Origin of the sequence: Rhodococcus sp. NCIMB 12038, from assembly GCF_002165735.1 — a bacterium.
In the GTDB taxonomy this organism is placed as follows: domain Bacteria; phylum Actinomycetota; class Actinomycetes; order Mycobacteriales; family Mycobacteriaceae; genus Rhodococcus_F.
Genome location: NZ_NHML01000002.1, coordinates 1 through 57,671, shown reverse-complemented (window position 1 = coordinate 57,671; position 57,671 = coordinate 1). Strand labels below are relative to the sequence as shown.

Annotated in this window: 35 protein-coding genes (1 of these 35 running past the window's edge); 4 read left to right on the top strand and 31 right to left on the bottom strand. The window is 65.1% G+C overall.

Features of this window, described 5'->3' with window-relative positions; translation table 11 throughout:
- Window positions 1-11, top strand: the end of a protein-coding gene (locus CA951_RS02590; RefSeq protein ID WP_256973233.1) for a hypothetical protein. It extends 700 nt beyond the left edge of the window; 11 of the gene's 711 nt are visible here — the last part of the coding sequence; the start codon falls outside the window, past its left edge; its stop codon occupies window positions 9-11.
- Between the two features lie 260 nt (window positions 12-271).
- Here the strand turns inward: CA951_RS02590 and CA951_RS02585 are convergent, their stop codons facing one another.
- Window positions 272-796, bottom strand: a complete 525-nt coding sequence (locus tag CA951_RS02585) for a hypothetical protein (RefSeq protein ID WP_218780477.1) — start codon at window positions 794-796, stop codon at window positions 272-274.
- Between the two features lie 613 nt (window positions 797-1,409).
- Here CA951_RS02585 and CA951_RS02580 point away from each other — a divergent pair.
- The 3 genes from CA951_RS02580 to CA951_RS02570 all read left to right on the top strand — a co-directional run bounded on the left by CA951_RS02580 (window position 1,410) and on the right by CA951_RS02570 (window position 5,350).
- The gene (locus CA951_RS02580; RefSeq protein ID WP_087555375.1) at window positions 1,410-3,152 is read left to right on the top strand and encodes a hypothetical protein; all 1,743 of its coding nucleotides are present in this window, start codon (window positions 1,410-1,412) and stop codon (window positions 3,150-3,152) included.
- Between the two features lie 148 nt (window positions 3,153-3,300).
- Window positions 3,301-4,110 carry a hypothetical protein gene (locus tag CA951_RS42630; RefSeq protein WP_143542972.1) on the top strand — a complete coding sequence of 270 codons (810 nt, stop codon included), beginning with the start codon at window positions 3,301-3,303 and terminating at the stop codon, window positions 4,108-4,110.
- A gap of 409 nt (window positions 4,111-4,519) precedes the next feature.
- On the top strand, window positions 4,520-5,350 hold the full coding sequence (locus CA951_RS02570) for a CopG family transcriptional regulator (RefSeq protein ID WP_087555373.1): 831 nt from the start codon (window positions 4,520-4,522) through the stop codon (window positions 5,348-5,350).
- Between the two features lie 28 nt (window positions 5,351-5,378).
- On the opposite strand, the gene CA951_RS02565 is transcribed toward CA951_RS02570, so the two are convergent.
- From CA951_RS02565 to CA951_RS02425, 30 genes are all read right to left on the bottom strand, one after another.
- The gene (locus CA951_RS02565) at window positions 5,379-6,005 is read right to left on the bottom strand and encodes a hypothetical protein (RefSeq protein ID WP_087555372.1); all 627 of its coding nucleotides are present in this window, start codon (window positions 6,003-6,005) and stop codon (window positions 5,379-5,381) included.
- Between the two features lie 535 nt (window positions 6,006-6,540).
- Window positions 6,541-7,977 (bottom strand): serine/threonine-protein kinase, encoded by a 1,437-nt coding sequence (locus CA951_RS02560; RefSeq protein ID WP_256973287.1) that lies wholly within the window; start codon window positions 7,975-7,977, stop codon window positions 6,541-6,543.
- Window positions 7,978-8,386: 409 nt separating this feature from the next.
- Entirely contained in the window at window positions 8,387-8,908 is a 522-nt protein-coding gene (locus CA951_RS43270) for a hypothetical protein (RefSeq protein ID WP_179220086.1), read from the bottom strand.
- Between the two features lie 159 nt (window positions 8,909-9,067).
- Complete coding sequence (locus CA951_RS02550) at window positions 9,068-11,113, bottom strand: cutinase family protein (RefSeq protein ID WP_179220085.1); 2,046 nt, start codon at window positions 11,111-11,113, stop codon at window positions 9,068-9,070.
- A gap of 225 nt (window positions 11,114-11,338) precedes the next feature.
- On the bottom strand, window positions 11,339-11,632 hold the full coding sequence (locus CA951_RS02545; protein WP_143542970.1) for a hypothetical protein: 294 nt from the start codon (window positions 11,630-11,632) through the stop codon (window positions 11,339-11,341).
- 88 nt (window positions 11,633-11,720) lie between these two features.
- On the bottom strand, window positions 11,721-14,018 hold the full coding sequence (locus CA951_RS02540) for a hypothetical protein (RefSeq protein ID WP_087555367.1): 2,298 nt from the start codon (window positions 14,016-14,018) through the stop codon (window positions 11,721-11,723).
- A 100-nt stretch (window positions 14,019-14,118) separates the two neighbouring features.
- Window positions 14,119-14,496 carry a hypothetical protein gene (locus CA951_RS02535; RefSeq protein ID WP_087555366.1) on the bottom strand — a complete coding sequence of 126 codons (378 nt, stop codon included), beginning with the start codon at window positions 14,494-14,496 and terminating at the stop codon, window positions 14,119-14,121.
- 3 nt (window positions 14,497-14,499) lie between these two features.
- Window positions 14,500-20,391, bottom strand: a complete 5,892-nt coding sequence (locus tag CA951_RS02530; protein WP_143542969.1) for a hypothetical protein — start codon at window positions 20,389-20,391, stop codon at window positions 14,500-14,502.
- A gap of 96 nt (window positions 20,392-20,487) precedes the next feature.
- Window positions 20,488-24,723, bottom strand: a complete 4,236-nt coding sequence (locus CA951_RS02525; RefSeq protein ID WP_087555364.1) for a type IV secretory system conjugative DNA transfer family protein — start codon at window positions 24,721-24,723, stop codon at window positions 20,488-20,490.
- Between the two features lie 88 nt (window positions 24,724-24,811).
- On the bottom strand, window positions 24,812-27,352 hold the full coding sequence (locus CA951_RS02520; RefSeq protein WP_087555363.1) for a hypothetical protein: 2,541 nt from the start codon (window positions 27,350-27,352) through the stop codon (window positions 24,812-24,814).
- Window positions 27,353-27,499: 147 nt separating this feature from the next.
- A complete protein-coding gene (locus CA951_RS02515) occupies window positions 27,500-29,284 on the bottom strand; it encodes an AAA family ATPase (protein WP_087555362.1) in 1,785 nt (594 codons plus the stop codon).
- Window positions 29,285-29,498: 214 nt separating this feature from the next.
- The gene (locus CA951_RS43265; RefSeq protein WP_179220084.1) at window positions 29,499-29,669 is read right to left on the bottom strand and encodes a hypothetical protein; all 171 of its coding nucleotides are present in this window, start codon (window positions 29,667-29,669) and stop codon (window positions 29,499-29,501) included.
- Window positions 29,670-29,755: 86 nt separating this feature from the next.
- Window positions 29,756-31,381 (bottom strand): hypothetical protein, encoded by a 1,626-nt coding sequence (locus CA951_RS02510; protein ID WP_179220083.1) that lies wholly within the window; start codon window positions 31,379-31,381, stop codon window positions 29,756-29,758.
- Window positions 31,382-31,558: 177 nt separating this feature from the next.
- Window positions 31,559-33,364 carry a hypothetical protein gene (locus CA951_RS02505; RefSeq protein WP_087555360.1) on the bottom strand — a complete coding sequence of 602 codons (1,806 nt, stop codon included), beginning with the start codon at window positions 33,362-33,364 and terminating at the stop codon, window positions 31,559-31,561.
- A gap of 337 nt (window positions 33,365-33,701) precedes the next feature.
- Entirely contained in the window at window positions 33,702-34,277 is a 576-nt protein-coding gene (locus CA951_RS02500) for a LysM domain-containing protein (RefSeq protein ID WP_087555359.1), read from the bottom strand.
- Window positions 34,278-34,365: 88 nt separating this feature from the next.
- The gene (locus CA951_RS02495) at window positions 34,366-35,325 is read right to left on the bottom strand and encodes a hypothetical protein (protein ID WP_143542966.1); all 960 of its coding nucleotides are present in this window, start codon (window positions 35,323-35,325) and stop codon (window positions 34,366-34,368) included.
- A gap of 167 nt (window positions 35,326-35,492) precedes the next feature.
- Entirely contained in the window at window positions 35,493-36,095 is a 603-nt protein-coding gene (locus CA951_RS43260) for a hypothetical protein (RefSeq protein ID WP_087555357.1), read from the bottom strand.
- Between the two features lie 169 nt (window positions 36,096-36,264).
- Window positions 36,265-37,743, bottom strand: coding sequence for a hypothetical protein (locus CA951_RS02485; protein WP_087555356.1), 1,479 nt, complete (start codon window positions 37,741-37,743; stop codon window positions 36,265-36,267).
- 78 nt (window positions 37,744-37,821) lie between these two features.
- Window positions 37,822-40,467, bottom strand: a complete 2,646-nt coding sequence (gene mobL, locus CA951_RS02480) for a relaxase MobL (RefSeq protein ID WP_087555355.1) — start codon at window positions 40,465-40,467, stop codon at window positions 37,822-37,824.
- 89 nt (window positions 40,468-40,556) lie between these two features.
- Window positions 40,557-41,861, bottom strand: a complete 1,305-nt coding sequence (locus tag CA951_RS02475) for a hypothetical protein (protein ID WP_087555354.1) — start codon at window positions 41,859-41,861, stop codon at window positions 40,557-40,559.
- Between the two features lie 90 nt (window positions 41,862-41,951).
- Window positions 41,952-42,596, bottom strand: coding sequence for a hypothetical protein (locus CA951_RS02470; RefSeq protein WP_087555353.1), 645 nt, complete (start codon window positions 42,594-42,596; stop codon window positions 41,952-41,954).
- 189 nt (window positions 42,597-42,785) lie between these two features.
- On the bottom strand, window positions 42,786-43,508 hold the full coding sequence (locus CA951_RS02465) for a hypothetical protein (protein ID WP_087555352.1): 723 nt from the start codon (window positions 43,506-43,508) through the stop codon (window positions 42,786-42,788).
- A 2-nt stretch (window positions 43,509-43,510) separates the two neighbouring features.
- The gene (locus CA951_RS02460; protein WP_087555351.1) at window positions 43,511-44,551 is read right to left on the bottom strand and encodes a hypothetical protein; all 1,041 of its coding nucleotides are present in this window, start codon (window positions 44,549-44,551) and stop codon (window positions 43,511-43,513) included.
- Window positions 44,552-44,731: 180 nt separating this feature from the next.
- The gene (locus tag CA951_RS02455) at window positions 44,732-46,411 is read right to left on the bottom strand and encodes a phage tail tip lysozyme (RefSeq protein WP_087555350.1); all 1,680 of its coding nucleotides are present in this window, start codon (window positions 46,409-46,411) and stop codon (window positions 44,732-44,734) included.
- Between the two features lie 46 nt (window positions 46,412-46,457).
- A complete protein-coding gene (locus CA951_RS02450) occupies window positions 46,458-47,900 on the bottom strand; it encodes a hypothetical protein (RefSeq protein WP_143542965.1) in 1,443 nt (480 codons plus the stop codon).
- 128 nt (window positions 47,901-48,028) lie between these two features.
- Window positions 48,029-48,475: a hypothetical protein gene (locus CA951_RS02445; RefSeq protein WP_143542964.1), complete on the bottom strand. Its 447-nt coding sequence runs from the start codon at window positions 48,473-48,475 to the stop codon at window positions 48,029-48,031.
- A gap of 293 nt (window positions 48,476-48,768) precedes the next feature.
- Window positions 48,769-52,440, bottom strand: a complete 3,672-nt coding sequence (locus tag CA951_RS02440) for a hypothetical protein (protein ID WP_087555347.1) — start codon at window positions 52,438-52,440, stop codon at window positions 48,769-48,771.
- A 122-nt stretch (window positions 52,441-52,562) separates the two neighbouring features.
- Window positions 52,563-55,064 (bottom strand): hypothetical protein, encoded by a 2,502-nt coding sequence (locus CA951_RS02435; protein WP_087555346.1) that lies wholly within the window; start codon window positions 55,062-55,064, stop codon window positions 52,563-52,565.
- A 300-nt stretch (window positions 55,065-55,364) separates the two neighbouring features.
- Window positions 55,365-55,838, bottom strand: a complete 474-nt coding sequence (locus tag CA951_RS02430) for a hypothetical protein (protein ID WP_087555345.1) — start codon at window positions 55,836-55,838, stop codon at window positions 55,365-55,367.
- A 1,098-nt stretch (window positions 55,839-56,936) separates the two neighbouring features.
- Window positions 56,937-57,536, bottom strand: a complete 600-nt coding sequence (locus CA951_RS02425) for a hypothetical protein (RefSeq protein WP_143542963.1) — start codon at window positions 57,534-57,536, stop codon at window positions 56,937-56,939.
- Window positions 57,537-57,671: the final 135 nt, after the last annotated feature.

The following is a 57,671-nucleotide window of genomic DNA, read 5'->3' as shown; positions in this document are numbered from 1 at the left end:
AACCACGGTAAGGTGCGGCAACTCTATTAATAGTTACCCTTTTGGCCTCGCCAATGCCGACGAAACCGAATTATCACTCGTCGCAGCTGGCCGGCCCTGCACAGTGCAAGAAGCTGGCAGCAACTGCGCCAGCTCCTGCTGTGACAACGCCCCGAACCGGCCGCAACGCTCGATAATTGCTCTTAGGATCTGGCGCGACTGCGCCCCCGCCCCGGCTCAGGACGTTGCATTCGGTCCCGCACTTGTGATTGCACCAGGCTGTTCGGCGTGCCTAGTCTCGCTTGATCTTTCCCTCCGTGATCTCGTACTCTCCCGGCTGCAGCCGATTTGGGACGGGGAGGGTGCTCTCGGAGATTGCGATCATATGGTCGAAGTTCCGCAGAGCGCGGGGTGTCATCGTGCCCGAGAAGGTCACCATCACGGACCCTCCGCGACCCGATTTCGACTTCACCAATTGCTCACGCTCGCCGTTGAAGGTTTCCTTGATGTCGCGGACGTCGTTACCGACGATGATGCTCCCGTCGTGTAGGAACTCGACGAACGACCCGTTACTGATTCCGACCGCTCCGGCCGATGTCCGCCCCTTCGAAGGGTCTGTCGGGACGACGAAACCCGGAATCTCCCGCTTTCCTGGCTGGTCGGGATCGCTGAGAAATCGACCCACGGTGAGAAGCACGCTCTCCCCGAGGGCCGTATGCCGCTCTGCGGATTCGACCACCCAGAGGTGGTTCAGCGACCACACCTTGATCCGGCCGTCGTCGAAGACCGTCACGCGGTCATCGGTTCCGTTGCTCAACAGCTCCCTGGCAGCGTTCCCGGCCATAAGGTCAGTCCAATCCGCGTGTATCCCGCAACCGTCAGTGTCGGTGTTCCTACTCTCTCTCGGTAGTGTTCCATCCTCGGTCTACGACCTCATGGCTGTTGTTAAACCTGAGAGGGATGCGCCTGCCCCGTTGCCACGATTCCCGAGGCCAGGTTGACTTTTATACCTTGGGTTCCGGATCATCCATGGGGCTCACTGGCGAACACCAGTACGGTGCTCCCATCCGCTGGCTCACAAGCTGGTGGACGCTGACGACGGACGTATTCAAGGGAAGTATTAATGCTGGCCTTCATATCCACCCCGACTCTGGTGTTGATCGTCGCCATTGTGGTAGCGCCGGTGTGGGTGGCATGCTCCGCCGCCGTACGATCCATCGTCAAACACTTCCTGAGGAAATGATGGGCGCCAGGTCGTAGTCGTCGGTGCCTGCATGGTGGACGACTCCGGTCCTCGATCTCCTTCGGGAAGAGCGCCGGCCGTTGCCGAACGCGCGCTGGGCGCTCACCAACGCGCTTATGCGTGCCCATCTGCACTCCGTCCCGTTCGACGAGAGGCAAGTACTCACATTGGCCGTACGATCCCCGTTATGGGTGCAGCGCAGGCCGTCGCGATCGTGCGGAGACGTCTACAACTGGTGGTCGGGGACGAAATCGGTGTTACCGCGTACGAGGTGTCGAGCGGCGGCAATCGAACTCGCCTCGCGGCCGCTGATCTCCCGATCGTCGCTCAGGTACTGACGGACGAGGGGGTCGAGCCCGGCGACTTCGACGCGTTGGTTGTCTTATCGAACGACGGCGAGACCACCGTGGTGTCCGCCGACATGCACGACGAGGTGACCGTCGAGATTCTCGGTGCACCTGATGGGCCGCTGACCGTCCTGCGCACCCTCGACCCCAGCATGTACGCAGCGATCCTGGCGGAGGCGGCAGCCTCCGCGTGGCGACAACGGTTGTCCGATGCCGCAGACGCGGGCGCGCAGTTGACGACCTCAGACGCCGAGGTCATCGGACCCATCGCCATTCCCGGTGCACCACTGCTGACCGAATTGCGAGTCGAACGACGGCGACCACCGGCGAAGGAAGCATCCGGAGGCGCGCCGACCGCGGCCGACACCCAGGTTTCGGAAGTGCTCGACGAAATGATAGCTGACCTGCGTGCCTCCGTCCGGTTCGGGGCGGCCGGACTCGTGGAGACGCCGGAAGATCAGCTCGCGAAAGGCCTTGCCTCTGCGGTCGCCGACGGAAGCTGGGTCCAACGACTTCGGCTGCTGATGGCGGCTCAGGAGATCGCCGCCATCGAGCTGGTGAAGGCATCGCATGACGACCGCGCTGGGGTGGACTCCGAGCGGTCGTCAGCGGCTGAGCGGATACTCGATCGGCTCGACACGGAATGGACTGCGACCGAGGATCTGGCGGCGATCCTGAGCGATCTCCGCGACGTCTTGCCGGTGGAACCGACTGGCCATGCGCAACGCCTCCTTCGCAGGAGACTGCTCGAGGACACACGGTCCGTGCGGAGGGCGATTGATGTGTACATCTCGGTGACGCAGAGCCCGGTACCCACCGCTGACGAGTCGGTTAGCTGGGACGACGCTCTCGACGCGCTCGGACAGCTCGACGACGCGAGCGCCCACGGCCCCGCGATCGCCCTGCCGGCAGTGGGGACCTCCGGGCAGACCAAGAACGACACTCAGGTGGTGCCGAACATCGATGACATCGCAAGGTGGCTCGGGGAGATATTCGCCCGGCAGCTTCCCGAGTCGAGGAAACAAATGGACGAGTTGGCCCGCCGGCACCCGGGCGAGAACGTCGATGCGTTGGTCGCGCGGGTGAAGCGTCAAGCGATTGCCGATTTCGGCACAGCCGGCACCGAAGACGGCTCGCGCCCGGTCCTCGAGACGGTCGCAGCCCTGGCCATGTCAGTCGCCTTGCTCCGAGGAACCGAGCCGCATTCGGAGGCGGAATTCGCCGAGCTCGGACGCAGGATTCTCGATCGCACGCAGGGCATCGCCGACATGCGAGACCGGGCGGGGCACGCGATCCCACTCGCGGTCGAAGGATTCGAACGAATCGCTCATCTCCTCCAGCCGGTCGTCGTAGAGGCGCTGTTCCGGGCGATGGCGATGGCAGCACCAAGCCAAGCCGGTGCCGCGCGCGACTTCTACAAGAACGCTCGATCCGTGGTCTGGAGGGCACGGCACAAGCGTGGTTTCGCAGCGGCGGCGGCAATGGGTGCAGGCCGCGCCTTGCAGCAAGCGCTGGGCAGCGGCGCTGCACGTCTGCTGGTGCGGGAAGTAGATCGCGCGCTCGCGGCGCCGAAGTCACGGTGATCACAGTCGCGGCTAGACACATCACGATGGGGCTCGGTCGAGAACGGCTGACTCGAGCTGCACCCGCGAGTGGTCGTCCTGACCAAGCAGGTCAGGATCGTACTTACCGCGCCACACGCAATCCTTCTCCGCTGGCACAATCGTCGCTATGGCGGCTGGTTTTGATGCTCATGAGATCGAAGAACTAGCCTTTTACGTCTACGTGTATACCGATCCACGCAGCGACCAACCCTTTTATGTCGGTAAAGGCCAGGGAAATCGGGCGTTTGCTCATTTATCAGCCACCGGGGAACACGAGAAGGTTCAGCGGATCACAGAAATCCGTGGCGCGGGATTCGAACCGCGTATCGAGATCCTGGCGTTCGGACTCGACGAAGTCACTGCGTACAAGGTGGAGGCCGCAGCAATCGATCTGATCGGGTTCGAGAACCTGACGAACAAGGTGGTCGGGCATGGCGCTCGCCGATTCGGTCGGATGTCCGTTGACGCGGTGCACGCTCGACTATCTGCGCGAAAGCTCGAACGGTTCGAGCACCGCTGTATCGCCATCACTGTGACGAACAGCCTCGCGCTGGCACGCGAACGCCTCGGTTCTCGCTTCGAGGACTCGTCGGATGATGCGATCGCCGCCCTCTACGATGCGACGCGAGGAACCTGGCGGGTTGATCTGCGTCGCGCCGAGAGTTGCGAATTTGCCCTCGCGGTCAACGGTGGTGTCGTGCGGGAGGTCTATCGCATCGCCCAGTGGCTGCCCGGAGGGTCCACCCACTACGTGGACTCCGCACTGACCCCATTGGAGGATCGCTACGAGTTTGTCGGCAGATCGCCGACGACGCGGTACGCGAGATGTACCGCTTCAAGCAGATCGGACCCTCAACACAGAACCCCATCCGGTACTTCGAACCCGGTGACACACTCAGTTGATCGACCACGGAATCATCACCAAGCTGGCGAGTAGGCACGGGTTTCAGCGCATCCCGGCGGGATCATTCCAAGACCAGGCGTGCACCATTGAGTTTCTCGGGGTTCATCCCGGCACGGTGAAACGCTGGCAGGGCCCCGGCATGCGCGGCCCGGAGCCTCAAGCCGACCGCTGGTCCATCCCTCGACGACGGTCCCGAATCCGATGGAAGACCCCAACGACGCCTGACCGCCGGCCAACCCGTTCCCCCGCGAAACGCCGAGTCGGTCGGTGCGGCAGCTGTCTTGGTGCGCAGTGAGACCGGCATATTCGCTCGGGTAGGATAGCCCCGTTCTGTTGAACTCCCCCCAATTTTGTTCTCAGGACATCCCCCCTGTGCCCCGGCATCACCTCCCCCCCGATGCCGGGGCACAACCATGAGCACACGCGACGAGACGATCGAGGGATGACGCATACGAGGCCAGGCCGGATCCCCGTAGGCGATCCGATCGGACTTCGCTTCGACCCGGAGACCAAACGCAGACTCGAGCAGATGGCCGAGAGCATCGGGCCGCGACGATTCGGGGCGCTGATCCGCGTTGCCTGCCGACGGCTGGTCACCAAACCCAGAGGCGTCGGCCGCGGTCTCGCGGAACAACGTCGACTCTCGGAGGCGCTTCGAGCGATTCCGCTGGTCATGGTCAAAATCAAGCTCGAACCGGAGACGGCGCACGAGTTCGCCGCCCTGGCGGCCGACCACGACACCACCGTCAGCGCCCTCATGCGGGTGGCGCTGCACCGATTCCAGGAAGCGCCGGGCCGCTACAAACACCCGATGCTCCGCGAAGCCGAGCGGACCGGATTGTCCGACCGGATCGACGTGATGGTCAACCCGTCGAGCAAAGAACGGATCTGGCAGCTCGCCGGCCGCTACGGCGACAAACTGGGCACCGCACTCTTTCGGGTTGTGCTACGGCGCCTCCTCGACGAACCGGGTGACCTCGCCGGCGACCTGGAAAATATTGTCCCGCTGCGTGATCTGCGACCCGAGAGCTATCCCGCGGCGATCAAGGTGGCCTTCGACGACCCGTTGCGCGACAAGCTCGATGAGTTGGCCGCACGCGTGGGGTCCAATCGCGCCGAGCTGGTCCGCCTGGCCGCTCGCCGTGTGCTCGACCAGCCCGGACTGATCGAGCAAGCAGTGAACAACGAGATCATCCGCAGCGAGAAGCACAAGGCGCACCTGCTGGCCCGGCACGCCCGCCGCCAGGCGCGACGCGACACACAGCCCGACTGATCACCCCGGGGGCCTCTCGCGCACACGATTACCAGAGGGTGAGGGGCAAGCCGGCTACTTCGGCACACCGGATCCGTTCTTCGATGCCCTCGACACTGTCGCCGTGCGCGAGGCCGGTGCGGATGGCGGCCGAGATGGCGCGGGTACGGCCGGCCGAGCCGCGGACGTCGGCGAGCGGGCTGGCCAGGTTCCGACGGCGCAGGAAATACTCGGTGCGGTTGACAGCATTGGTGCCCAACCGTAAGTGGTGAGGATTCACGCAACCCGCGAAATCGCACTGATGACACAGCACGGCGTCGTCGGCACCGGACCACCCCAGCCTCGGGATGACCCCGTACTCGAGTTGGTACGCGAACAGGTGTGCGGGCACGGTGCCGCGTCGGGACGGACCGGGCAAGCTCGCGGCGCGGAACGAGCCGTGCCCGGTGGACGAGACACTCGCGATCCAGGGCGCGCACTTTCGAGTGCCGCGCCAGTAGCGTTTGGCGTCGAATCGGGCGACCACACCCGGGTCGTCGAGCCAGGACCGCCACAGCCGCTCCGGGATTCGGATCGGCTGGGGTTTCCCGAGCAACGCGAGTTGTTCGAACTCCACCTCGGAGTTCGGAGGGTTGGGCATTCCGGGCAGCGTGGGGATGCCGTCGATGATCGACATGGTCCTCCCGCCGTGCCCTTTCGGCTGCTGTTACCGGTGAGAGTAGAGGCGGTGACCGACACGAAGCCTGAGCTCAGTGGGCGTTCCCCCGATCCTTCTGGCCAGGGCACTCACCGTTGTGGCGGGTAGCTGTCCGGAGGCCGGCGGGCAAAGAATCTCTCGACGCCGGGATACTTCTCACCGAGCGAGGTGCTGGTGAAACCGGTCTTCTCGTAGAAACGAACTGCTTCGGCGTCGGTTTCGGCGACGACCGGGGTGCTGGGATGGCGGGCGCGTCGCGCTCCTGACGTACGCGGTGGGGTCGGAAGATTGAGACCGCCTAGACGTGGCGCTCATGCCCTACCGAACCAGATCCGCGGTCCTCGCCTTCGCTCGATCCGCTCGGATGCGCTTTGAGCGATTCCGCTGGTCATGCTCAAAATCAAGCTCGATCCGGAGACCGCACAGGAGTTCGCGGCCTTGGCTGCCGAACACGACACCACGGTCAGCGCCCTCATGCGGGTTGCGCTGCACCGATTCCAGGACGCCATACTGGTCATGGCCTGGAGGCATTGCGTGCTTTCTGGACGGCGGCGGCTCTCTCGTACCAGATATGGGCGCCGTCCAGGTCGGGCGGATCAAGCCGATTCTCTAGCAAATCACCGAGCTTCCTCATTGCATAGGTGCTTCCGGCTGCGGCGGCCGGTTGGTACCACTGGCGCGCGCCATCGAAGTCAGGCGGATCCAATTGGGCAAGCAAATCGCCGAGGCCGGCCATGCCGGACACATTGCCAGCCCGGGCGGACTTCTCATACCATCGGCGGGCCCCGGCGATATCTGGCGGATCTTGCTGGGTTAGCAAGTATCCGAGATCCGCCATGGCGAACACATTGCCAGCCCGGGCGGACTTCTCATACCATCGGCGGGCCCCGGCGATATCTGGCGGATCCATGTCGTTTTCGAGGAGATAGCCAAGGTAGTACATGCCGGAAGGGTCGCCAGCCGCAGCGGCCTTCTCATACCATCGGCGGGCCCCAGCCCTATCCGGCGGATCCAACTCTTCAAGCAGGCGGCCGAGTCTGCTCATGCCCTCGGGGTTTCCGGCGGCAGCTGCCTGCTCGAACCAGCGGCGCGCACCACTCGTATCCGGCGGATCTTGCTGGGCAAGCATGTCGCCGAGGTTGACCATGGCGTCGGCCTCCCCGCTGGCGGCGATGGTACGGGCCAGTGCAGTGGCGGTCAGATAACGGTCAGTGGGATCCTTGGCCATGCCGCGGGCAATGATCTCGTCGAGAATGGTTGGCAGTGAAGGCACCAACATGGTGGGCTGTGGCGGCGGCTTCGTCAGATGCGCGGCGATTTGCTGAGCGATGCTTGCTCCGTCGAAAGGCCTCCGACCGGTGAGGCATTCAAACATTACGCACGCCAGAGCATAGATGTCGCCCTCTGGTCCAGCCTTGCCGTCATAGCGTTCGGGAGCCATGTACGCCGGCGTTCCGATCGGGCGTGATCCGCTCGTCAACCCTTCCTGCCCGTCGGCGTGGACGATCCCGAAATCGATCAGGTATGCATGCCCACCGGGATGGACGAAGATATTCGACGGTTTGACATCGCGGTGCACCAGACCCGCATCATGGGCGGCATCTAAGGCGCCCGCGACCTGACTGATCACATGCGCGACCTGAGTCAGAGGCAACGGCCCGGTGTTGCGAATCAGAGCATCCAGGTCCCGCCCTTCGAGCAACGCCATGTCGATGAATAACCGGCCGTCGACCTCACCAAAGTTGTGGATGGGCACGATGTTCGGATGCTGCAACTTGGCCGCGGCGCGGGCTTCCCGTTCGAATCGGGCACGATACCCGCGGTCATTAGCGAGTTCTGCGGGTAACACCTTCAGCGCGACATGTCGGTCGGTGGTCCTATCGAACGCACGCCACACCTGCCCCATCCCACCCTGCCCAAGCTTCGACCGCAGCTCGTACCGATCGAACATCTCGAACACGCCACCACCTCCCACCCATACCCGCAGAACAACGACAAGACATCAAGATTGGTCGGGATCGTGCGGTCCTGGGTGGTAGTCACCTGATTTCCACGCGCCGTCTCGCGAAGACACTGTATACGCACGAGTTATGCATGTCGTATGGCCGGAGAATCCGGGAACCCGCGCGGGTGTGCAGGTGGGTGATGCGTCAAGGTGCACGCCGAGGGCACTTCGGTGTTTCGTCATTGTGAGCATCGAAGATGAGGACGCGCTGATCGAGTCCGTCGACGAGGCGGCGCCGGGCCGCTTCCCGTTCCACTGCACACTGTCGCGACTCGTGCCGCTGGGTCGTAGCCGAATTCTCTGCTCGCGATACAGGACGGATCTGCGGGCGGATCGGCCACAAGGGCGCCGGGGATCAGCCCACAGCCACGGTCTTCTTCGCCAGCGGCACGTGCGGCAACGTGTGGTCGGGGTTGGCGCGGGGCTGCCGGTGGTGGTCGAGATAGACGGCGTAGAACAGGGCCTGAGTTCTCTTGGACCGGAGTTCGCCTCGGGGGCCTTGGTAATAGGCGTGCTCAGCCCAGGGCCCGAATGCGGCACGAGCCCACGCATCGGCCTCGGCCTCGGGAACGGGCAACGGCTGGTGCAGGAGTTTGTGTTGCCCGGCAACGGACAACAGGATCAGCACACCGCCGGGAGGTGCGTGCGGGTCGAGGTCATCGATCGGTTCGTAGCTGTTCATGATCGTCAGCGTCGTGTGCCGGTCGAGGAGGGACCGCACCGTGATCCCGGGCGGGTTCCAATCCTCGACTTTCCGGGACCGGAAGAGCATGCGGTCACCGCTGTCGTCGAACAAGTGACCGTTCAGTTCCGCGATCTCGCGCCGGTATTTGCGCTTGATCTGCGCCAACAGCTGTTCGCCGGCACTATCGCTCATCATCTCCCCCTGGGGTGCCTCTCGTGATCGGTGGACTCCGCACGTTATCGCCCGGCGTGGATCGCGGTGACCGGTGACCACCGATCACTGGAGGCATCCGTCTGTCCTCGTGGATTCGCTCCGCAACCCGACGGCGCGACCTCCGGCGTCGGGTTGCCGCTACCCGGTGGTGGTACCCGAGCTCGGGTTCCTGGTGCTGGCCTTGGGTTCCGTGCTTGTCGGCGTGGGCGTGCTGCTCGCTGACTTGCCACCGCCGAGCTGGACCACGAAATACGCGGCCAGGTAGTCGACCGAGTTGAGGTTGCTCACCAGGGTCTCGGAGGTGTACGAGCTGGTGTGCACGTTGCTGGCGATGAACGAACCGAAGTCCATGAGATCGCCGGTCAACTGGCTGACATCCTGCACACCGCTTGCGCCACCGACACTGTCGAACAACTGAGATGTCAGCGACAATAGGTCACCGTTGCCCGCGGCGGCGCTTGCCCCGGTCTTTTCCACCGGCGTGCCCATCAGTCCGCCGAGCACGGCCTGCAGTCCGACCATCCCGATGTCGACGCCGATCGGCACCAGCCGCGCGGCCTCGGCCGGATTTCCTTGGACCACCGACCACGCGACCTCCTGCGCCAGGCCGACATTCTCGGCCAACCGCTTGATGTCGACCTGAGCGAGGATCCTCATCACCTCTGCCGCGATCTTGCTGGCCCCGGTCGGGTCCGGGATCAACGCGACCATGTTCGCGACCATCGGCATCAGCTCGGTGTTCGCCGCCGCGGCCATGTCGACCCACGGTTCGAGCATGCCGTTCAGCTCGCGCGCACTCGCGTGTGCAGCCTTGGCGTCGGATGCTGCCAGCTGCGCCGCGAGCGCGGACACCTTGTTGCCGATGGCGGCGTAGTCAGTCGAGAGCACCGTGGACAGAGCCATCATCGACGTGTCGATCACCGTCGAGACCTTCAGCTTCCCCAGAACGCCGGTGGCGGCGGTCAGGTTGGCCCGGTCGGTGTTGCTCAGCGCCGAACCTTGGGATGCGACGTTGAGACCCATCGTCGCCAGGCTCTTGAGCGCTTCCCCGCCGCCGGTGAGGGTGTCTCGGCTGGTGTCGCCGCCGGCCAGGCCTGCTGCGGTGTCGGCGATCGACGCCGTGTTCGCGATCAGGGCGCTCAGGTCCACACCATCAAGCGTGTCGAGCACCTCCGAAGTCTGCGCTCCGGGTGTGCCCCTCTTCTCCGCGCCGAGGAGCTCGCGTGCTCCGTTCTTGTCGGCGAAGTCCTTGATGTCTGCTGTGGAGGTGTACGTGGCGTTCAGGCTCTTGGCCAAGTCACCGATCTTGTCGAGCTGATCCTTCGTCGGTGCCCCGGCGCCGTCGCGGGTCAACGCCGACGTCCTGTTCTTGAGTTCGGAGACCTTGTCGCTGACGGCGGTCAGGTCGCTGTCACCGAAGTCGGAGACCAGAGTGGCGAAGCCACCTGCGCTATTGCTGATGCTCCCGTCGAGTGGGGTGACCTCGTCGGTCGTGGAACCGGTGATCGCCTTGCCGATGACCCCGACGAAGGGGTTGGCCGAGGTCGTGTTGCAGTACATGTCCGCTTCGTCGCAGACCCACTTGATGCGACCTTCGAGTGAGCCGTAGCCACCCTTGCGTTCACCGGCGACGCCGGCGCCCGACAACTTGGCGCCGACGAGCTTCTCGGTGCCGCGCTTGGGATCTGCAAGAAGGGCGACGCCCCGGACCGCTGCTGCGGGCACGGGGCCGTCGCCGTGACCGATGTGCCACGCCACGTCCCCGGCGACGTGGGCACCCTGGCTGTATCCCGACAGAACGATCTTCGAGTCCGGGCACTTGGCCATCAGCGCAGCCGTGGCGGCCACACCGCTGTTCTTGCTCGCCTCGTACGTCAACCCCTTGTCGAAGGCGCTGGCCGAATACGGCACGTAGACCACGGTGATCTTCTTGCCGAATTCCTGCTCGAGTTTGTTACCCACCTTCGACAACACGCCCGCTGGCTTGCTCGAATCCGCGTCCGGGGTCGTCTCGGTGGTCCCCGGAACCAGATAGGCCATGTACTCGGTGCATCCCGGCCCCAGGCTCTGTGCGGTCGCCGTCTGTGTGTTCACCACGCCGCCCCCGAGGACGACGCTCGCTATAACTCCCGTTGCCACCATCGAGCGGCCCACGCCGCGCTTCACTCTCACCAGAGCCGCCATTACTTCTCCCACCTCGTCCATTTACGCCGAAATAGATTTCGGCAATCCCGCCCCGGTCGACTAATTCAACCCCGTCGGAAATGGCTTGCGACCTATCTGTCAGCCTATCAAAACAGTGCCTGTACCTGCCAAGACGAGCTGTGACAATCTTTTCGGACAAACGACGGACCCGCAGCCGATGAAGCCGCGGGTCCTACACTCACAATTTCTCTGAATGTGGAGTCGTCAGAATTCGTACCCGTTGTCCCGGGCGTGCTGGACCGCTTTGTTGCCGGTCAGTTCCATGCTGTACGTGACCTGCGCGCGCGGAGAAGCCGAACCCTCTTCCTGTTCCTGCTGCTTCTGCTCGTCGCGAGAGGTGTCTCGAATGCTGGCCGCATCGAGCTGGGACAGCGTGCGCTCCTTCATCGCGAGCGCCCGCTCTACACCGTCACCGCCGAGCTTGGTCGCGGCCGCCGCGCGCTGCTGCCGAGCGGTCTCCGCCTCGGACTTCGGCGTGCCCATACTTTCGGAGACCATTTTGCTCAGAATTCCCATAGTTACCCCTCGTCCTCCCACGGCTGATCGAACACCTGTTCCCGGCCTCAGTTTAAATGTCGCCCTTGCCTCACACGCTCAGGTCGGGCTCGGACTCCCCGCCCGGCTTCTTTGGCGCATTCCCTTCGATCGGAAGCTGATTCTGCGCCTGCCGGGTCCGTCGTGCGTGCTCCTGCGGGCTCACCCCCTGCCGACCCTCGCCGGTGTCGATCCGGGGATTGTTCTGGCCGGTCGTCGATTTCGTCTCCTGGCCACTGCCCGTTCGGTCGTAGCCCGAGTTGTAGGCCTCGGCCTGATGCCGCTGCCCCACCGTCGCGGTCTCCGGGCCCGGCATCGACGGCGGCCGCGGATTACGTGCTGCAGCGTCGTCCTGTCGGACGCGCCGCCACTCCGGGCCGCCCTGCTTCGCGGCCGACCGGCTCGGCTTCGCGGGCCCAGGATTGTCCGGGGCCGGATCCTCCTTCGCGGTGTGCGGTGCGGCTTGCTCTCGTCGCAGGCCCTGTTGCGGCTGCTCGGGCCCATTGGCCGGTGGTCGGCTGTTCGGCGCAGAGTCACCTCCGTCCCTCTCCATCTGGGCCTCGATCTCGGTCTTGGCGATCCGCGGGAACACGGACCTTCCCTGGGAGAGATCGCGCTGCGTGTGCTCGGCCGCGAGCACGTCGGGGTGCGCCCGCGGACCCCAATCCGCCAGCGCGGTGGGCCGGGGCGACTCGACGCCCAGCTCGCGCGCAGGCTCCGGCCCCGCCGTCGGCGCGTTGTACTCGGCCATCTGCGCTGCGTGAACGGGGTTGCTGGGATCGAACACCAACGGCCGCACCTGCGCGTACCGTCCTCGCTCCTTGCCGGTGGCCACCATCTGCGCCACAGCCTCGCTGTGGTTCTCGCCGAAGTCCTTCGCCATCGCCGCGACCGCGTCAGGATGAGCTGTTTCGAACGCCGTCATGGCCTTCATCAGCGCGTTGGTGGCCACCTTCTGCCGGACATCCTCCTCGATACCGTCGTCGGCCATCGCGACATAGGCCACTCGGCTGCGCTGCGCGCATGCTGCGGCCCGGTCTCGCGACGCGCCGCCCACACCGCTCACGTCGAGCTTGGTATCTCGCAGCTCCCACGCCGCCAGGTGCCCGATCACGGCCTTGCGCAGCTCCTCCGGGCCTCCCTTCGCCGCCAGTTCCAGATCCTGAAACACCAGCGTGCTCAACGAATCCTGATGGCTCCGTGCATCGCTGACTCCGCGCACGGTGAACATCGGGGAACTGGCGCTGTTGAGAATTCCGCCCGTGGCCAGAGACCATTGACCACCCCATGCGGCGACCGTGGCTCCCCCGGCACCGGGGGCTGCGACCTGCTGACTGGGCCGGATGCTGCCGCCGGCAGTCTCGACGAACTGCGCGAGTCTGAGATCACCGTCGCCCTCGGTGTGCCCAGCGAGCGTGCGCGCGGTCGCGGTGATCAACTGCGGGTCGAGCTTTTGCGACTTCCAGATCTGTGTGAGCTCGCCGACCGTCCCCCGCAGATCAGTGGCGATGGTGGCCTCGTCATCGCCTTCGCGAATGGCGACGTAAGCGTCTTCGTGGACCTGTAGCAACGCGATGGCCGCGGACTCGGTCGAGAACGGCACCGCCTCGGCGCCCCGCAACACTGCCGACACCTGGTCGAGCATCGCCTTGTCTTCACGCTCGGCCGCCGTCTGCGCCTGTTCCACCACACTCCGGCTGCTGCCCAGTGGAACCTGCTTCTTCTCGGCGAACACCTTCGCGCGCGTGAACCGTAGGGCGTCGTTGAGCTTGGTGTTGTAGTCGGCCATCAATTCCCGGAACCGGGGACTGAGCGCCCACATCACAGCCGCCGTGGAGACGGCCTCTGTCAGGGCGCCCGGATCTATACCCTGGGCCAACGGTTTGATGCAGTTCAGCGCCATCAGTTGCGTGTACTGGGTGTGGCGAGCGGTGAGGATGTCGGCCTTCTCCTTCGGGCTGCGCTTCGCGTTCTCGCCCGAGAAGAGTCGATCACTGACCGCCCGGTCCCGCAGGCCTTGCGTCACCGCCTTGCGCCTGGCTGTCGCTTCGCGTGCCACCGCCGCCTTCGACTCATCCGTGGGCGGCTGGGTGTTCGGCGCCGGAGGGCCCGGAACAACGTCCGCGAACACCCGGTCACCGAGATCGACGCCGTCTTCCCCGGCGTCGGCGCCAGGATCGGTGACCTCGGTCGCGACTTCCTCCGCGACGGCTGCCTCCTGCAGCTTGTTGTCGGCGCGAGCCTTCGCGATCCCACGGGGCTGCCGCTTCTTGATGCCGGCTTCCCCCGCTGGCGTGTCGATCTGAGCTTGTCTGCGAATCGGACTCGGCGACCCCGTCGGCGCTGTCATCGTCGTCTCCCCCTTCTCGTCAGGGGCGCGCTCGCGCCCCCGTGTCGATCCTTCTCAGCTCGGTGCGCGTGACCGTCGCGCACCGAAACACCGTGTGAATTCAGCGCTGTCGATCGGGCCGGCGTGGACGTGAGCCCGACGCCAACGCTTCGAGTTGTGCCGTGAACGACGGTCCCGTGGTGCGCCCTGGTCCCGGATCCGGCTCGGCTGGAGCGCGATCCTTCGGTGCCGACGGGATCGGCGCCGAGGCGGCGCGATGCTCGATCACGTCAGCTGCCTCGATCTCGGCTTCCGCCGCCGACTCCTGCCGGCCGGCGGCAAGTCCACCCTGATCCACCTGACCCACCTCGAGGTCCCGAACCTGTGTCTCGACGGCCCTGTCCTCGAGAACCTTGTCGCGCTGACGCTGCTCGCTGCGCAACTGCGCCGCGAGCAGCAAGCCCTCCGGGCTCGGTTCAGCGTTGAAATCGACTCCCATCGGTTACGCACCCAGTCCTTCGTACTGAGCCTTGCGGGCGCTCGCCGCGGCCGCGATTGCTTCTGCCTCCGCAGCCAACCGGTCGCGGAGGTCGGCTGCCGGTTGGCGTTCGGGCGCCTTCGCTGCCGTGGAACCGGCTGCAGGTATACGTTCTGCGGACACCTCCGCATCCGGCACGGTGGATCGGACCCGAGGGACCGACGGCTTCAGGAACGGATCCGGCCTCGACGAATGACCCATGCTGGCGCTACGCGTGCGTGCGGTCCAATCCGAACGACGGAGCTTCCGGCTGTGTTCGCGGTAGGTGTCCGCTCGCCCGATGGCCGCGTACGCCACCGACTCCGAGCGTTCGATGCCGGCGGCCTTGAGCTGATCATCGAGCTCGATGTTGCCCAGGACTGTGGTCGGCGCGAACGACGCGTTCACGCCCTCGAACAACTTCCCGCCACCCTGGGCGGCTTCGAGTAGATCGTCGAACTTGCCGCCGTACGCCAGCGCATCCAGGGTGAGCGGCCGGGCGTGGTCCGGCCAGTCCCACCACGACTGGCGATCGGTCTCGAACATCGTCCCGGTCGAATCGCTCAGCGCGGCCGCCATCGCCTCCACGTGTTCGCGGACGATCGATACACCCATGCCCGCCTTGTCGGCGTACATGCTCATGAACTGGTCGGTCCACTGCGTGGCGCTCGCCTGCACCGGCCGGCTGCGCTCGTCACGGACGACCTCCCAGCGGTGGCGTCCGTTCTCGTCCGGAATGGCCTTCATCCTGTGGCCTCGCCACAGATCCTTGGCTGCGCCGCTGATGATGTCAGCGCGGTAGGCCGCGTCGACCGGATCGTGCTTGGCTTGCAGCACCGACTGCGTTGCCGGGTAGCTGATCTCGCACGCCGCGGTGACCAGACCTTGGGCCCTGGCCAACTGGATCGCGTTCTGGCTGATCGAGCCCGCGATACCGGTGATCTGCGACTTGAATGCGGTCGCGGCCTGTGAGCCCTGGTACTTCTCGTCGAACTCGTTCGGATCGGGCATGCCCGCGTCCGTGCAGCGAGAGATTACCCCGTCTTCGGCGATCTCCAGGTCGACCCCGAGGTACTGGGCGTACTCGCGCAGCTTGTTGACGTTGCCCTTGCCGCCGCGCTCGTAGCAGCCCTTCACCGAATCCAGGTGGTCGCGGAGATCTCCGAAACGCAGAACGACCCGATTTGCGGTGTCGGCCATGCCCTCCCCGTAGATCGACTCGCTCAGGGCCGCCATCACCGCCCGGTTGGCGTCGCAGAAGTCCTCGGCGCTCATCCGGCCGGCACGACGCGCCTCTTCGTTGTCGTTGGCCTCGCCGATCAGGCCATCCAGGTCTGCCCTGCGCTCGGGATTGTTGTGGCACGCCACTTCGATGTCGAGCGAGGTGTGCAGACTCAGCGGGTAGACCTCTCGCTCACCGGTGCGCTGCATCTGCCCCTGGGCGTCGCGTTCCCACACACCGATTGTGGTCCGGGCACCCTTGTCGAGCAGGTTGGCTTCGACGGTGAGCTTGTCGAGGGCTTCGAAGTGCGCGAACGGGCTCAGGTTGCCCACCAGACCCACGGAGTCGCCGTCGAAGTCGCCGTCCATGGACTTGACCGACACCGGGTTCACGGCGACGCCGGTCAGCGAATCGTCGATGGTCACCCGCAGGTAGCGCACGCCGCCGTCACGCAGGACCGGGTCACGCCAGACGAGCACGTAGCCGTCCTCGCGCGGAGTCCCCGGCCTGTACTCCACACCGGCGTTCTCCGCGTCCTCCCGGGTCATCATCGGCACACCCAGTTCCACGGCCATCGCCGAATTCATCGCGATCTGATCGACTTCGAGACGCGGATCTCCGGTCCACACCGCGGTCGCCGAGTGCGACAACCGGTTGGACATGATCGACTCCTTGAACACGTTCTTCTTGGACTCGATGCGGCGAGAGATCACGTCGTTCGAGATCGAGTTGTAGGAGCGCTGCGCCTCCGCCTGGCGCGCCGCCATCTCCTCCGCAAACCGTGCGGCGGTCGCGGAATCGCCCTTGCTCGCGGCCTCGTCGCGCAACCGCTGCGCCTCGAGGTACGCCGTGGCGCTCTCCGAGATGGACATGTACAGCTTGGTGTGGTCGTGCCGGCTGACCGTGCCGTCGACCATGTCCTGCTCGCTGCGCAGCCTCGAGCTGAGCACCGGCAGCGCCCACCGCCCGGGGTTGGCGGGAGACGTGTCGGTGACCCGGCCGCTCGCGAGCTTGAGCGCGTAGGGCAGTTCCATGAGACCGCCACTGCGGCTGATCGCCTCACCGAACGCCTCACCCATGGCCGCGTGATTGATCCGCGGCAGCTGGTCCGCCGGCAGGTTCTTGCTGCGAGCGAACCGGATCGGGGCCGGGATCTCGAACAACGTGCGCTCCGCGAGCGTCTCCGGCGTCGGCTCCGACCGCAACGATCCGTCCGGTTCGACGTCGAGACCTAGCACCAGCATGTACTCGCGCACGTCGGCGAGCCCAGAGGTGTTGTCGCCGTAGAACTGGCGCATCACCTCGTATGCGCCCTGGCTCTGCAACGCCCAGGCCAGCTGAGAGGACGCCTTGCGGCCCTTACCCTGCGCCATGGCTTCGGCGTCGTAGACGTTCGTCTTGGCGTCCACCGCCATGTGCGTCACGATCAGGTTCAGCTCGCCCATGCCCGCCGGCACGGTCCGCATCCTGCCCTCGCCGTCGGGCGCCTGCAGGTCCGAGGGTGCGGTCATCATCTCGCGCGCCGTGCCGCCGTTGAACCGGCTGATCGGCGAGAACGGGCTCATCACCACGTCCAGATCAGGGTTGGCCGCGAACATCTGGACCTGCTCGGACAGGCCCAGCGACTCGGCATGCTCGGCTTCCATCTCGGGATCGACGATCAGGCTGATCACGCCCTTGTTGCCGTGAAAGTCGCTGAGCTTGTCGCCCGCGGTCAGCGGCCGCATGTTCCCCGTGGTGTCCCGGATCAGATGGGTCTGCGCGAAGCGCCGCGACACCACGATGCCGTCCTCGAAATTCCAACCGCCGATCTGCGCCATCGCCGTCTTGGCGCCGCGGACGACCGCTGAGGCCTGCATGATGTTCGAGAACGTCATGTTCTGTCGGTCGTGCGGGTCGTACCCCATCGCCCAGGAGTCGGCGTTCGATGCGATGGCCACCCGGGCGTCCGGGGTCGGGCTGGGCACGATGGACCCGTCGGCCGCGATGGTCGCTCCGGGAGTCAGGTAGCGCACGACCCCCTGATTCTCGGCCATGCCGGTCATCAGGGGGTCGAAGATCCCGGCACCGGCGTCACGGTCGAGCACGCTCATGTTCCGCATACCGGTCAAGATCAGCGGATCGCGGCCGTTGTCGTTGAGCTCGTCGAAGTCGGGGTCGTTCTGCGCCTGGCGGTGCTTGAGGGCGTTGGACCCCTTCGCCAGTTCGGTGGGGTATCGCACGCGCCGCGCTTCGGTGGCCAGGATCGAGTCACGCCATTGCGGCGAAAGTCCTTCCTCGGCAGTCCGTTCGAAGAAGTCGACCGGGTGCCGGTTGGCCGCGAGTCTGCGCACCGTCGAGTTCAGCGAGGTTGCACGGCCGACCTCGCTGCGCGGATTGGCGATGTCTTTAGCGATGACCGATTCGATCTTCTCGCCGAGCACCTGTTCGTACCCCTTGAGCCGGGTGCGCTGCTCGAGCGTGAGGTTCTCACCCGCCTTCTGTGAGACCACCGTCGCCTCGAAACCAGGCATGAACAGGAAGTTGTCCCCGCCGGCGAACTGGGTGACGATCTCGCCGTTAGCGCCGCGGTCGAAGACCTGACCGATGGTGCCGCTGACATACCGCTTCTTGCGGTTGGCCTCTTCGCCCGTCGTTCCGATCGAGCGATTGTCGTCCTCTCCGACCCGGCGCTCTGCCTGCCAGGAGATGATCCCGTTGTCGTCGATCCGGACGGCGGTCACCTCCGCGGCGCCGCGTTCGATCGCCGCCTTGACCCGCTCGCCCATCGAACGGATCAGGGCCGACGGATGTTCGGTCACATCCACCGCAGTCGCGGCATCGAAGCTGATCAGGTTGTCGGCGACGACCTTGTTGTAGTACCCGTCGCCGCGCAGCTGCTCCGCCGGGATTCCGGCCTTGGCGCATGCTTCGACGATGTCGTCGTTGTTGCGCCACACGTTGTGCTCGGTCGCCATGAACTGCGCTATCTGTACCGGGTCGAATCGCAGGCCGTCGTCGCCGATCTCGTAGCTGCCGACCATCGACTTCGCCACGAGTGCGGCGTGCGCGCGGATCTTGTCCTGGGGGTGCGGCCCGGCATCCATCGCGGAGGTGAGCGCCGCCGCGGCCACGGTGTCGCCGTCGGCGACGGCCTGGGCGTAGTCGGCTGCGGTGGCTCCGGGATCGAGCAGGAGAACGCCCGAGTCCGGGTCGGTCAGCAGCCGCCAGTAGTCCTGCTTGAGCGCGACGATGTCCTCGGGCGCGCCGGAGAAATCAGGAACGTAGTCGGGGTCGGCGGCGTTCGCGCTCGCCTCGGTGATCAGCCCTTCCGCGTCGATTGCGCCGGTGACACCCTCGGCCGCCGACGTCACGGCCTCACGCAGATACGTCTCGGCGGCGTCGGCGTTCTCGAACCAAGTCGTGCGCTGGCTGACAACCTTCGCATCCCGCCGGATCCACAGCCCCGGCCGAGTCTCGAGCATCGCCTCGCTCTTCGATCCGACGTGGTAGCTGCTCTGACGCTGACGCGGTACCGACTTGTCACGGGGGCCGACCACACCGATGGTGCCGGCTCCGTCGAGACGTTCGACCTGCTCGCCGAGTGCGAAGCGCACCAGCGAGACGGCCTCGTCGGGGGTGGCCGCGTACATCTGGGCGCCCTTGCCCTGCTTGTCCGAGTAGTAGGTGGCGATGCCGTCGTCGTAGACCCGGCCGACCCAGACGTCGCCCGGACCCACGTCGGCGATACGGATCGAGGCCTTGCTCCTGATGATCGACGCCGCGATCTGGCCGGGGTTCCTGTCCTTGACCATGCGGTAGCCGATTCCCGACTCACCCAGGTGATCGAGGATCGCGAGAGAACGCACGAGCGCCGCCTGGCTCATCGGCCCCTTCTCCCGCGCCCCGGCCCGCACCCACGGCGCCAGTTCCCGATATTCGGCCGCGCTCATGTAGGGGCGCAGTGCGCTGAGGCCCACCACATCCGCCTCGGTGTTCGAGGGGCCGACCTCGGCCGGGTCGCGCTGACCTTGCTCCGGTTCGAGCGTCTGCAGCGCGAATGCACCTTGGGGCGCAAGGCGATGCAGGCGGTCGTATCCGGTCCGCGCGTCGCCGAGTTCGCTGCGTACGTCGGCGTCGGCGATGGACAGCAGGCGCGTGCCCTGGGCAAGGACCGTCTCACGGTGGCTCCACCGCGGATCGAAAGGGCTGACCGGCAGCCGAACCCCGCCCGGGGGATTCTGACCGCCAGCACCGATGTATCCCGCGAACGCCGCCTTGATCTTCGCGTAGGAGGGCTGCTCGACACCCTTCTCCGGGTTGGGGAACAGCGGGGTATACGGATCGAACATCGAGCCGAGGGCTTCGTCGATGGATGCCATCAGAATGGCGGGGCCACTCTCACCGAATCGATCGATCGTCGCGCCTCTGCGCGCGAGAGCCGCGTCCAGCCGCCGCCGAGCTTCTCGGCCCTGACTCGCCCGCAACGGGGCGACCTCCTCCCCCCTCGCGCTGCGCCATTTCGGATACTCCGCGATAGCTCGGTGAAAAATGTACTCGTTTAGGTAGCGGCCGATGCCGTGGGCCCTGACGTCCACAGGTGACTCCCCCTCGCGAAGTGGTGCCGAACGTGACAACTCAACCAGATCTATTCTTATAGTAGTACACTCGGCCAAATCGACGTCTCTCTCACGCGCACGCCGAGCCTGCAGCAGACACAAACGCCGGGGCGGATATCACCGCCCCGGCGTTTGTCTTCGAGAAACTCCGAGTTAATTCTCCGAGAGCCTCATCTGTGTCGCCATCTCCGCCTCGAAGCGTCCGTCGGCGATCCCTCGCCACGAACCCATCGACGCAAGCACTCGCTTGAACTCCGGGTGGATCCGGTACGTCGAGAGCGCCGACATCGAGTCGGGGTCCGGCTCTTCCTCCATGTGGACCCGGGTATTGCCCTCGGCCGCCGATCGCGCGGCCTCCCTGATCGTCTTGGCCTCGTCGCGCACGCTGATCATCGGGGCACCACTGCTTCGGAGCACCAGGTTCTCGCCCGAGAGTGCGAAGACCTCGTCACGATCGAAGTCGCGCCAGCATTCCCAGAATGCCGCCGCCAACTCCTTGTCGAGGGCCTCGGACACCCGGCCGCCGTCCGGGTCGATCAGCATGTCCTTGCTGATCCATCCCTCGGCGTAGGTCTTCTCGGAGCCGGCCTTGCGATCGGCGGCGAGACGGGCACGCTCGTTGGCCAGTTCGACATCGTCGGTGGCGGCGCGGGCGGTCTCTGCGGCGGCGGCCTCGAGCATCGCTTCCTGCTCGTCGAATCCGAACACGTTCTCCTCCGGTGATTCCGGCGCTTCCATGTCCCCGAAGATGTCCATCAACTCGGCGGCCTCCGCGGACACCTCGCTCGCGGCCGTGGCCGCGCGCGCCTTCTCGTGCAACTTGCGGCCGAGGATCACGTCGTTGATGTCCATGATCTCGTTGCTCGAGACGTCCGGATCCAACCGTGTCATGTCGAAGTCGCTGTACCCGTAAGCGTTTCGGTACAGATCCTCGGCTGCCGGTGCGACCGCTGCCTGCACCACCCGCTTCTCCACCATCTGGAAGAAGTTCGGCTGGTTCAGCCGCACGTCGAAATCCTGTGCCGAGCTCAGCGTCGGGATCGTCTGCAGCGAGTAGTTCGTGCCCCGATGAGTGATCGTGTTGGAGAACAGCGCGTAACTCATCGGCAGAATCGTCTCGTTGCGGTTCCAGATCGGCGGGGTGCCGGCCGAGAAGACGATCGAGTTGCGCGGCGGCAGGAAGGCCAGGTCGTTGTAGCTGATGACCGGGATCTCCTTGGCCGTCATGTTGTATGTCACCGTGCCCGCCGTCTTGAAAGCGACCTTCTCGGCGTTCTTGGTGACCGACTTGGAGTCCCGGTACACCTTGTGCCGGACCCCGCTCATCTTCTGCAGCGTGTCGAGCATCGAGTCGTCCGTGGACTTGAGGAACACCAGGTTCGCCGCATTGCCCTGCACGATCTTGTCCACCGATTCGCCGTAGACGTCACGCAGCTGCTGCAGGGTCTGCAGGATCAGCGTGAACTGCTGTTCCTGGCCGAGACCGATGGAGAGCATGGTCTCGAACCCGGAGATGCCGTGCCCTTCGGACTGCAGATTGCCCAGCTCGTCGAGCATGTAGCGGGTCTTGTACAGCGGCTTCTGCGTCGACTTGGTCATGTACGACTTGTCGAAGTTCAGGTCCACCAGCTGCTTGAGCAGGATCAGGATCAGCTTGGCGTACTTCATCAGGTGCGGTGGAGTCACCAGGAACACTGCCTTCGGCTTCTCCGAGTAGTGGACCTGGGTGCTGAGCACAGCGTTGCGGCGGCCCTTGATCTTCTTGATCAGGTCGTTGTCGCCCGAGTTGATCTGTTCCAACGTGAGCTGGTCGATGTTGAGCACTTCCTGCTCAAAGGTCGTCGCTCCTGGAACCATCTTCGAGTTCGACGAGGGCACCATCTCGACCAGCAACCCGTTCTTGACGATCTTCGTGTCCAGCACCGGATCCTTGACGAACTTCCGGCCCTTGAGGTCGGTCTGGTAGCCCTTGGTGAACCGGAAGTAGAACGTCTTCATCAGCGTGCCGGAGTCGGTGTGGAACAGTCGCAGCCGCAGGTACGCCACATCGTTCGGGTAGATCCCCTCGAAGAATGCTCGGGCCCACCCTTCACGGCTGACGATGTCCTCGTGCTCGAAGTCCTTGCCGAGCGACTCGGTGAACGTCGCATCCGAGTACGAGTCCCACTTGGCCTGCGCGCCGACCAGGTGGTACCGACGCACGTAATTCTGATCGAAGCGCACACCGAAGCGGCGCGGGAAGCTCAGGCCGCCGAGATCGACGTTCTGGCTCAACGTTCCGGAGGTCAGGGTCGAGATCGTCGGATCGACGAAGAACGACATCGCGGTGATGGCGATGCCGTACACCGAGGCGAGCATCTTCTCCGCGCCGCCCATCGCGCGCAGGGCCTTGTCCGCGTTGCCGACCAGGGTCCGCATCGAGTTCGCCGGCAGCCGGTCGGTGGCGTTGAAGAACAGGGTCAGCATGTCGACTTCCTGCTCGCCGTTCCACATCGGCATGCGCTCTTTCGCCTCTTCGAGGATGTCGTTGAACGCGGCCTGAGCCTCCAGATCGTTTTCGAGGTCGCCGTGTTTTCCGGCCTGGACCTCTTCGTTGAGGCGAGTGATCGGATCCTTGAGCTTCTTCGCCGAGAGCTGCACGAACAGCTGGTAGCAGTTGTACAGCGTGACCTTGCCCCAGCTCTCGTCGAGCTTGGTCTCGAGCACCTTCTGGTCCCACCCCTCAGCGGCGGCGCGCTTGCGCATCTGCCGCTCTTCTTCGAGGTAGAAGTCGATCATGCCGTAGGCCGTGCGCTTGAACGCATTGTTGGCCGCGTTCGGCCACACGGGATCGTCGGCGCCGTCCACGGGGAAGAACACCTCCGCGATGTTCTCCACGTACAGAGCGCACGCCGTGCTGTTGCCTTCGCGAGCGGCCTCGGCGGCCATGCCCAGGGGGTTGTAGATGTCGGTCTTGAGCACGTTGATCAGGTTGAACTGCACGACCTGGAAACCGCGGACACTGGCCCGGACATAGTTCTTGACCAGCAGCTCACCCTTGGGATCGTTGATCACCATGTTGTTCGGACGACGCTCACGCTGCCACATGTCGAGCATCGGCTCGATGTACGTCTGGCCCTTACCGGCACGGGTCATCGCCAGCACCATCGTGTTCACCGGAGCCTCGTCGATGAAGTAGACGCCCGCTGGCCGCTGCGGCTCGTAGTCGGGGAAGGTCCAGTCCTGCTCGATCCGCTGGGCGATGGTGGCCTGGTCTCCGTGCTTGTCCCGGTTCTCCCCGCCCGGGTTGTAGGGGATGTTCTGCGGGTTGAAGAACTTGCGCAGCGACTTGTCTGCGGGCAGACCGGACGTGTCGAAGAGCTTGTGCGCGAACTTCTCGTCGAGGATCGGCACTCGGTCGAACAGCGTCTCACCGTCCGCGCCGCGGATCACCTCGCCCTTGTAGTGCAGCACCTCTCCGTCCTCATCGAGCACGTCGGCGTCGTAGCGGCGCAGCAGGTTGATCTTCTTGACCCCCCGGCTCGACAGCATCGCGTGACCCAGCAGCGAGGACGGGGCGCTGAACGAGTGGGCGCCGGCGTCCGGGAAGATTCCGTACTGGCGAATGACCTCCTCGGGCACGGCGATGTGCTGGTCGTCGTCGTACTGGTTGATGTCGGCCGTTTCGTACATCAGGTTCTGTGCGTCGAGCTTGCGCAGCATCCAGACTTTCGAGCCGCTCCAGGCCGCCAACCCGGCCAGACCGGTCAGCAGCACACGCAGGATGCCGACGTGTCCGCCACCGAGCCACGACGACACTGAGGCATCCTTGATCTTCGCTTGCGGTGCCGCGATTCCGGCGGCCTCACGGACAGCCTGCGTGTCGGCGACATGCCACTGCGGTCGCTCGATGTTCGAGAGCTTCTGATTGCACGTCCCGTCGACCGGATCACCGTTCGGATCGAGGAGCAGGTAACAGGTCTTGCTCACCGCGTTGCCGTTTCCGCGACCCTCGACCCGGAAGTACGGCTGTACGCCCAGCTCCTTGGCCTGCTTGAGTTCGGCCTCGAACTGCGCGTCCCCCTTGTCCATCGCGTTGCTCACGCCGGCCGAGATGGCCCCGCCGAGCCCCCACGCCACCCACACGGCCAGCGCCGCGAGAATGCCCAGGATGACGGCCGCCGTCTTCGGTAGCGATTCGCCACGCACACGGCCGAGTTCGCCGCGCTCGAGTTGCTGCTCACCGTGCACGTCACGGTTGGCGATGGTGTCTTTGGTGCTCTGATTGCGGATCCGGTCCCACGCTGTCGCCTTCGGGTTCAGCTTGTCCGATCCCTTGGACCTCTTGTACTTCTTCGACGGGGTCATGTCGATATCCGAACTGCGGCCCAGCTTACCCATAGCTCCCATTGCCAGATTCCGTCTCTCTCGTGCTGCTGTGGCTCATCGTGTGGGACGGGGACCGACCGACGTCCACCCAGGGCCGGCCGGTCCACCGTCAGATCAGAAAGGCGCCGGCCAGGATGCCGAGGCTGACCAGAACGATCGCCCCCAGCACGATGAGCACCACCGCGGCCGTCGTCATCCGCGCGTCACGCTCGCGGAGCAATTCCTTGTCCGTGATCGCCTCGTCCCGAGCCTTCTCGGCCATCTCCACCCGGGCGTCGGCCCGCATCATCAGCTCGCGCTGTTCACTCTCGCGATCAGCCAGGCTCTGCTCGAGGCGCCGCCGCAGGTCCTGCTCGCGCTGCTCGTGGTTGCTGCGCTCGATTTCGAAGTTCCGTGTCCTGAGCTCCATTCCGCGCTGATGGGACTCGGTCTGCTGCTGCATCTCGGCCATCATCGCCGCGATGCGGGCGTCGGCCTCGGTGCGAGCGGCGGCGATCTGCGCCGTGGTCTCGCTCATCAGCTGTTCGTAGCGCGCATCCGTTTCGAGCTTGCGTGCGGACACGTCCGACTGCAGGAGGTCGTTCTTGCGGTTCTCCTCGATGTACGCGGTCACCGCTGCCAGCGCAGCTTCGAACGCGGCGGCCTCGTTGGCCTGTTGCTCGGCGGCCTTGCCTACGAGTGAGTGCAGGATGTCGGAGATCTTCTCGTCCATCTGCAGGCGGGCCGAGACACCCCGGCTCTCGTTCAACTCGACCAGGTTCGCCGCGCTCAGGGCTTCGAGCTCGGCGAGCACCTGCTCCCCAGCGTTGCGCACATCCGCCTCGATGTGTGTGCCGTGGCGGTGCTCGTATTCCTGCCGGGCTCGTGCGGCCGCATCGGAAACGTACAGCTCAGCTCGGGAGTTCCACAGCTCGCGTACCGCTTCCTCGGCACGCAGTTTCGCCGGCGCCGCGCGTTCGGCGATCTTCTCGCGGTCGGACTGGATCGCCGAATAGACCCGGCCCCAACGGGAGTCGGGATTGCGCAGGGGGTCGAACTCCCAGCTGATCTCCTTCGCCGCCAGGTCCGCCATGTGCATGAACTGCCGGTACAGCATCTGCTCGTTGTCCACGTGCAGTTTGCGCAGCTGCTCGTTGAACACGGCGGTCATCGCTGCGGCCTGCTCGCCGAGCCACGGCGTGAACGAACCTTGCGGAGCCGGGACCTGCGGGACCGGTGAGACCAGCAGCTCCTTGAACGGTCGGGCGTCTACGACCAACCCCAGGTCGTCGTTGGTGTAGGCGCGGCCGGCGGCCTCCAACGCCTGGTTGTAGGTGAATTCCGAACCCGGCTCCACGGTGATCGGAACGGATCGATCCGCACCGTCGACGATCGGCAGACCTGCCTCGGTCAACCGCTGCGCCGGAACCAGGCTGCTCTGGATCTGCTCGAGCAGGCCACCGAGGTCGGACCGCAGAGCGTCGATCCGCTCTCCGGTCACCCGTGCGATTGCCTCCGCCACCGACGCCGGGACCTCCGTGTCCCTCGGTGCAGTGCCCGCGGTACCGAAATCCGGTTCGTCCGAATCACCGGCCGGTTCGGATTCGGTCACCGCATCCGAGAAGCCGGGGTCGTCGGAGTCGTCGTCGAAATCGGGGTGGTCGTCGTGGAGTTCGAGTTCGAAGTCACCGTCGTCGGGGAACACGGCCTCGTCCGCATCGAACGCCTCGGCGTCCTCGGCGTCCTCGTCGCCGGTGCCGAACGGCCCGGACTCCTCCTCCGTGGTGCCAGTGCTCTCGTCGGCGGGTACTGACTCGTCCGCCGCTGAGTCGGTGTGCCCGGCCAGTGCGGAGAACTCGGTTGCCAGGTTGGCCACCAACTCGGCGGCCGTCGGATAGCCGCCCTGGGACACCGCCTTGACCAGGTACTCCATGTTCATGTCTTCGGCCTTGGTCAACGCCGCGGCGCCCGATATCGCGTCCTCTGCCGATCGGTAGATCGCCAGCATCGCGGCGATGAGGCTCGGATCGAGCACCGACGTCAAATCGATCTCGCCCCGCGAGATCTCGCACGCCTGGCCAAACAGGTTGCCGCTGACCGCCGTCTCCTCGGAGATCGGAGGGACCGAGAACACCTTGACCTCACCGGTGTCCACGTCCTCGCACGCCACCCCGTAGAGGTAGCGCGCCTCGGTGAGCAGCGAGATCTCCTCCATGCGGGCCAGCGATTCCGGGTCCGGCACGATGCCGAGCGCGTCGTCGGCCAGCAGCTCCGCCGTCACGATCGCGTGAATGTTGTCGGCGGCAATCAGATTGATGATCGTGCCACGAGCTTCGTCTTTGCTCCGGCGACTGAGGCCGCCGAAGTCGCCCACTGTGGGCAGGACCAGCATCACGTAGGCGTTGAGCTCAGTGAGAGCGAAGGGCTTGTTCAACCGCAGCAGTTCCAGCGCCGCGCCGGGGGTCGACTCACTGACCACCGACGAGAGTCGAGCGTCGGGGTTGAGCTGGTCGCCGGAACCGTCGCCGCGCGAGAGCCGCGATCGCGCTTCTCCGACGACCTTGCCGAACGTGGACTTGAGCCCCTTGCCGTGAGTTGTGTCAGGTTCGTCGATGACCGCGGTGTCGAAATCGGTGAGATCGTCGCTGAAAAAGTCGATGTCGTCAATCATTGAAAAACCTTCGGGCTCGCTGTGTTTGGCCATTGCTTGACCCCCGTCTTCCCAAGTGGATGGCCCTTTCGGGCGCCTGATGAATACTACCCTCTCGTGTCGGATCATCCGACACTGTGACGGCGCAACGCCGTGTTACGTTGTCGGTCACCGGGGGCGGAGAGCCGCCCGAACCCGCGGTCGCGCCTTGGATTTGCGCAGCTGCAGATTTTCGGCACGCATCTCGCCTTCGATCTCGAGCAGCAGAACCTTGTCCTTCGGATGGTTGTTGATGTACTTGGCGACCTCGACCTTGATCTGGCCTTGGAGTGCGCGCATCGACTCGCGCGCACCGCCGGCGTCCGCTGACGCTTCGCCGACGTCGATTGCCAGGTACTCAATCACCCGCGGGTGGACGCCGAGTCGCACGCCGTGCTTGCTCAGCACGTCGTTCTGCAGCTCGGTCAGGCCGCGATCGAGGATTCTGCGCTTGGTCGCATCCGAGAGCGGCTGGAACGGCACGATCCGATCGAGCCGGCCGAGCAGTTCGGGGGGAAAGTCGTTCGCGCTCCGGATCGAGTTCTCGATCGACTTCATGTAGTCCTTGAGCCCTTCGCCCGAACCAGTGTCGTCGGAGGCGTAGTCGCTGATCGTGTTGAAGACCTCGCTGCCCGCGTTCGTCGTCAGCACGATGTAGCAGTCCAGGAAGCTGACCTGGCGGCCGTAGTCGTCGCTGAGTCGGCCGTCGTCGAGCACCTGCAGCATCAGCCGCAGCACCATGCGGGAGGCTTTCTCGATCTCGTCAAGCAAGATCACCGCGTCGCCCATCGACACGACCTTCTTGGTCAACTCCGAACGGAACAGGTCCATCGACGAGTCCAGTGCGAACTCGGACATGTCGAAGCGGATGAGCCTGTCGAGGTCGTCGGCAAACAACAGGTCCACGAGCTGCTTGGTCAGCTCCGTCTTGCCGACGCCCGTGCTTCCGGTCAGCAGGAACCGGCCCTTGGGCCTCTTCTTGTCGTGCAGTCCCGCCACGACAAGCTGCAGCTGGTCCGAGATGATCGTGGTCGCCAGGTCCTGGGCGTATACCTTCTTGTCCAGCTCGGCCTTGATGGAGGCGCCGTCAATTGTGAAGCCCAGGTTCACGCCGGTGGACTGACGCATCACCTTCGCCATCAGCGCCATCGACATAGGTTCTCCGGTCTGTCGATGCCACCCGATCATCCCGTCGAGGATGCCGATCGACTTGCGGGGCTGTACCGACGACGGCATGTACCGGTTGGTCATGTCGTGGATCTCGCCGAACAGTCCGTCGCCGGGGCCGAACTGACCTGCCACCCCGGCCTCTTCGGCGAAACTCCGCAGAATCTCGATGGTCATCTCCCGGCCCGCCGGGGTCAGGTTCACGCGTTGCAGGCGCTCATCCAGTGGCTTGTTCGGGCGGATGTACTCGATCCACTCCTCGAACGTCGTCGCCGCGATGATCTTCAGTCCGCGCGCGCCCGACGCCGCGAGCACCGGCTTGAGCGCTTCGACGGCGGCCGGCGACATCTGAACGATCTGATGGAACTCGTCGATGAACAGGACCAGTTCACGGCCTTCGGCCAAGGCGTAGTTCTCGGCCTCGTCGAAGAGTCCCTTGATCTCACCGGCCATCTGGTCCGCGAGGCCCACCGCGGCGTTCATCCGCGCCAGGTCGACCTCCAGGTAGACCCGCTTCGGGTCACTGAGCATCGTGTCCTGGACCAGGACGGTCTTACCCGACCCTGCCGGGGCCAGCAGGAGGATGTTCGACAGGCGCGGTCGACTGAGTGAGGCGAGCACTTGCAGCTTCTCGTCCTCGCGACCGATGATCCGGCCGACCGGCGGCAGGAGTGGCGCGGTGTACTTCGCCAGCATCGGGTAGGTCGTCGAGTCGATCTCCCGGCTCGAATCTGTGACCTCGACCATTGCTCCTCTTCTCCCCCGAAAGTATCTGAGTCAATACTCGAAACTCACAATAACACCCGCTCTGAACAGCGACGATCCCCACAACGAGAATGCTCGACAAAATAGTTCAGGAGAAACGTAGGCTGCGTCGACCGCTGCCACCGACGCCGACGACGTCGCGCCTCGGCCGCCATCGGATCCAATCCCCCATCGTCAACTCCCTACTCCGCTGCGCTCATCGCAGCGCAGCGCTCCTGCCGTCGCGGCGACGAATCCAGCGCGCCGTCATCAGCCCTGCGACCCCGGCAGCCATCGGGCCTGCAGCGCACTGCGCCCACGCGAGCATCCACTCGGACACCGACAGGCCGAAGGTCGCGGCCCAGCCGATGCCGTCCACTTGCGTCATCTCGTACGTCCTTGTCGACTCTGGTCGAAACGACACAGCCCCGCAGCCTGATTGCTGCGGGGCTGTGTCGTACGGGCTGGAACCGCTCAGGCTCCCAGGAGCCCCGGGAGCAGGTCGCCAAGTGCGCGCTGGGCGTCGTTGACGGCCTGCTGGACCGGCGCGGGGGCCGAGTCCACGGCCTGCTGGACCGGCTGCGGCAGAACCGTAGCGGACACCGAAGTCGGTGCGACCGGGGCCGGCTCAGGGGCCGGAACTGCGCCAAGCACCGGCAGCTCACCGACGTTGTTGCTCGCGTTCTGCTCCGCCACACCCTCACGGTTGGGCTCGTCCCACGGATCCGGGGTCGACGTCGTCGGGTACGGCGCACGGGTCTCGCGTGCCGTGGTGTCCTCGATGTCACCGGCCGGGTTGTACTGTGCGGTAGCCGGATCGCCTGCTGCGATCCGCGCGAGCGTGTCACGGACTCCGGTCTGGAAGGCGCCGCTCTCGTCCTCGAGGAAGCCCTTGACTGCCGCGCCGACACCGGGCAGTGCCTTGTCCATCTCGCCATAGAAATGCGTGTCGCGCTGCTCCGGGGTCGCCCCGAACCACCGCTCCTTACCCAGCTTGAGCGCGACGGTGCCGTCGGTCTTGACCTGGAAGTTGACGTGAGCTTCCTCCGGCAGCGCCATCCCTGCTGGCAACATGTTCGAATCGATTGCGTTCCAGTCGAATTCGAGGGCGTTGTCCTTGGGGGTGATGAGACCGTTGCCGTCGCGGTAGGTCCACGGCTGGTCGATCACCGCGTTCGGGTCGCCGCCGCCGAACAACGAACCCAGTCCCACACCCAGCGCCGCGGCGGGTGCGCCCACCAGCAGACCACCGGCAAGCCCACCGGCCACGGCTCCGGCACCGGCGCCCGTCAACGCTCCGATACCGATGAACGAGCCGTACAGGGCCGTACCGGCGACAGGGAAGAGCGCGTTGATCGGCAGACCGAGAGCAGCTGCGGTCGCGGCTCCGGCACCGGCGCCCGCGACGGCACCCACGATCGCTCCGGGGACCACACCGACCGCGAAACCGGCCGCGCCACCCACGCCGCCACCGACAAGTCCACCGACGAGCATCGACGCTGCGCGCTGATCCGCTTCCTCCAGCGTGTAGCCCTGGCTGAGCCAATATTGCGCCACCCGGGACTCGATGTAGGCCGACCAGCGGTTGATCGAGTTCATCTCCGCCATGGTCATCCACGGCGGCTTGACCTCCTGGTAGCTACCGACTCGGATCATGCCGGGCTCGGGCATGATCATCGGCGGCGGCGGTGGCACCTCGACCGGGCCGAAGAACGCCGGCTCGACGTACGTCGGCGCGGTGTATGAGGGGGCCTCCTCCTGGAGGTAGAAGGCCGGTGCGTTGTTCGTGTGAGGGTTCTGGCGCCAGCCGGACTCGCTCGGTGGATCCACGATCGCGCCAGGACCCTCGTCGGCCATCGGCGGAATCGGGTTCGACGTCCCTGGTGTCGGGTTGCTCGCGCTCGGCGGCAACGGATTGAACAACGGCTCCGCGGACGCGGTGCCGGCCGCCGCGCCGGCGACGACCGAGAGTGCGGTCCCCAGGCCCACCAGACCCAGCGCGGTGCGACTCGGCGAGGGAGCCCGGTGCGCCCCACGCTCACCTGCCGCTCGCCGGGTGTGGCGGTTTGGCCGCGGCTCGACGCCTTCGGCATCCTTCATCTTCTGCATCCTCCCGTGAACGCCGAGACCGACAGCCTCAGGCGATAAAAGTTGCTCCACTTCTTTGAGTGCGCGGTCTCAAGCCCCCGCCCCGCTCGAAACATTATCACATTGATTAACTCTGGGGCTATTTCAACCTGGGGCTGAGACGGCTCATAGTCCCTGCTCTAAGCCGTTTCATTGGGCCTGGCGAAGCAGGTAAAACTTTCTATCGGAGTATTTTGTGAAGAACTTCTGACGAAATTCCTGCTCGGGTTGATCCGGCCAGGTGATCTTGAGCAGCACGTCGTATTCCTCCCCCACAACGACCGGTGTGATCACCAACGCGTGCCGCGTCCCCATCGGATTCGCGTCGATCGCATTCTGCGCCTGGCTCACCTCGGGCCGCGCACCGGGCGCGTACAGCGCCACCGCCTCGGCCCCAGACCGCTTGACGTAGTACGCGTGGTCATACGCGGCGATCGCCGCGGCGCCGCCGTCCTGGCTGCCCGGATCATCGGGGCCGAACACGATGGGGACCCCGACCACCTCGCCGTTCGTCGGCGGCGCAGGGGGGACTGTCGTCGTCGACGTCGACGCCGAGCTCTCGGGCAAAGCGATCGTGGGTGTTTCGGTTTCCTTGGACGAGGCGGTACTGACGATCGCCGCGACCAGGCCCACCACGATCAGGCACACGACGGCTGCCGCACCGATGATTGCCGCCTGTCCCTTGTTCTTCTTGCGCGCCTGCGGCACTCGCTCGCCGGCGTCCTGCACCGCCTCGGCGGCGGCATCTGCGATCCGGGCACGTGATGCTTCGCGACGCTCCCGCAGCGCATCCTTCTCTTGCTGCCGGGCCTGTTCGTCGGCACGCCTGCGTTCGAGCGCCTCTGCTTCCGCGAGAGCTTCGCGTGCCTTGCGCGCCTCTTTGCTCTCCCCGTCACCATCGGGTCCGTCCTGGTCGCCGGTCCTGCGCAACTTCGCTGCGGCCTGGCGCAGTTGATCGAGACGAGTGGCCGGGTCGGCCGGTTCGGCGTCCGCCTGCTGGCGAGCTGCCGCTACGGCTCTACGCCGCGCCGCTTCGGCACCCGAGAGATTGGGAACGATGCCGCACTCGGCCTGCACCTGGCATGCGGCACACTCGCAACGCAGAACGCCCCGCCCCATCGTCTCCGCCCGAGCCGGGTCGTTCCGGTACCTGGCGACCAGCTTCCTGCGATAGGCCTCCTGTCGAGCTGGCAGCAGCAAGGTCTTGATCTTCTCGGCCACCTCATCGGGCCCGAGTCGGCTGGCCTCGTCGAGGAACTCGTCAGTGATCCTTTGCGGCACCTGGAACTTGGGCACCGGCAAAACTTTTCCGCCGGAGGCGTAAGTCTTGCCGACCGTCCCGGTCTCGTCTCCGTACTTGCGCGCGTAGAGGGTGCGGGCGTGTGCGACGGCCTCGTCGTAGCGACGCGTCTGGCCTTCCTTGGTGTACGCCAGATAGTCGGTGCGCACCTTCTTGCGCACTCCGACCCACATCACGGAGTCCATCTCGATGATCTCTTCGATGCCTGCGGTCTCGTCGCCGGCGCGCTGCTCCCAGGCCAGCGCCCCGTATCCGATCAACGCCAGCACGAGACCGAGCACGATGCCGTAGAGCAGGGGCAGACCTCCGAGGAACACCAGGCCCAGCACGGTGAGCCCGATGATCGTACCGGCGATCATGAGGTGGACTCGCCAGATGTTCTCGGTTACACGGGCGACCACCACGCGGTGGCCGGTCGGCTCCCGCCGAACCTTCCAGACCAGTCGCTTGTTCCACCAGGTGACTTCGAGTTCGGTGTCGGGCCCCTCCGAGAAGCGCTCGGTGTTGATCGACCCGTCCTCGAGAATCGCGACACCCCCGGGGGTCTCCTCCCCAGTCCTGCCCCAGCGATTCGGGACTGCCGACTGACCCTGACTGGCCCCCTCGCCCGGGTCGGTACCGATGTCGGCCGGCAAGCCCGAACTGTCACTGTTCACAACCGCGATTCCTTTCTCGGCAACGCCTTCGGTGTTAGTCTCCGTAATTTGTCTGACTCCCGGCGACAGGCCCTCTAACTAGGCCATTAGCGTCATTTTCGTAGTCTAGCGTGTTATTTACTCAGTTCCCAAGGTAGAAACTCGCGCGGCCGCTGCGACCGCCGAAACGACGGGGGTGACGTCACCCTGAGACGGCGCCATCGCGCGCTCCGTCCACCGGTTCACCGACGCGGAACCCGCCCCCATAGCCCGCCTCTATACGACAACAACGCCCCGGGCGGCAGTTCGCCGGGGCGTTGTTGTCGAGCGATCCGCGGCTACCGGCCGCGGGACGGAATCAGGCCTGCAGCTCCGTGCCGGCCTCCGGGGTGGACACCGCAGGGGTCACGAGATTCTGCATCTGCCCGACCGGGTTGTCCTGCACGACGAAATCGTCAAGCTTGATTTCCTGGCCGGGGTGGATGAGGTTGCCGTCGCCGAGTTCCGGATTCAGCCCCAGCAGGTCCTCCACGCTCTTGCCCTTCTCCTGGGCGATCGAGGTGAGCGTGTCACCGTCCGCGACCGTGTAGGACGCATCGAGCTCCTTGGACAGCGCGCCGCAGCCCTTCCCGCCGTGTACCGACTGGCTCGCGGTGTCGGCCAGATCGGCGCTGCCGGGCTCGCCGGTGATGACACCCTTGTCGAGCTGCTCGCGCAGATCCCGAATAGTGAAGCCCGTGTCGTTGAGTCGCTCCTCGAAGCTCTGACGCAGCGCCTCGTTCTCACGACGGGCGATGCCGAAGACGTCGCCCCGCACCACATCCTTGGCGCGATCGCCCAGCCAGTCGTTGCTCATGGTGACGGTGCTCCCGACACCCTCGCCTACATTCTGCAGTCCGCTGCCGATCGCGGTGATCGGGTTGGGAAGTCCCATCTTGTTCTCCTCGTCTCAATGATCTGGTCGGTCGTATGCGACCCTCCCGGGCGACAGGGACGCCGGCCGGGGACTTTGCGTGTGGACTTCAGCTCAGCTGGTGGCCCGAATCCTTCTGCGGTGCAGCGTCATTTCCTGCCAGTTCCGACAGTTTGTCGAGCGGGCTACCCTGCGCGAGCATGCCGGACAGGCCGCCTGCGCCGTCCAACGCGCCGAGTGTGGCGCCCGCACCGGCTCCGCCCAGACCCAACAGCCCTGCGGCCTTTCCGTCGCCGAGGCCGACGTAGCCCAGGCTGCTGGCAATGCCACCGCCCGCCAAGGCGTCGGCCAGCTTGCTGCTGCCCCGCTCTTCGAGTTTGTCGTGGGCCAGGTTGCTCACCGCTCCCGCGCCGAACGCCGTTGCGAAGCTGGCCCCCAGTCCAGGACCGCCCTCCTTCAGCGTCGAGGCCAGCATTCCGGCGATACCCCCGTGCAGGCCCGCCTTGAGGCCGCCGCCCTCTTCCTGGATCGCGTCGTACCCCATCTTGGTGAAGGCGCCCGAGCCGGCGCCGGCGAGCACACCCTTGGCGATCTCGCTGATCTTCTCGCCTCCTTCGAGCCCCTGCTCGTCGGCCTCCTCGCTCTTGAGCATGAAACCGGTGACACCGCCGGCGCCTGCGGCCAGCAGAGTCTTGCCCACCGACTCGAGGAAGCTGGGCTCTTTCGTGTCGTCGTCGGATTTCGTCGTGGCGGGTGTCGTGGTGCCCGCAGATGCTGCGGTGACAGGCGGAGCGGCGGTAATGATCCCGGCGCCTGCCCCGGCTATACCGGCGGCCGGCGGGACCATCGCCCCGGCGTTCGTCAGCTGCGGTCCGGCAACCATCTGCTGGTACGGATTCGGCTGCGCGAGCGGGGTCGCGGCCTGCTGCGCCGTCGTCGTGTCAGTGCCGGTGGGCTTCGGTTCGTCGTCGCCGAAGATCTTCCCGAGCACTTTGCTTGCTCCAAAGCTCACCGCTCCGGCGGCCACGCCCTTGCCGATCAACGGTAGAGCCGCTGCTGCTGGGGCCATCAGTATTCCTTCCGGTGCTTGTGGTCGTTCTCGGCGAAAGCGCGCTGCCCTCGCCATGTTCCGAGAACGCTGTCGTAACCCCTATTTCCCGATCTGCGTCCCGTTCACCAGACACAGGCGCGGCGAGAACCGATTCCCGCCGCGCCTGTGTCTCACGAGCGTCTCGATCAGAAGGTCGGGACGGAGTCGACCTGCTTGTCGGCGGTTGCCTCGGTCTCTGCCTTGGGCTTGGTCGCTTCGGTCTTGTTCTTCTCGGCTTGCAGGGCCGCAATGTCGTTCTGGATGCCCTCGAACTGCGCTTCGCGGATGTTCTCCGGGAGAGCGATGCCTGTGAGCGGCTGCGCGCTCTTGTGATTCACCCGCAGGTACGACTGGTTGTCCGGGGTCTTGCTCGGGATCATGTCGGCCTGCAGCACGATGAGCTTGCCGACCTGCTCCCCCGTCTTGTAGTTGACGATGGTCTCGATGTTCTCGCCGGCCGCGGCCATGAAGCTGGCCAGCTCGTACTCGTTGTAGGCGACCCCCCGGTCGTACGAGTTCTCCCGCGTCTTCGACTTGGTGTTACGCAAGCTCGGATTGAACTGCGGCGGCTGATTCTCGTTGACCTTCTTGTCGTTCGCGTCGACGAAGCGCGCGATCTCGAAATCGATGAACTGCCCGCCCTTGACCGAAGTGCCGTCTTCCTTGGTCTTTCCTTCGAACTTTGCATTGTCGAAGACCTTGCCGACCAGTACGACCCCCCTGGTCGATCCGCCCCTCAAATACGCCATGCGTCTTGTCCCCTCTCACGGTCGAGGTTCTCACCCGGACCAAGAGCCTGGGCGTTACCCCTCGGTTTTGTCTGCTCTATATTGATAGCATATGGGTGCAAATTTTCCCGCCCGAAACGCCGCAGAAAGCGAGGCGGCAGAAAGGATTTCCCACCTGCCGCCTCGCCCTTCACCTCGACAACCCCGATGACCTCGCACCCGCGGCGTGCTGGTTTTTCTGCGCTGTCGCGACCATGTCGCCGACGCGCATCGCCGTGTCCGCCGCTCGCGCGAACTTCGTCGACGGCGCACCACCCTTACCGGCGAGCCCGACCTCCACCGCCGTCAACATGGCCTTCTTCAACGCGGCCTGCACCGCCGGGTCTTTGAGCTTGGACTTCGTTGCCTCCACCAGCGTCGGACCGTGCTCCCGCATCAACGCCACCGTGCGAGACTGCATGGCGACCAACGCTTTCAGACCACCTCGCTTCGACGGCGACTTGCTCGGACTGCGACGGTCGAGCAACGACCCGATGCCCTTACCGAGGCCGTCGCGACCCGGAAGCGACGCCGCTTCCGCCACCGGGCCCGCAGCGGTCGATTCTTGCTCGGACGGGTATCCGACCGAACCCTTCTCGGCCGCAGCGCTCTTCGACGCCGTACCGCCGAGAAACGCCGATCCTCGTGCCGGTGCCGACTTCACCCATCGGGAGCCGCTGGTGCTTACCCGGAGATCGCCCGCGACTTCGGCCACCGACAACGAACCGATACTCGGGTCGCGGTCGACCGCGCTGGTTGCCCCCAGGGCGTCGAAGACCACCGAACCGTTCGCCATCTGCGCGCCGTAGTCCGCTTCCACCAAGTACACCGCGCTCACCGTCGCCCCCGACGCATCGGTGATTCGGCTGTGCTGGCTGCCTGCCGCCAGACGTAGCGCTTCCAGGTCGGCTGCGCGAAAACTCACACCCTCACCCGGAGCAGGCACACCGACAGTGCCGCGACGCAACGCCGACTCCGCAGGCTCGGCCCGCAGTTTCGCGTCGCCGCCGTCACCGTTCCCGAAACTGATCGTGACCAGGAGCGGACCTCGATGCGGGACCTGTGAGCGATCCGCCTCGGCGTAATCCGCCTTCTCCTGGTCACCCAGTCCGGCAACGATCTGGCCGGCCTCGTTGAACGGCCACACGGTGCCGTCGCCAGAGACCTCGACCCGGTGGACTCCGCTGCGACACGCCTGTGGGTCGACGACCACACCATCGACCCGCTGCACCTGCCCTTCCCACGAGAGCGTCCCCGGATCTGTCGACGGATGCGGTACAGCCGTGGCCCAGTCCACCGTCAGTCGGTCTTTGTCGACCTCCGCGTCGAAGAGGAGAACCTCGCCGACCTCGTACTCGTAGTGTTCGTCGTACACCGGGCCGCCGGCGTTCCCGGACATCGCGCGGGCCATGGCTATATCCCGCTCGCTGGTCCTGGTCAGGAATCCGGCAGCGCTTCGATCACCCGGCGCCCGGCTGTACCCAGCCACCGTCCGCAGCGCGTGCAGCCTCGTGATCACACGATCCGCGTCATCGAGCTCGCCGGGCTGCGGCCGCCACGATCCCAGCAGCTCACCGGCCTTGCGTCCGGCCGCTGAGGTGAGGTCGTACGGGTACACCTCCACGTCCACCCCAGCACCTTCGTCGCTGCCATGCACCACAGCGACGACCGTCTGTCTCACTCGTGCCACTCGCATCCCCTCATCTCGTCACCCCCGGGGACTTGCCGGCCCCCGGCCTTCATCTCCGCGGTCGACCCGGTACTCCAGCACCGCGGCGTCCATCGACGCATTGATCGCGCCACCGAGACCTGTGTCGAGCCGTGTGGTCGCACCCTTGCGTTTGGGACTGCGTCCGCGTGCCTGCTCGGCAAGCTCTGCCTCGAGATCGCGGCGGACCTGTGCGTCCGCCAAGGTCTCCAGTTCGCTGTCGCGGGCTGCCGCACCCGCCTCCGCCTGCGTGATCGCTTCGAGCTCCGCCTTGATCCGCAACCGGATCTTGCGGGCTTTGTCGGCGGCCGCGGCCAACAACGACGGCAGCCGACCGGTTGAGTGCACCAGTCCGGCGCGCTCACGCATCGACGCGATATCCGACAGTGCCGCACCCAACTCGGATGCCACCTGGTTGCCCTGGTCGGTCGCGACCATCCACGCCTGCGCGGCATCGACTGCGTCGCTACGTGACCGGGCCACCTCGGCGAACCTGGTCGCCGTACGCGGCCCGACCTTCTGGTCCTTGTCCCAGTCCAGCCCGAGTTCGTGCATGTCCACGCCCTTGACGAGCTTGAACGGATACTCCGGCAGCGCGGACACCACCACGTGCGCTCCCGGTTCGTGGATGTCGAGGGCGGGTCCGGCGCTGCGGCCACCGGGCAACAGCAGCTGGCCGGGTACGGTCTCGGTTCCAGGTTCGACCGTCGTGACGCGTACTGCCGCACCGCTCTTGCGCCACGACTCCACGAGGTCGTCCACCATCGTCGAATAGCGCCGCGCCATCATCTCCAGTCGGCCGTCGATCACTGCGCGGCCTGCCCGGCCTTCCGCCCCTGTCTGGGCCAGCCGTCCGCCGCCCCCCTGGCCGTACAACTCCAAGCCCACCCGCTCGGCCGCGTTCACGTCCTTCATCTTTGGGATCGACTTGTCGGCGCGCAGTGCCCGCAGTCCCGTGAGCTTGCGTCCGTACTCCTCGACCGCCTGCCACTGCCCTGACCATTCGGAGAACCGAGCGCCGCCCATGTCCAGGTAGTGCTGGTATTTGCTCACGCACCGTCCGTGGTAGTCGGCCTCGGTGAGATAGAACCGGTGCATCACCTCCGACCCCGGTGCCGTGCGGCCGATCGCCGCGGCGTCCTCCCACGACCGTGCCTTGAGCAGCATCTGCTCGCGTAGGGTCCGGTGCCGGTCCAACCTCTCGGTGTAGGCGCGCAGGCGCAACGCGAAATGCCCCGCGCTCATCTCGCCCTTCCGGCCGGCGGCCGTGGCGCCGAGCTCCTCGGCGGAGACATGCTCGATCAGCTGGCCCAGGTCCTCGCTCATCGACGACATCATCGGTGTCTGCACACTGAGCTCGTCGTCGGCAACAGCCGAGAGCACCGAGTACACGCCGTTCATCGCCTGCAGGACGATGCGCTCGCGACCTTCGGCCACCAGCCGGTCCTGCTGAGCCTTGCTCAGGCCCTCTTTTGCGGTCCGCGCGGTCGCATACTCGTGGACCTGCGCCACGGCGTCCTGCATGGGCGACTCCGGTTGCCCGAGGCGCTCTTCGACCAGTTCGCGCACCAGCCGGTTCGCCTTGGCCATCGCCTTGGTGTTACTCGACGCACGCCAGAGACCTCGGTCCTCCGGCAAGCAGGCGAGAATGAACTGAGCACGCGCGCTCACACTCAGCGCCTCGTACGCCCAGCGGCGCATGAACGCGCTGACGCTGCGCCGCTGGTAGCCCACCGCGCTCGAAAGATGTTCGACCTTGCGATGGCGGTCGAGGGAGGAATCGAGTCCGCTGCGCAGCAGGCCCATTTCCCGCGCGGTGAGCTTGCCCTTCTGGGTGCCGTCTTTCGCGCGCCGGCCGCGGCCCGCATCGACCATCGCGAGGTGGACGTGCACGTGCGAGGTGTCCACCTGGATCACCCCGACGTACTTCAGGTCGTCGAAGTCCCCGACCCGGCACATCCTGGTCAGGCCGTCCATTACCGCCAACCGGAGCTTGAGCTGATCGAGTTGGCCGCGATACGCGCCTCGCCGCGGCGCCCCGGTCTCCGGGTCGAGCTCCATATCGCTCGGGATCAGACCCATCGACAGCAGGTAGTCGTGGTCGAAGCTGAGCACGGTCTTCATCACCGTGTGCCCGCGGTCGAAGAGGTCCTGGATCTGCTTGGCGTCGTTGTGCAGGCTCTCGTGACTGAGTGAGACCCCACTATGGCCGCACGCCACACCCCCGTCGCCCTGCGCCGCGGCGAACTCCGATTTCAGTTCGGCCGGACCGACTTGGGCCCGATCAGACACAGACACGGCGCTTCGCACCTTCTCCAGCGCCCGCCTGGCGCTGCGTTGGATGCGCCTGCCGGCCAGGGTCGGTGCGTCGTACCCGGACGTACGCCTGACCCCCGCGATATCCGCAGTACCGGCGCGGTGGTCGGCGAGCATGGATTCGACCGCGTCGGCCCTGGCCATGTACTTGGTCACGAAAGTGTCCAAGTCCCGACGTTGTACCGGTGCGATCGGCTCGGTCGCCAGCTCCCTCGCCATGTACCGAGTGACGTAGGCCCCGGGGCTGCCGCCGCGTGAACCGCCGGTCTTTCCGGTGTCGGTTTTGATCGTGTATTCGTTGACCACGATGATCGACTGCTTGAGGGTCACCACCAGTTTCCTTCGCTACTAGAGCGAGACCCGCTGCCAGAACGGCGGATTCTCCGATCTCGTTTCGGCCGCGGGTCTCGTTCCGGTCTTCAGCCTCCCAGCTGGGGACCTTCGTGATCTGTCGTCGGAGCGGTGTTGCCCTCCGGCAGTCCATGGCGTTCGGTACCGAGCTGCTGTCTCTGACGTGCCCGTCGTGCGGACGCTTCGCGGGCCTGTCGAGCCCTGCGCGACCTGACGACCTGGTCGTCCTCTTCGGAGTCACCGAAGCTGAAACCCTCGTTCTCGCTCTCAGCGATCACGGACGCCACGATCGGGTCCTCTGTGGGCGGGGACAGCGTCAACGTCGGCAACGACTCTTCTTCGTTGTCGTCGATCACCGCAGGTTCGATCGCACCCGGAGCACTCTCGTCCTCACCGAAGCTGAAGCCGCTCAGGTCGAGGTCCCCGAAGTCCATGTCGTCGACGTCGATGTTGTCGAGTTGCTCTGCGATCTTGCTCAGCTCGTCATCGTCCTGCGGCGGCGTGGCGGGTGCCGGGTTCGCGACGCTCTCTCCGTAGAGGTCCGACAGACCCGGTGACACCAGGTTCGCTCGTGCCCGTTCGGCGCGGATCTGGTCTCCGCGCAGGTCTTCGCGCAATCCGCGCAATGCTGTGGGTGCGGCCAGCTCCACGTCCATCAGGGTCGACAGCCGCTTGATCAGATCCTTGTTGCCGGGTCCGGTGACCGACACCTGATCGAGCTTGTCGCGGACGGGACCACCGAATGCGAAGTCCGACAGGTCGGCCTGCCCTTGCGCGAGTCCCTGATCGACACCCAGGGCTTCGTTGCCGGTGATCTTGCCGGCCTCGATCAACGATCGCCGGTAGTCCGGGAAGTGTTCGGCCAGGTCGTATCGGGAGGTTTCCAGCCGCATGTCGAAGAAGCGCATCGGTGACAGGTCGGCGATGGCCAGCGGAGGGGTGTCATCCTGGTTCGGCGGCAGAATGCGCAGGTCTATGCGGGTGTCCACCTCGAACGGCAGGCCCACCCAGTCCGAGGATGGGCTGAATCCTTCGAGGTACAGGCCCTTGTGGACCAGCACGCCGAGTTGCTCGGTGGTGAATGGGTAGTCTCCGACGACGCGGATCGACTCTTCCTCGCTGAGTCCGATCTCGCCGATGAGATAGGGCATGGTCTGCGGGTTCTCGGGAATCAGTCTGTCCAGCCGACCTTGGAGCCGCAGGTGCGGCACTTGCCGGGAGCCGACGAAGTCGAACGTGGTCGACTCGAGGGTGAACACTGCGAGCATGGGCACTTGCTCCATGCTGATCATGCCGACGGGGTTCGAGGCGATCAGTTGCCTCGCCAGTGGTGTCGCCGCTGAGAATCCTGCGAGTTTGATGGGCTTGTCCATGCTGCGTACTCCCTTGTGGCCGCTCTGCACTCACGGCTCTCGGATGGCCTCGGTCTCGGTGCGTTCCCTCGCGCGCACCGGGCACAGTCGTCAGACGACCTCGCGCTCGGCCTTCTCTCGCGCCCACTGTGCGCTGCGCACGCTGTCGTTGCTGATCCGCTGCGCCTGACGTTCGCGCCGATCGGCCAGTACGCCGGTGCCGTATCCGGCGAAGAGACCCAGGGCCAGTCGATTCGTCCACACCCACGCCCAGATCGCCAGCCGGCGCAGCGCTAGGCAGGTCAGTCCGGCGAGCACCAGCACGAAGAACAGCACCGGGATGACCCAGGTGAACAGGAATCGGTCCGTGGTACTGACGGCCAGTTCCACCGGCACCCCCACCTCGCCGAGCACCGCCGAAGGGATCCGGGTGACGACGTTGACACCGAGAACACGCACCAACGTGGTCACGAGCGTGATCAGGACCGGCCAGCCGACCAGCATCAGACACACGAACACGATGAATCCGCCGATGTGCCCCAGGCGGGCGTGCGCCCGCACGGTCCAGGCGGGAACTCCTGCGTCAACGAGCTCACGCCCGACCGGACCCAGCTCTTCGTCACGCGCGGCCGCAGTGCTGGCCACACTGTCCTTGATGTCCCTCATCGCCAGACTCACATCGGCGCGGGCGGTACGGGCCCTGCTCGAATTCTTCTCCAGCGCGCTGGTATTCCGGCGCCCGTTCTTGGCAGCCATCTCTCCACCTGTCTTCCCCCGTGCGCGGGGCGATTGCCGTTCCTCGTCGACCGACTGCGTCCGCTTCACAAACAACTCAGAATAGTTTTCTGAATAAATCTTACCATCACGAAAGCCGCAGGAGAATCTGATTCTACCTGCGGCGTTTCGCTCAATTCTCTGCTTGAGACTTTTTCATCAAACTATCTGTTATCCCGAGCGCTCGACCCCTCCGGGGATGGTGTAGGCGTCCAGATTGGTCGGTTTGCCGTCGATCATGTCGTAGCGCAGTGACACGTACGCCGTGGAGCTGGTCGCACCCGATCCTGAGGCCACCCGCATCTCGACGATCGAGAAGTAGCTGTACACGTCGCCGGCCGTGTCGGTCACCGAGCTGTTGAGCGAGACGAACTCGCTCCTCATGTCCTTGTCGAACGCCTCGTAGGTCTTTCCCGACGGTGCTGTGCGGCGGACGCCCGCCTGTTCGCCGGGCATGAACACCTGCATGAACTGGCTGTCCTCGGCGAAACCGTATGTCTTCATCACCTCTTCGCGCCGGTCGAGGTAGTCACTGAGACCGTTCCAGGTCAGGGCGGTCTTCATCAGCGCCGTGATCGTCTGGTCGTCGTCATCCTTGTGATCGATCTCCATTCCGCCGGTGGCTTCTTCGACCGCGGCCCCCTGCTCGGTTCGCAGCTGGTCCTGGTTCATCGAGAGCTGACCCTTGAGGCTCAGGATCTCCGATCTTTGACTCGACAGGTCGGCCTCGCGGTCCGAGGAAATCCCACCGAGCACCAGATACGTTGTCGCGAACACGATTGCGGCCACGATCACCAGCACGTTCCGCTTGAGGAACTTGCGGGCCTGTTCCTTCTTCGTGTCCGTGACGTCGGCGTGGAAACTTCCGGCCGTCTTGCTCTTCTGCGTACTCATGCTCAGTTCGCTCCGTCCAGGCCCGGATCGGCCATCTCGGGGTCCTGTGTGTCGGCACTCGGCGGTTCAGCTGTCGCACTTGTAGAGGGTGCGGTGGACCTCACGCTCGGTGTGGCGCTCGGTGTGGCACTCGTGCTGCCGGTCCCTGTTCGGCGCAGCGCGTCGTCGATCAGTTCCTTCTCGTTCGGTGCGGGCACCAGCGTCTTCTCCGAGCTGCCCTCGGGCGGACTGGTCGTGGCACCGAGACGATCGTTTCCTTCGACGGTCAGGCCCCGCTTCATATCGAAGAACTCACCGCGCTGAGGGTCGTATTTGCCGGAGACCCACGCCAGCAGCATTCCGTCGTTCTCCCCGCCGATGAACCGGGCCTCCCAGAGGGTGGTGATGTTGCCCGAGCTGTCCACCGACTTGGTCGGGATCGCCTGCCACCCCCAGCTCGACCCCGGCACCCGGATCCACGCGGCCTGCCCCTTCTCGTTCTTCCCCGGCTCGTGCGGCTGGTACCACTGCCCATGCGGCAGGAAGGCGCCACCGCTCAGCGAGCCAGTCGTGAAGAACTTCTTGGCCTCGTCGACCATGCCGCCGTACTCCGCGAGCACTCCGCTGCGGTCCCGCACCTCGTAGTTCAGGCCGGCCATCCCGTTCTGCAATGCCGCCAGATCTTCTGCCTTGGCTGTCGCAGAGCTGAACGCCGGACGCAACTGCTCGACCTCGGGCACATTCTTGGCTCCGGCCTCCGAATCGGCCAGCGCCTTCTCGAGCTCCCTGATCTCCGACAGGTTTGCGCGCATCGCGTTCTCGTGGGCCGAGCTGGTGCCCGTGAAGTACACGATCATGCCCAGGCTGGCGACCGCGGAAATGATCACGGCGGAATAGCGCACTACCGACGCCTTCGGCGCCCGGCGCCGGGCGTTGTCGACCCGGCTACGCTGCGACGCCTCCTTGGCCTTGCGCATGCGGTCAGCCATCCCCGCCTCGTGACGCTGCGCCCCGGTCGAGTTCGGCTCGGTTCCCGGCGCCCCACTCGACGTGTCCTCGTCCATCAGGGAACCTCCTCCCATCGAATATGTGCCAGAATTATTCGGAGTTATTCTACTGATCGATATTACTGCAGGTCATGCTGCATATTACTTATGCAGACGGATAGTAACATGACAAACTATTCGGCAGAGTCGGACGGAATGTCTCACGCCTGCCGCCTGTGCCGGTTCACTCACTTCCGATCAGGGCCCCGGTGTGGTGGTGGCCGCATTCCTGTCGCCCTTGCCCGGCTTCAGCGCTGCTGGAGCCTTCACCTCGGCGAACACGGAGTTCTTCTCCTTGCTGATCGGCCGATAGGCCACGAAGGTGCGGCCGTCGTCGCTGATCGCACCGAAACTGTCCAGCGCCGGGGACCGGTCGTTGAGTGAGGCGTGTGCGATCACAGCATTCGGTTCATGGTCGGACTCGTCCGGCCACACCTTCTTCACCGCTTCCTCGCCGACGTACATCTCGACGTGGTTCGGCGCGATCAGGACGTCACCGGGTTTGAGGTTGGCCTCGTTCATGGCGGACCCGACCTTCTCCCACTTGTCACGACCCTCGCCGTTCACGTACTGCTCCTGCGCACTGACCGGGCCGGCGGGGAACGAGTCATCGGTTCCACTCCACCGCACAGCGCTGCCGACACCGCGGTCGCAGCTGGCGTAGTACGCGTCGCCGGTGTACACCTGGTCGTGCACGTACTGGTACAGGTCAGTGCCGTCATTGCCGCGACTGTCGTCGAGGAACGGCCATGCGAACGAGACCATCGCCTCGGCGGCGGAACTGTTTCCTCCGCCGACGCCGCGGACACTGAGCCCCGGGCAGTCCAGCAGCTCCGCCACCAAAGCCTTGTTGTCCGCGCTGCGTCGAACCTCTCCCGCGAGGGCGAGCACAGAGGAACCGAGCTTGCTCTCGACCGTCCAGCTCGTCATCTTGACGTACCAGAGCTCGGCCTGCTTGCGCCGTGTGACATCGTTCGGTCCCCCTGGCGCCATCTCGGCGGGTTTCTCCCAGGTGCTGAGGTAATGGAACGCCGCGTCTCCGGGATCGTCTGCTCCCGGATTCGTGCCGGAGATCATGTCTTTGAAGATCGAAGCGCCCGAATCCTCGCTCATCGCGAAGGCCAACTGGATCTCGATGTCGTACCACTCCCCACCCTTGGCCTCGGCGTAGTCCAGCAAGTGCTGTGCCCGCGCGCCTGTCCACTGCCCCAACCCCAGGCCTGTCGAATCGCTGCCGAAGCCGCCGGCGGCGATCTTCGCCTCCTTCTTCGGCCCGACCTTGTACGGCTCGTCGAAGATGTTCTGAATCGAGGTCGGGTCGATCCCGGACTCGGTTTCGAAGTTGCCCAGCACTCCAGCGATGTTCTGATCGTTCATCCCGGCGTAGCTCAGCACCGAGTACACCTTCCTGGCCTGCTCCTCCATGCTGGCGTCGGTGGTGCTCGCATCGCCGTTGCTCGCCCGTGTACTCGGTGATTCGGTCAGATCCTGACAGAGCTCGATCAGCGCCTCCCTCCGCTGGGTCTTCTGCTCTATCGCCTGCCCGCCGAGGGAGAGCACCAGGGCCAGGATCAGCCCGCTACCCCCCACGGCGACACCGGTACCCGCACCTACCGAGAGCGCGCCACCGGTCAGGCCGGACACCTTCGCCCCCGCCTGGACGCCGGCCATCGCGAGCTTGCGGAAACCCGCTCCCACCCAACGAGAGCCGCCGCGGGCGGCGTTCATCGCCAACCCGGCGCCGGTGAAAGCGGTGTTGCCGGTTGCCGCGCCGACTTTGCTCAGCGTGCTCTCGCCGAGCTTCGCTGCCGGGTCCTGTTCCTCGGAGCCCTGTTCACTTCGGCGGGGCTGCGTCGGTCCCATCGCGTTCTTGCTCATCGGTGGATCCGATTCCTGCTCGCACCGTCTCCTCTGCTCTGCGCGGTCACGCCCGGAAACTCACTGCATCCGGGCCGGACGCCTTCGTCGAGTTGGATGCCACCAGGTCCAATGTCTGCTCCATCACCAGCAACTCGAGCAGATCCACCGTCTGGTACGACCGCTTGAGCCCGAAGTAGGCGTCGTAGGCGGCCATCATGTTGTTGCGTAACTCAATCAGCGGTTTGGCCGCGGTGTCACCCGGGCGCAGGTCGTTGATCGACTGCCCGTTGCTCAGCGGCCAGAACAGATCCCGCGCGCTAACCGACGGAATGGGTTGGCTGGACAGCTTCGCCAGGTACTCCCCGATCGACGATTCTCCGGTGCCGAGGGTCTTGAAGTAGCCATCCGCGACCGAACGCTGGCGCCAGTCGAAGTCAGTGCCGCCCGACATCGAGTGCGCCGAGTTCAGCACGAACGTGTTGACCATGTACCCGTCGGAGAATGTGTCGAGCCCCCGGGCCCGCGGAGTCTTGTCCTTGATCCCTTCGATCCGGTCGGCAGGTCCTTCCAGGAGCATGGTGCGCACCGTGGCGGAATCTATGCCCGTGATCGCGTCGCCCTCGATCTCGGGAGGCAGTGCCGGCGGCAGCAGTCGCACGCTGGGATCCGGGCCGACCCGCACACTGGTCTGCGCCATCATCGACGTGAAGTTGGAGATGCGCGTGAGCTGCGTCTTCATGTCGGCCAGCTTGCGGTCGAGGGCCTGACGCTTGGCCTGCTCCTGCCGCCAGGTCACCGCGTACGCGAAGATCTCCTCGGGCGCGGGTAGGTGTTCGGAGTCCAGTGCCGCCAGGTGCACCGCTCCGCTGGCGGCGGGGTTGATCACGATCCGCCACTGGTCGTGCTCGATGAAGCTCTTGTCCATTCCCGCCGCGTTCGGCTGGTTCTTCGGTGTCATCAGCTCCTTGCGAGCACGCACCGTCAGATTGATCAGCTGCGGGGCGAAACCGTCAGGTGCTTCGAGGACGATGCCCAGGTAGCCGGTGTTCCCGAACGAGTAGATCGCCCCCGCAAGGGGCTTCTGGAGTTTCGCGGGCCCACCGCCGCTCCCGCCATCTATACCCGTGCCGTACACGTAGTAGTCTTCGGCGTTCGAGCTCATCTGCGAGGGGGTCTCGAACTTCATCAGCACCAGGGCGCGGTCACGGTCCATGTTGACGTAGACCGGCTCCACATTGCCCTTCACTTCCGTCCGTGAGGCGACGAAACTGCTGTTGTAGAGCGCAGTTTCACCGAGCACGGCATCGCCCGCGCGGATTGCGCCCCACACAGTCATACCCAGCACCAGCGCACCGGACAGCGACAGTGCCGCCACGATGACACCGAACCGCTCGATCGTGTAATGCGGACCCAGCTTGAATCTGCGAGAGAAGTCCTGCCGCGTTGCTCGGATCCGTTCGGGCCACGGCATATCGGCTCGAGAGGATCCCTCCACCTTGGTCGCCATCGCGTGTCCCCCTTCTCGGGCTGTGCCCGTCCCGTCTTCGGTCGCCTTCGTGGTGTCGCAACGAACAAACCCCCTGCTCTTGAACCCGATACGGGCAAGTGCAGGGGGTTTGCCGCTCGTCGAAAGATCTACAGCCGCACCAGGACCCCATTGCCGACGTCGATCACCTCCGGGTCACCGACGCTCTGGCCGAGAACGATGGCGCCGCCGCCGTTGTCGCCGAAGTTGTCGACAGTGTCCTTACCGCCCTCGGCGAGGTCGCTGAGCATCTGGTACCCACCGAACAGCAGCACGCCGCCGAGCCCGACAAGGCCGACGACCTTGCCCCAGCTCTCTCGGCTCTGCTCGTTGGTGAGCTTCTGGAAGACCTTCCATGCCGCGAACAGCAGACAGAACACCCCGACCACACCGAGGAACCCCCCGCCGGCCTTCTCCGCGTAGCTCTGCCCGTTGGCGAAGAACTCGACGAGGTCCCAGCCCCCGTCGCTGTCCGTGCCGCCGACGTTTCCGCTGGGTTGGGCCAAGGACGTCGACCCTGCGCTCCCAGCCGAGGCCGCAATCTGAATCCAGCTCATCAGCCGTCTCTCCCTGATTCATCGGCCACACCGATGATCTTCATGTGTATGTGGTCTACCTGACGTCCCCCGACAGGCTCGTCTCAGAAACTCGAACCCTGCCTGTATAAAGCTATTTCAGAGAATACATTACCCTCCTTTCCGAGGTGAGAGCGACATGGTCGGCGTTCTGAATAACTCCATTCAACTATCTTTCTCACTTCCGAGTTACTCCGCCGACCCGGTCAGCATGATGGCGACGGCCCCCTGGAGAGACCGTCGCCATCACTGGCTCGCTCGATGCCGACCCCGGGTCAGTTCCCTCGCGGGGGCTGCGCCGGCGGGTCGGTGTCACGGTCGTTCTGGCGATTGCGCACCGCCGCAGTCATCGCCGCGGACTGCATCGCCGTCCCTGCACTGGAACTGCGTCGCTGGGGCACCGACCCACCCGTCGGGCCACTGCCCCCACCGGACCCGTTTCCGCTGGACCCGGGGTTCTTGCCCGAGGCGCCCATCGCCTCGGGCGGCTTACGCCTCTGCGGACCCGCCATTCGCTGCGTGACCATCGACGACGCCGTGAGCGCCGCGGCATGACCGACGATCGAACTGTCCCCGCCGTTGGCGATGACGTCGGACCGCAACGGCCCTCCCACCTGCCGGGGACCCGACGACGGCTCGGCCACCGGCACGGTCGGCTGCGACACCGGGGATGTGGCCCCCGACATCGCGACGCCCGATGTGCCCGTGGGGAAGTCGCTCAAACCCCGTGAGAGCACGCCGGATGCGACAGCCCGATCCCCGGCCAGTCGCGAGGACGTCGCCGCGGCCGGCTGGCTGGTCAGTTCCTGACCAGCCGCGTCGGTGAGAACCTCGCCGTCCTTGTCGAGCATCCGACCCTGACCGTCGAACCCGGCCACGTCGTCGACATTGAGCGGTGAACCGTCCTCGCCCAGGATGGGAGCGCCCGTGCCGTCGTGGACATTGCCGGTGGCGGCATCGATGGGCATCATTTCCGCGGCCGTCAACGGCTGACCTGCGGCATCGGTGACCGGATTCCCGGCTTTGTCCCTGAGCTCACCATCCTTGCCCACGCTCATCGCACCGTCACCGGCCCCCGGAACGCCAGGGGTGCCTACTCCGCCGCCATCCGATCCCGTGCCGTCGGAGCCTCCTCCGAGATCTCCGCCGCCGTCGCCGATCCCGGCCGCACCGCCACCGATGAGCGTGGACGTGGCGGCCATGCCGGCGCCGCGAGCGACACCCTGACGCAACGCGCTGGGCTGTCCCGGTTCCATGCCTCCCGAGGCCTGGGTGTCCATGAACTTGTTGACCAGCCGGGTCACCGCTTGATCCAGACCGTCGAGCAACGACCTGCGGATCTTGAGCGCCATCATTGTGAACATGATCAGGCCGGCCGAGCTGACCGCGGTGATGATCAGCACCACGGTGTGAAGGTTGTTCTCGCCCGCCAGACTCACCACTCCGGCCGCGCCTGCGGCGGCTGCGACCGCGGTGCTTTCGGACACTCCGTCGCTCAATCGCTCGGCCAAGGGACGCTCCAGGATGGTCGGTACGACCACGATCAGCTCCTGGACCACCTTGTAGATGAAGATGGTGCCCAGGATTTCCAGGAACATGGCCGCCGTGTAGATCACGCACTTGGCGATGCCGGCGACGAAACCAAGTGTCGCGAACGGCACCGCGGCGATCAACTGGATCCCGCGCTTGATCGACGAGATCATCATCATCATCGCGTACGCCAGGCCGATGATCGTGAACGAGGCGAGCATCGTCATCGCCGAGAACCAGTACATGAACTGCGCCGGGCCGGTGCCGATCGCGGTGACGCTGGCGTGCGCCTCTCGGGCCCACGAGCTGGTGGTTTGGCCCGGGGTGTACACGTCCATGCTGGTCGGACCGAACGACGTGTTCAGGTAGTTGAACATCGCCAGCGGACTCATGTTGCACGCCGTCCGCGCCTCGCTGTCCGCCTTACCGTCCCAGCCCGCGGTGACCACGGTGGTGTTCAAGCAGGCACCGCTGCTTTCGCCCCTGCCGAACGTCATCACCGAGTACTCGTTGCTGGGATCGCGATTCGCCTGGAAGCTGGCGCCCGGTTTCACCTCGATCAACGGATTGTGCATCTTCTTGACGTCATTGGCGCTCATCGAGCTCAGGGCTTCCGGGGAAGACAGCCCTTGGAACCACGAGGCGATGATCTCCCGCGCCTCAGGTGTGTCCTTGTGCTTCTCCATCTCCTGGATCAGGCCGGCCTTGACGCTCGACTCGAACGCTCCCGCGCTCACGGTGTCTCCGCTGCGGAACTTGTTGAGCAGCTCCATCGTCGACGTGAAGACGTTCGCATCGTTGCCTTGTGAATCATCGACCCTCTTGCCGGCATCATCGCGCCCGCTGACGGACGACGCCCAGGTCGAGTCGGTGCCCCCTCCCGCCACGTCCTTGCTGACGTTGGCGTCGGTGAAAGTCGACCACACAGGACGGTTGTTGGCGTTGATGTTCAGTGCCAGTTTGCGAGCCACTGCTGCGGTAGCTCCGTTAGGTGCGTCATTGTCCTCGTTCCACCAAAACTCGCCCTTGCTCTGACCGGAAGTCGGCGGCTGTAGGCGCGGGCCGTTGACCCACGCTTCGAAGTCGACGTACGTGCTGAGCACGACCTTGGTTGCGTGCGCACTCGCTGCGTCGCCGGACGCGCCCTTCATTGCATCGAGCCCCGCGGTGTAGCTCGTCCCCAGCAGAGGCAGACCCACCACCAGAAACGCGATTCGGATTGCCAGGGCCTTCATCTTGCTGCTGGTGTCGAACTTGCGCATCAGCAGCATTCCGGCGACGGTCATCGCGATGAACATCGGGATGGTGACCATCCATCCGAGATCGACCATCGCGCCGTACACCGTGCCGAAGAACTCGCGTAGACCGTCGAAGGCGCCGGGGGGCTCCTGCGCACTCCCCTCCATCCCCGCAGTGAACGTGTCGTCGGTGTTGTCTGTGATCGCGTCGACCATGAACCGGAACGGGTTGGTCCACTGCAGCACCGAGACCACCGAATCGAAGGCGACATCGACGAACCCGGCGCCGGCGTATCCAGCCATCATCAGCAGGCCGGAGAGGCTGCGACCCGCCGCGGCCCCGCCGTCGGCCGCCATCACGGTGTCGAACCCCATACCCGAGAGCATCGCGCCGTAGAGCAGATACCCCTCCACTCCCGCATCGGGAGCCTGAGTGCTCTGTCCGCCGGCAGCCATGTCGCCCGCCTGGCCGCTATCTCGATTGAACGCCGAGTAGTTCACGCTCGAGACGTTCGCGGCATCCGCGGCGCTGAAGAGCCAGCCCGTACTCTCCTGCTTGGTGCGATCAGGGCTACCGACGAATGATCCGGCGTTGCCGGGTTCGGTCAGGATCGGCTTCCACGCATCCAAGACCGACGTCGTCTTCGTTATCTCCGCACCGTCCGATTCGGACGAGTCCGACGGCGTGCCCGTGTCCAGCGGGGACAGGGCGTTGACGTAGAAGCTGGTCAGCGACGAGCTGAGTCGAGCCAGTGACAGGTCGGCGACCGTCTGCTCGCTCTGGTCGGTCTTCTCGACCTTCTCCTCCTGCTCGCCGAATCCCTTGGTAGCCATGCACTCGAGGAAGTCGGCCTCGTCCAGCTTCGCCGGATCCGGTTCTGATTTCTTGTCGGTGTCGATGCAGACGTCGACCGCTTCCCACAACGCGGGGTCGGACAAGTCGCAATCCGCGCCGCCCACGATCGGGCCATCGAGTCCCGGATCCGCGGTACCCTCTGTCGCCCCCGAAACCCCGGTCGCTCCGCCCCCGGGGCACAGCTTGTCTATATTTTTCGTGGTCAGGTCGACGTATCCGCGGCCGTAGTTTGCGCTCGCATCCGGAGGCGCAGTCGGTTGCGCGGTGGCCGTACCCGCAGCAATCACACCGGCGACCACCATGATGCCGAGCAAGGCCACCACCAGAGCGCCTATAGCTCTGAGGCTGAACCTCCTTGCCGTCATCGTTCCCCCCATCGGATCACTCCGCCTCCCTCTCGCCGTCTCGGTGTTGTGTCATGTCATGTCTGCGCACATCGTCTCCGTCACCTTCTCGCAGGGCTGTCGTCCGCTACCGATCTGTCGGGCCGACCGTCGTCGCGATCGGGGTCTGTCAGCGCGTCACGCCGGATCTGCGCTCGTTCCTGCTCTGCCCGGTCCAGCGCTGCCACTTCACTGTTGTCAGCGATCCGGTTGGCGCGATCGGTCTCGCGTACGCGCGCGGCCACATCCTCCATCCCTTCCGATGCACCCACGCCACGCAAGGCCTTCAGTCCCAGGCTCAATTCGGTGCCGAACACCACGTTGACCGAGCCTCGTCGCAAGTAACTGATCGCCAGATCCGTTGCGGCCAGCAGCGTCTTGAGCTCGGTGGGGATCGCAGTGTGCAGCGCCTGCTCGTAGTTGCTGATCGTCTCCTTGGCCATCGGACCGAGGATTGTGTAGTCGGCTCGTTCGAAGCGGTTGAAGCGCTGGTTCTCCAGCATGGAATCCGGGTTTTCGTAGAGATATCCGACGCGGGCGCCTACCCGGAACAGTCGCTCGAACTGCGCACTCAGGTACTCCTGGACCTGAGTGTCGGTGATCTGGTCGGCGCCGTGAATGAGCAGCACATCGCCTTCACGCAGTGACGCCACCGCGAAACCCACGATGTTTACCAGCTGCGCCATGGCCAGACCCTTGCTCCGGTGGACCAGGCCTGAGAAGTCGTAGATCACTCGACGAGCGGAGTGCGCCGAGTCGATTTCGTACGACGTCGGCTGATTGAACAAGTCCGAGTTGGCCTGGAGCATGTCCTTGAACACGCCCTGCAGGGTCTTGATCGCCCGCTGCGCCTCGGTGTCCTGATTGCTCTGCTGGACCAGCTTCTTGTACATCGTGTCCAGATAGGGCACGAAGTGCTGCAGAAGGGGGACCTCGTTGTGGTCGAGTCCGACCAGACGCAGCTTTTCCTGGTTCTTCTCCGCCGACCGCGCCCACATCTTCTGGTCGACATAGAACTCGGTCAGACGATCCTTCAGCTCACTACGAATGATCGACACCGCCGCCGGATCGCCTGCACCCAAGGCCTGTTCAGCCATCAGGACCAACTTGGTCAGATGGATCCCGTACAGGCTCAACTGATCCTTACGCGAACCGAAGAGCTCGAACATGTTCACGTCACCGCGAGTCATGTCCAGGCGCGCGGTCAGTTTCTCGAGCGGCGGGCCCAGCGTGTTCAGGTCGGCGCCATTGAGCACCAGGTGCACGACCCGATGGTTGTTGAGCAGCGCCGCCTGGCTGATCTTGCTCCCCCACATGTCGACGACGCGCGCCCGGTCGAGCGCGTGGTTGAGCGCCTGGTCGGCAAGCACGACGTGATGTCGCCAGCGGTCGACCTCGAACAGGATCGCCGAGTTGTTGTAGTCACCGCCCATTTTCCCGACGAACTCTCCGGCCGGGTCGCTGAGGCCATTGGTCACCAACGAGTACGACCCCGCGAACTCCGTCGAAGTCATGTGGAAGCCGTTACCACGCTTGTCGTCATTCTTGACGAACAGCGAGGACAGCTCTTGCCGCTGTTCGCCGTGATACGGGGCAGCGTGCAGCGAGGAGAAGGCGTCGATGTACTGCCGTGCGAGCTTGTCGACGGCCGAATCCAGCGCCGCCAGGCTCGGTGCGTGGAGCAGGATCCGGTTGTGCACGGACAGATACGCCGCCCCGTCCCCCAGTTCGGCCACCGTGCTGTACAGGTCGTCGGCGGCCTTGGCCGCGGTGCGCTTGGTACTCATCGTGCCGCCGTCGGCTTGCTCGCGCTCCTCGAGCCGGTCGAGCTTGTCCGCCCGAGCCAGGGCAGCATCGACCCACTTCTCGTCCTTGCGCTCGACCTGTTCGAAGACGATCGCCGACACACCCTCGGGTAAGTCGGCCGGGATCCGGCTCACACCCCAGAAGGCCGGGAATTCGTCGCGAGCCTCGTTTCGGTGGAACAACGCCAGAATGCAGGCCACCGCGCCGGCGCCGTCGATCTTGTAGTAGTCCGACCGGAAGACGTATTTCTCGCGCGGCTTGATCGCCACCAGGTGTCCGTAGAGCTCGAGCGACTCACCGAGTGCTTCGATGTAGAGCTTGCGCTGTTCCTTCGACATCTTCTCCAGATCGAAGGACGTCTCTTCGGCCTTGGCCGCTTGCTCGGCAGCGATCCGCGCAGTGACTTCGTCGAGGCGGCCGGTACTGAACCGGCCCGAGCGCCTGCTCGGCGGCTCGGCCACAGCAGGCCCGCCGCGGCGCAGACTCTCCACCCGAGAGACCACATCCTCGGTGGTGACGTTGAAGATCTCGCCGCCCAGTTCTTCTTCGAAGTCGACACCTGTGCGATCTCCAGAATGGATGTCCTGGTCCGATGCGGAATCGATCTGCGCAAGGGGGCTTTCCTCGGCCAGCTGCCGAAAGTTCGACACCTCGTCCCACAGGTCGTCGACACCGCCATCGTCGTCGGCGTCGTCCGGCTCGATACCGAAGATGGCGTAGTCGATTTCGGCGTCATTTCTTCGGTTGAACAACCCCATTGTGGCAATCCCGCCCTAGTCTTCATTAGTTCGGCCAAGTCTAACATGTCAAGTTATTATGAGCGGACTTCAAAAGTAGCAAATGAGCAGTTCAAACGGTAAATACCCAAGGCGCGGACTTTTCAAAGAAAGTTTTCTCGACTTAATCAACGACCACTCATGCTCGTAGCCCACACGCCGGTGACCCGGCCAATGAGAAAACCTCGATGCGAGGGTTTCCGCATCGAGGTTTTGTCATCCATCGCGAGCCTCACAACACCCACAGAACTCGCGCCGGCGCAGACATGATGTCGCGGGGGGCTACTCGTCCCAATCGCAGTAGCCGACGATCTGGGAAGGCACCCCGTTGCTCGCCAGCAGCCCCTGCACCTTCTCCAATTCCTCCGGCCCGTCGGCGTAGACCATCCAGCTCTTGTTGGTCAGCACCTTGGTCGCTCGTGAGGCCTGCCCCAGGTTGCACTCGCGCTCACGCTCGCCGGCCTGACGCGTCCACATCCCCTCGGCCAGCTGGAACCGCACGTCCGCGAGCGTGCAGTTGCGCCGGTCGATCGCGCCAGATGCCTCACAACTGCCCCCGGCCGCAGCTATACCCTCGCTCACCGGTCGACCTTCGAGCATCGACTGTGCGTCGACGTCCGCGTTCTTCGCATCGGCCCCTCGTCCGAGAAGCCAGAGCAGCGCGACAATTCCGAGCACGGCGACCAGGACAGCGGTCGCCAAGACCAGCACCGAGGTTCGGCGGCCGGCCAGCAACTCACGCACCCCCGAGGTCATCGCAGAACCAGCTCCCCGTTCGGCCTCGCAGCATCCGAATTCCCCGAGTCGAACCGTGTCGATCCACCCATGTCGTCGTCCCATCCCCTCGCTGTCACAATGCCGTATCTTACGTCATCCTGAGTGGCGCAATGGTTTTCCCGTCGTCGTTCCGATGTTCCTCGGCTCGGCGCTCCCGGGACCGCATATCCTGACCCGGGCATGGCAAGCGGAAGATGACCGCCAATCTCGACCCGTATCGCCTGGTCGGAGACAACCTGTTCGCAAGTCGATGCGGCTGCTCATCGACGACAGGCGGTGTTTCATTCGGCTCTCCGGCAAGAGGCACCCCTCCGCTCGCCCGAGTGCCGCGTCCAGATCACCTGCCCCTGACCCCGGGCGATCCGGCGGTCGTGAATGGCATCGGCGATACCTGAGAAGGTGATCGGAGTGCGGTCCGCTCGGCCGGCGAACGCTGTACCCGACAGGGGCCAGCCCCACCTGGGCCTGGCAATCGCACGGCAACAGCATCCCCACTCGCTGTTCGAGGGCGGCGGCCACGTCCGTGGAGACCCTCGCGCTCGCCAGGTTGTGGTACCGGAGTTGCTGCGTCTCGATGGCCGCGAGCACCAGCGAATCGTTCCAGGGCACACCGGTGATCTTCGGCAGCATTGTTTTAGCCACGCTCAAGGTCTGCAGCATCTGCACGGCCTCTCGACCCCCTCACCAGCGAAACCGGCCCCTTCCACGCCTGCAGCCCAACCTAACGCCGGGAACCGACTTCGTTCCGATCGGGCCCCCGCCGTGGGTGGAGGTCGGTACGGCCAAGCCTGACGAACCTCGAATAGCCCGTTAGGGTCCTGGATCTCTTGGCGGACACTCACGGCGGGTAGCGAGCCGGAGACGGCCGGTCAACCTGGACTCTGCTTCGTGTCGGAAAGCTCAGAAACCCGACCCAGCGGGGTATGTGGCCGACAGCGGCGCTGCCGGGCCGAATCCAGATGGAATCGGCCCGGCACACTACATCGTGGCGGGCATCTGGCTGTGCACCCGAATCCGCACCGATGACCATGCCAGTTCGAGCCCGCCGGGCGGAAGACAGGTGCGAGTGTTATCGACTTACGCAGTGGGAGTGGGTGACAACTGTTCCATCCCCTGGAGGGTGATGTCGTCGACGTCCTGCGACCCGTGATCGGCCACGTAGTGGTAGGTGAGCTCGGCGCGGAGCCTACCGCTCACCCGGACATAATGCTCGTTCCAATCGTGGTCGATCACGTGCCAGGGCACATCGCTGGAAGCGCCGAAGTAGTCCGCCCTGAAGACACACGCCTCCCAGTCGACATCTACTTCGACCCGCACCTCGCCGATGGTGGTGCCGCCGTCGAACTCTTCGTGCTCATCGACGGTAAGGGTCGCCAAGTCGTGGGTGACGTCCACGACGTCGATCGGCGCCTCGGTGATCTCGGGGATGCTCACCTCGAATGCGAGTCCGTTCCCCTCAGCGACGGCGAGTTCGTGTTCCATCAACTGCATGTCGCCATTGACCGCGTCACCGAGCAGCTCTGCCACACTCCGGAACTCCGCAGCGAGATCGGCATATGGGGTCTTTGCGGCGGCGTGCTCAGCAGTGACAATCGCCAAGGCATCGCGGTAGGCGACACCGGGGTGCTCGCGCATGTACTCGCGGGCAGCACGCTTAGGCGCAGAATTCTTCGTCATCGTAGGTTCTCCAACCACTAGTCAGCGCGTACAGCAGCCCGCATCCACTACACGCGCGATAAGTGCGTTGGATGAATGTCGCAGATCCTGTGGACCTTGCCCTCAGACGTCGTGTGCGATGCGGGCGCTGTACGC

Bases quoted from the DNA above. Each gene is read 5' to 3' on its own strand.
- CA951_RS02510 (WP_179220083.1), bottom strand. From the start codon at position 31,381: ATGAAGGATGCCGAAGGCGTCGAGCCGCGGCCAAACCGCCACACCCGG.
- CA951_RS42630 (WP_143542972.1), top strand. From the start codon at position 3,301: ATGGCGGCTGGTTTTGATGCTCATGAGATCGAAGAACTAGCCTTTTAC.
- CA951_RS02580 (WP_087555375.1), top strand. From the start codon at position 1,410: ATGGGTGCAGCGCAGGCCGTCGCGATCGTGCGGAGACGTCTACAACTG.
- CA951_RS02525 (WP_087555364.1), bottom strand. From the start codon at position 24,723: ATGGGAGCTATGGGTAAGCTGGGCCGCAGTTCGGATATCGACATGACC.
- CA951_RS02570 (WP_087555373.1), top strand. From the start codon at position 4,520: ATGACGCATACGAGGCCAGGCCGGATCCCCGTAGGCGATCCGATCGGA.
- CA951_RS02425 (WP_143542963.1), bottom strand. From the start codon at position 57,536: ATGACGAAGAATTCTGCGCCTAAGCGTGCTGCCCGCGAGTACATGCGC.
- CA951_RS02565 (WP_087555372.1), bottom strand. From the start codon at position 6,005: ATGTCGATCATCGACGGCATCCCCACGCTGCCCGGAATGCCCAACCCT.
- CA951_RS02465 (WP_087555352.1), bottom strand. From the start codon at position 43,508: ATGAGTACGCAGAAGAGCAAGACGGCCGGAAGTTTCCACGCCGACGTC.
- CA951_RS02535 (WP_087555366.1), bottom strand. From the start codon at position 14,496: ATGGGAGTCGATTTCAACGCTGAACCGAGCCCGGAGGGCTTGCTGCTC.
- CA951_RS02445 (WP_143542964.1), bottom strand. From the start codon at position 48,475: ATGAGCTGGATTCAGATTGCGGCCTCGGCTGGGAGCGCAGGGTCGACG.
- CA951_RS02475 (WP_087555354.1), bottom strand. From the start codon at position 41,861: ATGGACAAGCCCATCAAACTCGCAGGATTCTCAGCGGCGACACCACTG.
- CA951_RS02495 (WP_143542966.1), bottom strand. From the start codon at position 35,325: ATGGCCCCAGCAGCAGCGGCTCTACCGTTGATCGGCAAGGGCGTGGCC.
- CA951_RS02500 (WP_087555359.1), bottom strand. From the start codon at position 34,277: ATGGGACTTCCCAACCCGATCACCGCGATCGGCAGCGGACTGCAGAAT.
- CA951_RS02545 (WP_143542970.1), bottom strand. From the start codon at position 11,632: ATGGTCTCCGAAAGTATGGGCACGCCGAAGTCCGAGGCGGAGACCGCT.
- CA951_RS02560 (WP_256973287.1), bottom strand. From the start codon at position 7,977: ATGTTCGATCGGTACGAGCTGCGGTCGAAGCTTGGGCAGGGTGGGATG.
- CA951_RS02430 (WP_087555345.1), bottom strand. From the start codon at position 55,838: ATGACCTCGGGGGTGCGTGAGTTGCTGGCCGGCCGCCGAACCTCGGTG.
- CA951_RS02455 (WP_087555350.1), bottom strand. From the start codon at position 46,411: ATGAGCAAGAACGCGATGGGACCGACGCAGCCCCGCCGAAGTGAACAG.
- CA951_RS02540 (WP_087555367.1), bottom strand. From the start codon at position 14,018: ATGACAGCGCCGACGGGGTCGCCGAGTCCGATTCGCAGACAAGCTCAG.
- CA951_RS02520 (WP_087555363.1), bottom strand. From the start codon at position 27,352: ATGATTGACGACATCGACTTTTTCAGCGACGATCTCACCGATTTCGAC.
- CA951_RS43260 (WP_087555357.1), bottom strand. From the start codon at position 36,095: ATGGCGTATTTGAGGGGCGGATCGACCAGGGGGGTCGTACTGGTCGGC.
- CA951_RS43270 (WP_179220086.1), bottom strand. From the start codon at position 8,908: ATGAGCGATAGTGCCGGCGAACAGCTGTTGGCGCAGATCAAGCGCAAA.
- CA951_RS02515 (WP_087555362.1), bottom strand. From the start codon at position 29,284: ATGGTCGAGGTCACAGATTCGAGCCGGGAGATCGACTCGACGACCTAC.
- CA951_RS02470 (WP_087555353.1), bottom strand. From the start codon at position 42,596: ATGGCTGCCAAGAACGGGCGCCGGAATACCAGCGCGCTGGAGAAGAAT.
- CA951_RS02435 (WP_087555346.1), bottom strand. From the start codon at position 55,064: ATGGGGTTGTTCAACCGAAGAAATGACGCCGAAATCGACTACGCCATC.
- CA951_RS02450 (WP_143542965.1), bottom strand. From the start codon at position 47,900: ATGGCGACCAAGGTGGAGGGATCCTCTCGAGCCGATATGCCGTGGCCC.
- CA951_RS43265 (WP_179220084.1), bottom strand. From the start codon at position 29,669: ATGACGCAAGTGGACGGCATCGGCTGGGCCGCGACCTTCGGCCTGTCG.
- CA951_RS02460 (WP_087555351.1), bottom strand. From the start codon at position 44,551: ATGGACGAGGACACGTCGAGTGGGGCGCCGGGAACCGAGCCGAACTCG.
- CA951_RS02550 (WP_179220085.1), bottom strand. From the start codon at position 11,113: ATGGCGGCTCTGGTGAGAGTGAAGCGCGGCGTGGGCCGCTCGATGGTG.